Below are 57,671 nucleotides of genomic sequence, written 5' to 3'. Positions count from 1 at the left end.
GCCCCAGCCTAGGACCGGTGTGGGACAGCCGCCATCGCCGCGGCGCCGCGCCCGACCAGGCGTTCCAGCGGACCGCGCCCGAAGAACATCGACCAGAGCGTCGTGAGCACCAGCAGCCCCAGCGTGGTCGCCGCCCAGAAATCGTTGCTCGAGAAGAACCCACCGGGTCCGCTCACCAGGACGATCGAGAGCACATGCGCGCTGTATGCCGTCAACGGCATGGATCCGAGCGCTCCCCACGGCAGCAGTACCCCACGCAAAGGTCGACTCGCCAGCAGACACAGCGCGATCACGACGAGTGCGAAGCCCCCGGAGCCGAGGACCTCGGCCGTTCCCCCGCTGTGCGGATCGACCGAGAAGACGGCCAGGAGCACCGCTCCCCCGGGATCCGCTTCGGCGAGCGCCTGCGGGTACTCCGCCCACCCGGACGAGCTCCCCTCGAACGACGAGCTCCCGCTGAACGACGAGCTCCCGCTGACGGCGCCGGTGATCCCCGCGGCCTGTCCGAGGGCACCGAGGCCGTACCCGGCGACCGCCAATACGAAACCGACGATCAGCGCGACCACGGCGGTGCGCACCTGCTCCACGTGCATCCGCCCCAGGGCCATACCGCCGAGGACGAGCGCCAGCCAGACCGTGATCGGATAGGTGCCGTACAGGACGAAGCCGATGCCCGACCCGAAGGGGTGCAGCATCACCGCGTTCAGGAACGCGAGCAGCGCGGGCCCGAGGAGCGCGAGCACGGCCGCTCCGGTCAGCAACTGCCAGGGCCGCCAGCGCAGGAACGGGATCACCGCGACGTAGAGGAGCCCGTAAAGGGTGAGGATGATCGCGATCGGGGTGTTCAGCATCTCCAACGCCAGGCCGATCACGAAGATCACCGCACCCCGGCCGATGAGATTCAGTCGGATGCCGGGGATGCGCTCGCGCTCAGGCAGCGTGCTGCGCCCGGTCATCAGCGCGATCGAGACTCCGGCGAGCACCGCGAACAGGATCGACGAACGCCCGTTCACCAGAGAGGTCCACGTCGACGGTTCGAACCAGTCGAACGAATCGGTCTCACCGATGTGCGCTCCGACCATGCCGAGGATGGCCAGGGCTCGGGCGACATCGAGGCCGAGGATGCGCGGAGGTCGCCCGAATTCGCGGAACCACCGGACGGGAGGCAGTGCGTTGATCACCCGTTGATCGTAGGGGGCCGAACCCGTCATACGATGGAGGGCTATGTCCTCCCCTGTGATCTCCTATCCGCCGGAGCTGCCCGTCAGCGCAGCCAGGGCCGAGATCGCCGACGCCATCCGCGACCACCAGGTCGTGATCGTCGCGGGGGCCACCGGATCCGGCAAGACGACACAGCTGCCGAAGATCGCCCTCGAACTCGGGCGGGAGCGCATCGCCCACACGCAGCCACGCCGCCTCGCGGCCCGCACCATCGCAGAGCGTGTCGCCGAAGAGCTCCAGGTCGAGCTCGGCACCCTGGTCGGCTACAAGGTGCGTTTCACCGACAAGGTCTCCGATGCCACCCGCATCGCGCTGATGACCGACGGCATCCTCCTCAACGAGATCCACCGCGACCGACTGCTCACGCGCTACGACACGATCATCATCGACGAGGCGCACGAGCGCTCCCTCAACGTCGATTTCCTCCTCGGCTACCTCTCACGCATCCTGCCCGAGCGCCCCGACCTCAAGGTCGTCATCACCTCGGCGACGATCGATCCGGAGAGCTTCGCGAAGCACTTCGCGGCGGCCGACGGCACCCCGGCTCCGATCATCGAGGTGTCCGGGCGCACCTATCCCGTGGAGATCCGCTACCGCGGACCGTCGGAGGACCCCGACGAGGACGATCAGGCCGGCGACCCGGAGGACGAGGTGTCGGCGATCGTCTCCGCGCTGCGCGAGCTCGACCGGGAGGTGCCGGGCGATGTGCTGGTGTTCCTGCCCGGCGAAGCCGAGATCCGCGACGCGGCCGACGCTGTGCGCGGCGCCTACGCGAACGACCGTGCCCCCACGGAGGTGCTTCCGCTGTTCGGACGCCTCTCCGCTGCAGATCAGCACCGGGTGTTCGAGCGCAGTCGGGTGCCTGGCGTGCGCCGCCGGGTGATCCTCGCGACCAACGTCGCCGAGACGAGTCTCACCGTTCCCGGCATCAAGTACGTGATCGATACCGGCACCGCCCGGATCTCGCGCTACAGCAACCGATCCAAGGTGCAGCGCCTGCCGATCGAGGCGATCTCGCAGGCCTCGGCGAACCAGCGCTCGGGCCGCGCGGGCCGCACCAGTGACGGCATCGCGATCCGCCTCTACTCGGAGGAGGACTTCGACCGGAGGCCGGAATTCACCGAGCCCGAGATCCTGCGGACGTCACTCGCATCGGTCATCCTGCAGATGCTCTCGCTCGGCTTCGGCGACATCAGCGCCTTCCCGTTCCTGACCCCGCCCGACTCCCGCGGTGTGAAGGCGGCATTCGACCTGCTCACCGAGCTCGGCGCGGTCGAGCCCTCCCGCCGTGACGGCTCCCCGCACCTCACGCGCACGGGGCGTGAGATCTCGCGCATGCCGATCGACCCGCGGTTCGCACGGATGCTGATCGAGGCGGGACGCACGGGATCGGGCGGCTCGGTCACTCGCGACGTGCTCGCGATCGTCTCAGGAATGACGATCCAGGACGTGCGCGAGCGGCCGGAGGAGCGCCGCGAGGAGGCCGACCGGCAGCACGCACGCTTCGTCGACCCGACGAGCGACTTCCTGACCTTGCTGAACCTGTGGAATCACCTGCGCGAGCAGCAGCGCGAGCTCGGCTCGAGTGCGTTCCGCCGACTCTGCCGCTCCGAGCACCTCAACTACGTGCGGGTGCGGGAGTGGTTCGACGTGCACCGTCAACTCCGCACCCTCGTGAAGACCCCCGACCGCCCGCGCGACGAGACCGGGACGAGCGACCCCGACGCCATCCATCGCGCCCTGCTGTCCGGCCTGCTCTCGCAGATCGGCATCCTGGACGAACGCACGGCATCCGCCGGCAAGTCGCACTCCTCCGCGAAGGAGCCGAAAGGCCGCCGCATCGCGGAGTATCGGGGCGCCCGCGGCATCCGCTTCTCGATCTTCCCCGGGTCAGGGCTGCGCAAGAAGAGTCCTCGCGCGGTGATCGCCGCCGAGATCGTCGAGACCTCGCGCACGTTCGCCCGCACGGTCGCCGCGATCGACCCCGCCTGGGCCGAACCCCTGGCGGGCGACCTCGCCAAGCGGCAGGTCACCGAGCCCCACTGGTCGAAGGATGCCGGGGCCGCGGTCGCCTTCGAGAAGGTGACGCTGTTCGGGCTCGAGATCATCCCGCGACGGCGCGTGCAGTTCGCGCGCATCGACCGGGCGGCGTCGCGCGAACTCTTCGTACGGCATGCGCTCGTCGAGGGCGAGTGGGATCCGACGCGCATCGACAAGCGGGTGAGTGCGTTCTGGCGCAGCAACGCCGAACTGCGCAAACGCCTCGAGAAGCTCGAGGAGCGTGAGCGCCGTCGCGACATCCTCGCCGGCGACGAGGCCGTGTTCCGGTTCTACGACGAACGCATCCCCGCCGAGGTGTTCGATGTGCGCTCCTTCGAGAGCTGGTGGCGCGACGCCATGGCCACCACGCCGAAGCTGCTCGTGATGCGCGAGAGCGACCTGATCGATGACGAGGAACGCGCGGATCAGCGCGAGTTCCCGACGCGGTGGACGCAGGGCGACCAGGTGCTCGGTCTCGCGTACCGGTTCGAGCCCGGCGCCGACGACGACGGCGTCAGCGTGGTCGTGCCGCTGCCGCTGCTCGCGCAGATCGAGGACCGCGGTTTCGACTGGCAGGTTCCGGGGCTGCGCGCCGAACTCGTGACGGGGCTGCTGCGCGCGCTCCCCAAGGCGATCCGGCGCCATGTCGTCCCCGCCGCCGACTGGGCCGAGAAGTTCGGCGCCGAGCTCATCGAGGAAGGCCCGGAGTCGCACGGCGGACTCCCTCCGCGCACGCTCAAGGAAGCGCTCGCCCGACGGATCCAGCCGCTCGCGAACCAGCTCGTGTCCGCGACCGACTTCGACGACGAGCGGGTTCCTCCGCACCTGCGCATGAACTTCCGCGCCGTGGACGAGCGCGGGAGGATCGTCGGCTCCGGCCGCGATCTGCGGGCGCTGCAGACGCGACTCTCCGACCGTGCGCGCAGCAGCGTCGCCCGCTCGATCGCCGCCCCTCCCCGATCCGGGAGCTCCGGTGGAGGTCGCGGGCCCGAACGCGTCGCCGCGGCTCCGGTCGAGCAGACCGGCCTCACGGGGTGGACCTTCGGAGACCTGCCCGAGGTGCTCGACACCCGGGTCGCCGGCGGTGTCGTGCGCGGCTATCCCGCCATCGTGGACCAGGGCAAGAGCGTGTCGGTGCGGGTCGAGTCGACCCCGGAGGCCGCTGCCGCCTCCACCCGCGACGGCGTGCTGCGCCTGGTACTGCTCGGTGTGCCCTCACCCTCCTCGTATGTGCAGGAGCACCTCACGAGTCAGGAGAAGCTGGCACTCGCCGCCTCGCCGTACCCGTCCGCCGCCGCTCTCATCGAGGACTGCCGGGCGGCCGTCGCCCGCAAGGCCATCGAGCGTGTCGTGCCGGACGGGATCGTGCGCAACGAGGCGGACTTCGCGACGGTGCGCGACGCGGTCTCGGCCACGCTCGTCGATGATCTCTTCGCGTGCGTCTCGCTGGTCGCGCGCATCCTCACCCGATCTCGCGACGTCGAACGCGGCATCAAGTCCCAGAACTCGCTCGCGCTGCTCGGACCGCTCAACGACATCCGCACCCAGCTGAGCGGCCTTCTGCATGCCGGTTTCGTCTCCGCCGCCGGTGTCGACCGCCTCGCACAGTTCCCCCGCTACCTGGAGGGGATGCTCGACCGCCTGAAGACCCTCGCCAGCGAGCCGGGCAAGGACCGCGCCCGCATGACCGAGTACGAGCGCATGGCGAACGCGTTCGAGGACGCCGGGGGCACGATCCCCCTCCGCGGCGACGCGACGCCATCGCTCGTCGAGGTGCGCTGGCTGCTGGAGGAGTACCGCGTGAGTGTGTTCGCGCAGCGCCTGGGTACCGCCCAGCCGGTGTCGCCGCAGCGCATCATGAAGGCGCTCTCGGGCCGCTGACCCGCGGCGAGAACCGGTCGGGTCCCGCAGGTCTTCTTCCCGCCACCAGCAGCAGGCCGACGAGCAACAGGACGACTCCCAGCGGAAGCAACGGCTGGACGGCGGTGCCGCCCGTCGTGGGAAGTGCGCCGCCACCGCCCGCTGCCGGTGGCCGTACCTCGAACGTCGCACGCACGGCACCGCTGTCCTCGCCCTCGAGGATGACGCTGTGAGTTCCCGGTTCGAGGTCCAGCGGCACCGTGAACTCGAACGCGATGTCGCCTCCGACCGTAGCGGTGAAACGACCGAGGTCTATCGGCGTCGATTCCAGTGTCGCGACGATGCTCTCCCCCGGCAGGAACCCCAGCCCCACGACCGCTTGTGTCTCGCCGACGATGCGCGAGTCGAAGGCGAGAGAGACGCGAGCTCCGCCCACGCGAACGAGCGTCGCGTCGGAGACATTCCCGAACTCATCGGCGGCGGTCGCCGACACGAGCGCGCCCAGCGCGAGCGGTTCGTCCTGTACGCACTCGAATCGGGAGTCCGCGCCCACCGTGGTGACGCAGATCACGGTCCCGCCACTGTCACGTATCGTCACGGTGAGTCCGGGAAGAGAGGTGCCGGAAACACGGCTTCCGTTCGTGGGGTCGAGCACCGGCGCGGGGGGCGGCGACGCCACGACCGTCACGGTGACGGGGTCGGAGTCCGGAGAGGTGTTCCCTCCCGCGTCCGCCTGCGCGGCGACCAGTGTCACGGAGCCGGACTCGAATGGCGTCGCGGGGAAGCACTGCCACCGTCCGTCCGTACCGACGACGGTCGTGCAGGTGTCGGTACCGTTGGCAGCCACCGTCACGGTCGCACCCGGCTCTCCGTCACCCTCTATCGACGGACGCGCTCCCACCGTCGAACCGTCGACGGGGGTGTCGATGACCACCGGATCGGGAGGCGTGGTGTCGAGCACTTCCACCTCCGCGACATCGGTCCCGGACACGCCGCTGATCGCAAAGGAGACGATCGCCGTGCCCGGCTCATCCGACGTGAGAGTGGCTGTGTGAGTACCGTCGCCGTTGTCGACGGGCGTGGAGAGGCTTCCGAGAGTCGTCATCATCGACACTCCGACAGACTCAACCGTGGGATTGCCGTAGCGATCCGCGAAGTGAACGGTGATCGTCGAGCTGCCTGCTCCCGCTTCGAACTGCGGAGGCGATGCGGAGATCGTCGATGACCCCGCATCCGGCGGACCCGCCACGAATGCCACGGTCGCCGTGTCCGTACCGGCCACACCGTCGACGGTGAATGTGATCGTCGCGCTGCCCGCCGATGTCGACGATGTCAACACCGCACGATACGTGCCATCGCCCTCATCCGACACCGACCCGATCGTCCCCGCGGACGAGCTGATACCCACGACATCCCCGAGCCCTGGAACGGGGTTGCCGAATGCGTCCCGCACCACCACAGTCACCGTCGACGTCGACACCCCATCAGCGACGATCGAGTCCTCGGACACGGAAATCGTCGAGGAGTTCGCATCCGGTGAACCTGCCACGAACGCCACTGTGGCGGTGTCCGTGCCCGGCACATCCTCGACGGTGAACGACACGGTCGCGGTGCCCGCCGTGGTCGACGACGTCAACACCGCACGATACGTCCCGTCGCCCTCATCAGCGACGGGCCCGACCACTCCCGCAGACGAGCTGATCCCCACGACATCCCCGAGTCCCGGAACGGGGTTGCCGGATGCATCCCGCACCACCACGCTCACCGTCGACGTCGACACCCCATCAGCGACGATCGAGTCCTCGGACACGGAAATCGTCGACGATCCCGCGTCCGGCACCCCCGCCACGAACGCCACGACCACCGAGCGCGTCGCGGGCGCTCCATCCACGGTGAAGGTCACCGACGCCGACGGGGGCTCCGTACTCGTGGGCGCGGTGAGGATCGAGGTGTAGGTACCGTCGCCGTTGTCCACGGCGGTCGTGATGCTGCCCGCGGTCGTCGCCATCTCCACGTCGTACCCGCCTCCCCCTACGGGGTTGCCCGAAGCATCGAGCAGACGCACGGTGATTGTCGACGTGCTGACGCCGTCGGCTTCGAGGAATCCGGGGTCGGCCTCGATCGTGGACGTGCCGGGATCAGGAGCACCCGCCACGAACTCCACCGACGCCGTCTGCGTCCCGGCGACTCCTTCGAGGGTGAAGGTCAGGAAGGCCGTGCCGGTCATCGTGTCCGAGGTCAGCACGGCGTCATAGGTCCCGTCGCCGTTGTCGGAGGTCGCACTCACCGTTCCCGCGGTCGTCTCGATCACCACCGCACCTCCCGAGACGTTCAGGACGTTGTCGAACGCGTCATACAGCGTGACCGTGACGATCGACTCCGACCCACCATCCGCGGTGAGGACCGCCGGTTGCGCGTCGATCTGCGAAGTGGAGGCATCCGCCTGCCCCGCCACGAACTGCACCACCGTCGTCGCGACACCATCGACACCATCGACCGTGAAGCTCACCACCGCGGTCGCCGCCTGCGTGGTCGACGTCAACGCCGCCGTATAGGTGCCGTCGGCATTGTCCGTCACCGCCCCGACGGTGCCGATGTCGGAGAGGATCTCCACGATGTCGCCGGCATCGGTGACCGGGTTCGACTGCGCATCACGAAGCGTCACCGTGATCTGCGCCGTCGAGACGCCGTCAGCGACGATGACACCCGGAACTGCCGCGATCGACGAGGTCGCCGGATCCGCCGCCCCGGCCACGAACGTCACCACCGCATCATCAGTGCCCACCGCGCCGCCGATCGCGAACGTCACAGTCGCCTGCCCCGCCGCCGTCGACGACGTCAGCGTCGACGTATACGTGCCATCCGCGTTGTCCACGGGAGCACTGAGCGAACCGGCAGTCGTATCCATCGTCACCGCGACACCACCCGACGTCAGCGGGTTTCCCTCGGCATCCCGCAGCGTCACCGTGAGCGTCGACGTCGACACACCATCCGCAGTGATCGACGTCGGATCCGCCTCGATCGTGGACGTGTCCGCCGACGCATCACCGGCGACGAACGCGACCTCGACCGTCGCCACCGCAGCCACCCCGCCGATAGTGAACCCCACCGTGGCCGCCCCTACCGCCGTCGGCGCCTGCAACGTCGCCGTATACGTGCCGTCCCCGTTGTCGACCGTCCCGGAAACCGTCCCCGCGTCGGTCACGATCTCCACATCGTCCCCGCCGACGCCCAGCGGATTGCCGTTGGCATCGACCAACGTCACCGTGACCTGCGACGACGACACACCATCCGCAACAAGCTCGGTAGGAGCAGCGTCGATCAACGACTGCGTCAGATCAGCAGCACCCGGCGTGAAGTCCACCTCAACCGTCGCAGCAGCAGCCGCACCATCGATCGTGAACGACACCGTCGCCGTCCCCGCCGTCGTGTCCGATGTCAGAGTCGCCCCATACGTCCCCTCACCGTTGTCCACCGTCGCCGACACCGAACCGACATCACTCAGAATCTCGACGACAGCACCCCCGACCGCCAACGGATTCCCCTGCCCATCGACCAACCGCACCGTCACAGCCGAACTCGACACACCATCCGCCTCGATCGACACCGGATCAGCCTCGATCGTCGACGAACCCAGATCCGGAGCACCCGCCACGAACTCCACCGACGCCGTCTGCGTGGAGAGCACCCCATCCACCCGGAAGGACACGACCGCCTCACCGGCGACGGCGGAGGTCACCTGCGCCGTCCAGGTGCCGTCGCCCTGATCGACCGGCACCGAGAGCGAGCCCGACGTGGTCTCGACGGTGACGACGACGCCCGTGGTCACTGGATTGTCGAACTCATCGCGGACCGACACGGTCACCTCCGCGGCGGCGACACCGTCGGCGACAACCGTGTCCGGGACAGCCGTGATCGTCGAGTCGTCTGGACTGGCGCTGCCGGCGACGAACTCGATCTCCGCCGTCGCCGATGCGGGAACCCCGTCGACCGTGAAGGACACCTCGGCGGTACCGCTGACCGTCGACGTGGCGTAGGCGACGACCGCGCCGGCAGAGATGGTCGGGGCAGTGATCGTCCCCACCGTGATCGAGAACTCCGCCTGCCCTGGGGACGGGACGACCGCGTTGCCGAACGAGTCGAAGAGGGTCACTTCCACGGTCGATGCCGAAACGCCGTCAGCCGTCACCGTCGTGGGGGTTGCCACGATGACAGCGTTGCCCGGGTCCGCCTCGCCTGCGACGAACTCTACTGTCGTCGTGTTCGGACTCAGCACTCCGCCCACGCGGAAGCCCAGTGTTGCCACCGAGGCGGTGGTCGACGCGGTGAGTATGGCCGCGTAGGTCCCGTCGCCGTTGTCGGTCGTGGTGGTGACTGCACCGGCGTCCGTGAAGATGTCGACGTCTGCACCGCCTTCGACCAGAAGCGTGCCCTGCGCGTCGCGCACAGAGACGGTGACCGTCGCCGTCGAGACACCGTCGGCGACGATCACCGTCGGATCGGCGACGATGCCGGAGGTCACCGCATCGGGTGCGCCCGCGAGGAACTGCACCTGCGTGGTGTCGTCACCCGTCGAACCGTCGACGACGAAGCCCAGTGTCGCGATGCCCGGTGAGGGAGGCGCGGTGAGTATCGCGGTGTACGTGCCGTCGCCGTAGTCCACGGGCGTGGAAAGGCTACCGAGGTCACTGGTGATCTCGACGTCAGCGCCCCCGAGGCCGAGGGGGTTGCCGTTGGCGTCGATCAGCGTCACGGTGATCGCCGATTGGCTCACGCCGTCGGCCGTGACTGCCGACGGCGAGGCGCTGATGGTGGATTCCGACACCGATGCCGCGCCAGGCACGAGCTGGATCTGTGCGGAATTCGTGCCGATCGTGCTGTCGATGACAGGTCGCAGCGTGGCCACGCCTGCCGTGGTCGGAGCGACGAAGGTCGCCGTGTACGTGCCGTCACCGTTGTCGGTCGCGGTCGAGACTGAGCCGGTGTCGATCGCGATGCTGATGTCAGCTCCGCCGACGCCGACAAGATTGCCGTAGCCATCGACCACCGTGACGGTGACGGTGGACGACGAGACACCATCTGCCACCAGAGAATCCGGGTCCACGGCTATCGTCGTCGTCGATGCGGACGGTTCACCGGCAGTGAAGTTGACCGCCACCGTCTGCTCTCCTGGCTGGCCCTCGTAGGTGAAGCCGATCGTCGCTATGCCCGTCGTCGTGGGCGCCACGAGCGTCCCGGTCCAGGTTCCGTCACCGTTGTCGGTCACCCCGACGATCTGGCCTGCGTCGGTGAGGATATCGACCGCCCCGCCCGTCGATACGAGGTTGCCGAGCGCATCGCGCAACGTCACGGTGACGACCGCGCCGGATTCGCCGTCGGCCGGCAAGGAGAGAACAGAGGACACGATCGTCGAGGTGGTCAGGGAGACCGGTCCGGCGACGAATTCGACTGTCGCCGGAGGCCCGACGATCTCGATCGCGCCACCGATGAATGCCTGAACCGAGGAGAAACCGGAGACCACCGAGGTCACAGGAACCGAGCACATGCCCGCTCCATCCGTCACACACGAGGTCGCGCCGAGGTCGGCGTCGTCGGAGACCTGGAAGGTGACGAGGACGCCGGCGAGGTCTTCACCCGCGGCGTTGCGGACGGTGACGATGGCCGAGTGCTCGTCGGTTCCATCGGCGATGCGTGATCCTGCGGTCGTCTCCAACAGCGACTCGGTCGCGCTCGGTTCGTCATCATCGAGCACTGTCACCGCGACCGGGTCGAGGAGCAGGCCGTCGAAGTTGGGGTCGGGGGAACTGACGGCATGTTCGATCGAGGTCGGTCGATCGCCGTTGACCAGCAAGTCATCGACGGCGTCGATCGTCACCGATCCCGAAACCGCGGTGGTGCCGATGACCAGCGGCGTCGGTGTGACGGACACCCACGACGGATCGGCGATCACCTGGTCGATGGTGATCGGGGCGGTGGCGGCGAGGCTCGTGGTGACGACATAGTCTTCGCCCGCCTCCCCCTCGGTCACCGTGAGCGCGGTCGGTGCGAGCGAGAGGGGAGACACATACGTGACGACGTTGTCGGTGGACGTGGAAGCGACGGACGGGTTGCCGTCAAGATCGACCACGGCGCCCGCCGCCAAGCCTGCTTCCACCGACCCGGAGGCATCGGCGCGCACGACGACTTCGAACGTCGTCGATGTGATCGCGACGACATCGACCACGCGGGCACCCGGCGCCGTCGAGTTCGACACGTCGATCGCGCTGGCTTCGAGCGCACCGGCGATCGGCTCCGAGAACTGGACCGAGAAGCGGATGTCACGTTCGGAGGTGGGGTCCGCTTGACTGGCCGCCTGGTCGACGGTGACGCGCGGCCCGCAGCCATCCGGCTCGGTCTGAGCCACGATGCGCGAGTACTGCGAGCTCGCCCCGGTGGCCGCTATCGTCTGGATCCGGATGTTGCCGGGGCCGAGTGTGTAGGGAACGGTCACGGTCGTCGGCGTCGACACGGCTTCTGCTCGACCGAGGTAGACCTCCGCCTGCGTGGCGGCCGTGTAGTAGAGGTCGAGGTCGACCGGAACGAGCGGGATCGAGCCCACGGTCGGCGGCGCGACGACGACATCGAGAGTGCACTGCAGCGTGTCGTAACTCACGGAGGTGGGGAACCAGGTCGTGATCCCTTGATTGGCCGTCAGCGACGCGTTGTGGACGAGCGCGATCGAATTCGTCTCGTTCGTCGCCGTCCCCCCTCCGAACGATGCCGGACCGAAGGTGTTGCGCTGCACGGTGAGGATCCCCGACCCCGGGCCCACGTACACGGAGTTCTGCACCCGACCGTCGAAGGAGTTCGAGTCGACCGTCCACCCGCTCGGTTGCAACGCGGTGCGCCCCATATCGCTGAAGAAGACGCCGAATCCGGTCGTCCTTCCGGGCGTGTGCTCGAAGGAGTTGCGGGAGATCAGGTTGTCGCTGCCTGCCCGGTTGATCCAGACCGACGTGTATCCGGAGGTGTTGTTGATGTTGATGAACCGATTGCCGACGATCCGAGCCTCGGTGAGGGTCGCCCCCCGCAGATCGAGCGGGAAACGACCGGGTTGGAATCCGTCGAAGATCGACCCCGTGATCGTCAGACGGGTGAGCGCAGCCGCGCCTTGGACGACCACAGCGTCATAGGCATCCGTGTCGGGGTTGATGAACCGCATCGCGTCGAGGGTCAGATCGTTGAGGGTCGCACCGTTCGCGATGCCGATCGCTCCACCACCGCCACCCCACGGGGAGCCGACCTCCACGTTGCGCAGAGTCACTCGATCCGAGCCGCCGGCGAACCAGAAGCACCGTTCGAGGGCGATGCTGCCGGAATCGACGCAGCTGCCGTTCTCGACGGTGACATCGTCACCGCTGGGGCCGAACACGAAGGCGGTCTCATTGGAGCGGACGTTCTCGAAGTTACGCACGGTCACACCGGGACCGTTGAGGTAGAACGCGGCCACGCCGTTGCCGTCATTGAGCGACGCCACTCCCAACCGGCTCTGGAAGTCGATGACCACGCTTCGGGTCGCCAGGAACGCCGCTCCGCCGTCTCCGAAGGGCGACAATGCTCCGACGTGCATCCAGTTTGCCGCGCCGGATCCCGAGACCACGATCGTGCCGCTGGGCTGCACACCGGGTGTGGAGGCATCGACGTCTTCTGCCGGTGCGATCACGATGGTGTCGTCGACGGCGCTGGCGTTGGACTCCTGCAGCGCCGCGCGGAGCGTGCACACTCCGGTGGAGGTCAGACACACCCCGTCGCCCGGGCTCAGGTCGTCGCCCTGATGGCTGAGCGAGTCGATGAGGAAGACTCTGTCAGCGGCGAGGGCGGTCTGGGTGGGAAGCGCAACCAGCGTGACGATCACCATCAGGAGTGAGCCGATGAGCGCCACCATCCGGAGACGGAACCTGCCGTGTCGCGCTTCTCGTGAGTCCGCGCTCTGTTGTGGAGCCATCGTGAGCCTCCGGCCCGATCAGGGGGGGTGTCATCACCCGCCGCCCTCAGTGTCATCCTGCCCAGCGCTTCGAAGGGGCACAAGACCCCTATCTATGGGGGGGTGCGCCGAGAAAGTTGATACAGGCATAGCCTGAACCCATGGCTCGCGCGATCGTGTACACCGAAATCGGCTCCCCGGACGTCCTGCACCTGATCGAGATCCCCGACCCGGTCGCGGCCCGCGGTGAGGTCGTCATGCGGATCGAGGCGGCGGGTGTGAATCCGATCGACGCGAAGCTCCGCGGCGGCAAGCGGCCCTCTCCGCCGATCACCGAGCCGCGTCCGGTCGGCTTCGACGGCGCCGGGGTGATCGAGGTGCTCGGCGAGGGCGTCGACGATCTCCGGGTCGGCGACCGGGTGGCGATCCGAGACGGGCACGGCACGTACGCCTCCGCGCTCGCCGTCCCCGCGGAGCACCTCGCCCCTCTTCCGGACGCGGTCACGATGGCCGAGGGCGCCGCGATCGGCATCCCGGCAGGAACCGCCTACCAGGCCCTTCGCTCTCTCGAGGTCGTCGCCGGCGACGTGCTTCTCGTGCACGGAGGCTCAGGGGCGGTCGGGCAGGCCGCCGTGCAGTTCGCCGTCGCCTGGGGCGCGACCGTGATCGCGACCGGAAGCCCTGCCCGCCACGACCAGCTGCGCGAACTCGGCGCCCTCCCCGTGGCCTACGGCGACGGGCTGATCGACCGGATCCGTCACACCGCACCCTCCGCCGTCACGGTGGTGCTCGACTGTGCCGGCACCGACGAGGCGATCGAGACGTCCCTCGCGCTGGTGTCCGACCGCGACCGTATCGCGACGATCGTTCGAGGACCGGATGCCGCGTCGTTCGGCATCCGCGCCTTCTCCGGGGGCTCACCGGTGCCGCTCACCGACCAGGAGCTCGCGTGGCGCGCCGAAGCGCTGCCTCAGACGATCGCGCTCCTGGAGACCGGGGACTTCACGGTCGAGCTCGGACCGCAGTTGCCGCTCGCCGAGGCGGTGCGGGCCCATGAGCTCCTGGAGTCCGGCGCCGCCTCCGGAAAGATCATCCTGGTGCCGTAGGCGGGCCTCTGTCGATCGGGGCGCATGCCCGTGGAGAATGCGGCGTCGCGTCCGCGGCACCCCGTACGCTGAGACCATGACAGGTCTTCGGTGGGGAATCCTCGCGACCGGCGGTATCGCCGGCGCATTTGCGTCCGATCTGCGAACCGCGGGGCTCGACCTCGTGGCCGTCGGATCCCGCTCGCAGGAGTCGGCTGACGCCTTCGCCTCGCGCTTCGACATCCCCCACGCCCACCCCTCGTACGACGCTCTCGTCGCCGACCCCGACGTCGACATCATCTACGTCTCGACGCCGCACCCGATGCACCACGAGAACGCCCGGCTCGCACTCGAGGCCGGCAAGCACGTGCTGGTCGAGAAGGCGTTCACCCTGAACCGCGCCGAGGCCGAGGATCTGCAGGCACTCGCGGCCGCGCGGGGGCTGCTCGTCATGGAGGCCATGTGGACGCGCTATCTGCCGCACATGGTGCGCATCCGCGAGCTCATCGCCGAGGGCGCCCTGGGCGACATCCGCGCGGTCAGCGCGGATCACACCCAGCTGCTGCCCACCGACCCGGCGCACCGGCTCAACGCCCTCGAGCTCGGTGGCGGTGCCCTGCTCGATCTCGGCATCTATCCGATCTCCTTCATCTGGGACATCCTCGGCGCTCCGACCAGCATCCGCGCCGTGGGCAGGCTCATCGACACGGGCGCCGATTCCGAGGTCGCGACCGTGATGACACATGAGGGCGGCGCGGTCTCCACCAGCCTCTCGTCGTCCCGGGCGGCGGGCCCCAACGTCGCGAGCATCCTCGGCACCGCGGCCCGCATCGACATCGACACGGTCTGGTACAGCCCGACCACGTTCCGCGTGATCCTCCCGGACGGCACCGTGCAGGAAGAGTATGTCTCCTCGGTCACGGGCCGCGGCATGCAGTATCAGGCTCATGCCGCCGAGCGCCTGGTGCGCGACGGGATCCTCGAAGGCGACATCCTGCCGATCGCCGAGAGCGTCGCGATCATGGGCGCGCTCGACGAGATCCGTGCGCAGATCGGCGTCCGCTACCCCCGTGAGGAGGCCTGATCATGGCCGAGACCACCGATGCCCGCGTCGCCGTCTATCTCGACTTCGACAACATCGTCATCTCCTGGTACGACCGCGTGCACGGGCGCAACGCCTATGGCAAGGACCGGCAGCGCATCACCGAGAACCCGAACGATCCGGAGGTCGTCGACCGTCTCGGCCGCGCGATGATCGAGGTCGGGGCGATCATCGACTACGCCGCGTCTTTCGGCACCCTGGTGTTGACGCGCGCATACGCCGACTGGTCGTCGCCGGTGAACGCCGAATACCGCTCTCAGCTCGTGGCCCGCGCGGTCGACCTCGTACAGCTCTTCCCTGCCGCCGCCTACGCCAAGAACGGGGCCGACATCCGGCTCGCCGTCGATGCGGTCGAAGATATGTTCCGGCTGCCCGACCTCACGCACGTCGTGATCGTGGCGGGTGACAGCGACTACGTGCCGCTCGCGCAGCGCTGCAAGCGGCTCTGTCGCTACGTGATCGGGGTCGGGGTGTCGGGCTCGACCGCGAAGTCGCTCGCGGCGGCCTGCGACGAGTTCGAGTCCTACGACTCGCTGCCCGGAGTCGTGCGCCCCGTCAAGACCACTCCCCCGCCTGTCGCGGCGAAGGCAGAAGCCGTGGTCGAGGCCACCGCCGATGCCGCCGACACTGCCGAGGCGAGCACCGATACGGCCAAGGCCAAGACCCCGCGCCGGGCCAAGTCCAAGGCGGCGGCCCCTGCTCCGACGAAGATCGATGAGCAGGGCGAGGCGACGCAACTGCTCGAGCGCGCCCTCCGCCTCGGTCACGACAAGGCGGACGCCGACGAATGGCTGCACAGCTCCGCAGTGAAGACGCATATGCGCCGCATGGACCCGTCGTTCAGCGAGAAGGCGCTCGGCTACCGGTCGTTCTCCGACTTCCTGAAGTCGCGCGACGACATCGCCGAGCTGGAGGAGACCGGACACGAGCGTCTGGTCCGCCTCCGCGAGCCCGCCGTCTGACTCGCACCGTCGCCGCCACGGGCGGTGCCCGTCAGAGCGTGGCTTCGAACGGATCGAAGTCCGCGGCGAGCGCACCGACCTGACCGGCGGAGCTCTCCACGGAGACGAAGCTGCGCGATGCCGCGGCCTCCTCGATCGACAGGAGCGTGTCCAGCACGTGGTAGCCGAACTCCCCCGTGGCGACGTGCGGGCGACCGGCGGCGATCGAACGCGCCATGTCGAGCAGCCCGAGGCCGCGCCCGGAGAGCACGCCTTCCTGCGCGACGTCGATGACCTCTTGCTGGACCGGCTCCGGGGGGACGAACAGGCGGGTGAGCGGTCGGGTGATCGTGATCGCGCCACCGAACGTGTTGGGATCGGGGATCACGATCGTGCCCTCGGTGCCGGTGATCTCGACGATCCCCTGTCGCAGCAGCGGCGAATCGGTGCTGTACAGGCTCTGCGCCTGACCGCCCTGCTCGAAGTCCATCAGGACGCTGAGCGTCGAGGGGATCTCGACCGGGAACTCCTGACCGGCGAGCTCGCCGACCTGAACGCGACGCGTCGGCGATCCCTGCAGCCCGAGAGCCGCGACCGCGGCCACCGAGCCGAAGACATGCACGAGCGTCGAGACGTAGTACGGCCCCATGTCGAGCAGGGGCCCGCCGCCCTTCGCATAGAGGAACGCCGGATTCGGGTGGAAGATCTCCGGCCCCTGCCACTGGAACGTGGTCTGACCGAACAACGGCCGCCCGATGTCACCGCGCGCGATCGCCCGTTTCGCCGTCTGCACCCCCGGGCCGAGCACGGTGTCCGGAGCCACGCCGACGCGAAGGCCCGCGGCCTGCGCCCTCTCGAGCAGCCGACGGGACTCCTCCCGGCTGACCCCGATCGGCTTCTCGGTCCAGACGTGCTTGCCCGCGGCGATGATCGCCTCGGAGACCTCGACGTGCGACGCGGGGATCGTGAGATTGACCACGATGTCGATGTCGGGGTCGTCGAGCACCACGTCGACCCCACCGAAGCGCGGGACGCCGTACTTCTCGGCCTGCGCCTTCGCCCGCTCCTCGAGGAGATCCGCGACCGCGAGGACGCGGACGTCCGGGAACGTGGTGAGGTTCGACAGGTACTGATCGCTGATGTTGCCGGCACCGATGATGCCGACACCCACGGGGCCCGCCATCAGCCGGCGACCTTCTCATCGAGGTAGACCCGGCTGCGCTCGATCGCGTCGAAGAGTTCCCCCTCGTAGTGGTCGAACTCGACGATGGCGAGTTCGAGCGCCGGGGCCGCAGCGATGGCCTCGACCAGCGGCACGGCGCCGTCCCCCGCGGCCACCTGGTCGGCGGGCGGGTACGCACCGGCGAGCGCCGGGTCGAGGGTGCCGTCCTTCGCATGCACCGCGATCACCCGGTCCCCCAGACGCTCGAGCAGCGCGACCGGGTCGACGCCACCGCGCGCAACCCAGTAGAGGTCGACTTCGAGGACCACGCGCTCATCGAGGAGTCCGGCGAGGACCTCGAGCCCGGTGACGCCGTCGAAGACCGCCTCCAGCTCGTGAGCGTGGTTGTGGTATCCGACGCGGACGCCGACACCTGCACCGATCTCGGCGGCCACGTTCAGCAGCCGTGCGGTCTCCTCGATCTGCTCGACCGACTCCCAGCGCGTGGGCTCGGTGTACGGATCGATGACCGTGCCCATGCCGAGCACCTTCGCAGCCTCGAAGACCTCGGCGGGAGTCGGGACCGGCACCGTGGTGCCGCTGCCATCCGGATTCACGAACGACTCCGAGGCGAGGAACGCGTGCCCCGACGGCGCGGTCAGGCCCGCGGCCGAGAGCGCCGCGGCGAGGGGCTCGGCACGCCGGACGAAGTCGTACGGCTCGACGGCGGTGAAGCCGCGAGCGGCGACGGCCGTGAGCGAACCGTCGAGGTCGGCCTCCAGCTCGTCCTTGATGGTGAACAGCTGGAGGGAGGTCTGGATCGTCATCGTCGTGCTCCTTCGGTCTTCGGCGACGGAGGGGTCGCAACCCCTGGCAGGCACGCTATCACCAAATACCTCCACTTGGAAGTTTTAGTTCGCTAGACTCCTCTCATGGCCGCCGATACGCCCGAGCGCTCTGCGCTTCCCCGCCCGCGCGGCGCCTACGCCAAGGGGATCGCTCGACGACAGGAGATTCTCGATCGCGCCATCGAGGTCTTCGCCGAACGCGGCGCCGACCGCACGAGCCTGCGCGCCATAGCCCGTGAAGTCGGGGTCACGCACGCCGCCCTCACGCACTATTTCGGGTCGCTGGAGGAGCTCCTCGTCGCGGTCTACGAAGAGAGCAACGCGCCGGGTCGGCAGGCCGGCTCCCCACCGGAAGACGCGACACCGGTCGAGATGATGATCGAGTCGGCGCGCATCAACCGCGCCATCCCGGGACTCGTGCAGCTGTACTCGACGCTCGTCGCCTCGGCGCTCGAAGAAGGGCACCCCGCTGCTCGCACGTTCGCCACGGGGCGTTTCGCGCGGCTCCGCGCACGGCTCGCCGAGACCGTCCGACAGCAGCAGGCGGAAGGGCGGATTCGCGCGGATGTCGACGCGGACGCCGTCGCCGCACTCGTCGTCGCCGCGTCCGACGGCCTGCAGACGCAGTGGTTGCTGGACGAGTCCGCCCCACAGCATGAAGCGCTCGCACTCCTCGACCGCCTGCTGCGTCCGACAGACTGAACGCCCGGAGCCGTCGGACGGGACCCGCCGACCATCGAGTTAGGCTCGAGGGGTGACGTTCGTGCCGCAGTCCCCGTACGCCCGGGCCCTCGGTGAACGGATCAACGAGCTGCACCCCCGCCTGCGCTCCTACTTCGCCGCGATCCCCGACGGCGCGGTCGGCATCGGCGAAGGCGTGTTCCAGCGGGTCGGCACTCCCCGTCGTTGGCTCTGGCCTCTGCTGCGGCCCCTCGAACACCGCGGCGTGGTCGCCTCCGGGTGGGAGCACGACGTGCCGTTCCACATCGAGAACCGCACGGTCGCTTCACGCGCCATCGGGGAACGCACTTTCCGGTTCGCCCGAGGAACGTGGGTGATGCGCGATGCCGTGGCCCTCACGCAGCGCGGACGCGTGGTCGACGAACTCGGAGAACCGGGCCTCATCGCCGCGTGCTTCGACGTCGAGACGAAGGACGGCGCACTCCGGCTCACCAGCACCGCGGTCGGGGTGCGTCTCGGACGGCTCCGGCTCCGCATCCCGCGCCTGATCTCACCGACCATCCGCCTGACCGAGCGCTTCGACGACACCCTCGACCGCCAGCGTGTGAGCCTCACCGTCCACGTTCCCCTGATCGGCCGCGTGTACGAGTACCGGGGCCACTTCCACTATCGCGTCGAGCCGGCCACCACGAAGGAGCAGAGCGCATGAGCACAGACGACATCGGCGCGGGACGGGTCGTCATCGGCGGGTCCACGGGGTTCATGGGGACCTATCTGGCTCCGCGCCTCCGCGCTGCAGGTCGCGAGGTGGTGACGATCTCGCGCTCGGGCGCCGATATCCGGTGGGGTGACCAGGTCGAGATCGATCGCGCGGTCGACGGCGCGACGCTGGTGATCGGCCTCGCCGGCAAGAGCGTCAACTGCCGCTACACCCCCGAGAACCGCGCCGAGATCTTCCGCTCACGACTCGACACCACCGCCTCCTTGCGCACCGCGATCGCGCGGGCCACGACGCCTCCCCCGCTGTGGGTGAACTCCTCGACCGCCACGATCTACCGTCACGCCGAGGACCGCCCGATGACCGAGTCCACGGGCGAGATCGGCACCGGCTTCTCCGTCGAGGTCGCGAAGGCGTGGGAACAGGCGCTGTTCGCCGAAGAGCTCCCGGCCACACGTCGGGTCGCTCTGCGCAGCACGATCGTCCTCGGTCACGGCGGCGTGCTCGAACCGTTGAAGACCCTCACACGCCTCGGCCTCGGCGGTCCGCAGTACGACGGGCGCTGGCCGGTGAGCGTCGCTCGCCGCGCGGCAGGAACAGGACACTTCCCGGGGGCACGCCGCGGTCGTCAGCGCTTCAGCTGGGTGCACATCGAAGACGTCGCCCGCATCATCGACTTCCTCGAGCGGACGCCGGCACTGGAGGGACCGGTCAACGCGGCCGCCCCGCATCCCGTCGACAACGTCGAGTTCATGGCGACCGTGCGCCGCGCGCTGGGCGCTCGGATCGGTCCGCCGATGCCCCGCTGGATGCTGGAGCTCGGCGCCATCGGCATCCGGACCGAGACCGAGCTGGTCCTGAAGAGCCGATGGGTGCTCCCCGAGAAGCTCACCGCCGCCGGGTTCGAGTTCCGTCACCCGCAGCTGGAGGAAGCGATCCGCGAATCGTTCGACCGCCCGCACGCCGCCTAGTACTACAGTCGCGTTTATGGCGTGTGTCCGCGGCGTAGATAATGGTGTCGTCGGGCGGTGTGTTGGTGTTTTCGGCGCCAGCGTGACCGGTGGAGCACTCGCGCGGGGTCGGCGGGCGCATTCAGCACGAGCGCGGCGATGAGGTGTCGGATCTCGGGCAGGCTCAGCTCGACGAGGTCTCCGTCTTTGTCTCCTCGAGCCCCCTTTTTGACCGGGTGACGGTGAGGAAGGCGTGGGCGAGCATGGAGAGCGTGATGTGCCGGTACCAGCCGGTGTACTGCCGGACTTGGTAGTGGTCCAGCCCGGTCTGCCCTTTCGCCGTTTGGAAGGTCTCCTCGATCGCCCATCTCGCGCCGGCGACGCGGACCAGCTCGCCCAAGGCGACGCGCTTGGGGCCGTGGCAGAGGTAGTACGCGAGCTCTGACGGGTCGGTGAGGCTGCGGCGGGCGAGGAGCCAGTACTCGGCATCCGGGTCGCGTTCCCCGTTGATCCGGGCGCGTGCCCACGCGTATCGGCGGTCGCCTTTCGAGCCCGCGCCGGCGGACCTGGTCCGCCACGCCGTGGCTGGGAGCTCGCCGATGAGCGCGTCGGCGCGGTACTCCTTCCCGAGGATCGACACGGTGGTCTTCGCGATCACCCGCTGGCTGGACGGCACGGCGAGCACGTACGACATCCCGCGATCCTCGAGCGCCTTGCGGAGCCGGTAGTACTGGCCGTAGACGGCGTCGCCAGTCACCCATGATGCGGGGACGTCGGCATCGATCGCGCGGGCCAGCATGCCCATCGCGAGCTCCGGCTTCGTCTGAAACCCGCGCTCCTTCGGGACACCGGCGCGGGCGCAGCGGGCACGGTCCTCGGTCCACGTCTTCGGCAGATACAGCTCCCGATCCAGGAACGTCCGGCCCGTGGGTGTCGAGTACGTCAGGAAGACGCCGACCTGCGCGTTCTCGATCCGTCCCGCCGTGCCCGTGTACTGCCTGGCCACGCCCGCGGACCGGTCGCCTTTCTTCAAGAACCCGGTCTCATCGACGATCAGGATTCCGGCACGGTCGCCGAGGTGCTCGACCACGTAGGAGCGGAGATCGTCACGGACCAGGTCGGGATCCCAGTCCGTGGTCGACAACAGCCGCTGCATCGGATCCGGCGTCACCTGACCGGCGTGCTCCGACAGCGTCCACGAGTTCTTCCGCTCCTGCTCCGACAGCAGCCCTCGCACATACGCGACAGCGTTCCGGCGCGGCTCCGAACGAGCGAACCGCGGCCCGATCAGACCAGCGACCTCATCCAGCTCCGCCGCCCACTCCCGCACATCCGCCACAGCAATATCGTCACCCACCGCCAAGGGTTAACACGATCATCACCCACAACGGCGCTAACGCGCCGCACCACGCGAAATAAACGCGACTGTAGTACTAGGAGGTCGAGCCGACGGATCCTGACGGGGCTTCGCCGTCCCGTCGGCGCTTCTCGATCTCTTGCCGAAGACGCCATTCCTCGATCTCACGGTCGAGATCGGCGATCTGCTCCTCCGTGGTCCGCCGATCCACCGGCGGGGCCGGTCGCACATCGGTCTGCGGCGAGGACCTTTCCGCTCGCCGCATCCGCGGGATCGGGATGCCCGCATCGCCGTACTCGCGGCCGATCGCGAACCACAGTGCGCTTCCGATGAGCGGCAGCAGGATGACGATGATGATCCATACCATCTTCGGCAGGTGCTTCACCTGAGAGTTGTCGCGGGTGATGATGTCGATCAGCGCACCGATCATCAGGGCGATGACGAGGAGCGAGAACAGGAACGGCATGAACTCAGGGTAGACGACGCCGGGCCGTCTCGCCTCGCCCCGCTGCGGCCCGGATCCCGCGCCTCGGACGGCTACGGAAGCAGGTGCCCGGCCGCGCGGAACAGTTCGTACCACTCGGGCCGCGTGAGCACGACATCGGCACCCGCCGCCGCATCCTGCACCCGCTGCGGCGTCGTGGTCCCGAGCACGACCTGCATGCCGGCCGGATGCCGGGTGATCCACGCGGTCGCGATCGCGATCGGTGTCACGCCGTGCGCTGCCGCGAGACGATCGATCACGGCGTTCAGCTCGGGGTACTCGGGGTTGCCGAGGAAGACACCGTGCGAGAATCCGTCCTGGAACGGCGACCACGCTTGGATCGTGATGCCGTTGATCCGGCAGTACTCCACGAGACCTCCGCCGTCGCGGACGACGCTCTGCCCGTGGCCGGCCATGTTCGCCGCCACCGGTTGCGCGAGCAGGGGCGCATGGGTGAGCGACAGCTGCAGCTGGTTCGCGACCAGCGGCTGCCGGACTGCCGTGCGGAGAAGGTCGATCTGCCGCGGCGTGTGGTTGGAGACGCCGAACGCCTTCACCTTGCCCGCGGCTTCGAGGTCGTCGAATGCGCGGGCGACCTCGTCGGGTTCGACCAGGATGTCGGGGCGGTGGAGCAGCAGCACATCGAGACGATCGGTGCGCAGCGCCGCCAGCGACCCCTCGACCTGACGCACGATGTGCTCGTAGGAGAAGTCGAACATCCCCTGCGCCGGCACGATGCCGCACTTGGTCTGCAGCACGATCTCGTCGCGCTCGGATGCGCTGAGCTGCAACGCGTCTGCGAAGCGCGCCTCGCAGTGGTGCATGCTCCCGCCGTAGATGTCCGCATGATCGAAGAAGTCGATGCCCGCGTCTCGCGCCGCCGCGTACAGCGTCCGGACGTGCGCATCGTCTTTGTCGTGGATGCGCATCATGCCGGCGATGACGGCGGGAGCGGTGGTGGATCCGAAAGGCACGGTCTTCATGCGGACCACGCTACTCCGCACGACAGACTTCACCCATCGTCAGCGGCCGACGCCGGCAGAAGCGCGGTCACCGTCACCTCCAGCACCTCGGCGATGGCCGCCAGATCGACCACGGTGAAGTCCGCCTTCGCGTCGAGGAGATTCGCCAACCTGCTCGTGCCGATCCCCGAGCGATGCGCCAGGTCTGCGAAGGTCACGCCGGCGTGCAGACGCGCTCCTTCCACTTCGTATGCCAACAAATGACGCAGATCTGTCCCCATACGCCTACGCTACCGCTCCGCACGGACACTCACCGCCGCCGAATGAACCAGAATGGCAGCATTCTGGCTTCGGAGCGCTGCTATCGTGAGCCGGGTGAAGACAGCTGCTGAGGAGTTCAACGAAGCCGTGGGCCGCCAGATGCGCGCGGAGATCGCCGCCTCCCGGAGCAGCATCGCCGCGATGGCTCGCGGGATCGGGATCGCACGCAGCGCCCTCGACAACTACGTCACCGGCAAGCGCGCGATCCCCGTTCCGGTGGTCTACTCCGTCTGCGCCACGCTCGGTGTCGATCCTCACGTGCTGCTCGCCCGTGCGGAGGAGCGACTCCGCGCGGACGGCGAACCCACTGCGCGCATCACGCCGCTCCGCCGCACACCCGATGTCACCGGTCCACGCGAAGATAGCCGCGAAGTCGCCTTCGAATCCCGCGTCCGCCACGACGCCGACTCGGACGACCTCTACGACTGATCCGGCCACCAGGGGCCGGCACGGACCGGGACGAGGAGGAGCATCATGCAGCACCTCGTCCGCCTCGCCGAGGAGCGGCGGTTGCGCATCGTCGAACGCCCTGGCCGCACCCGGGGTGGCTTCGACCCCGAGACACGCACGATCCGCCTCGCGCCGGGGATGAGCAGCCGAACGATGCGCAGCGTCCTCGCGCACGAACTCGGCCACGCCCACCTGGGGCACCGTCCCACTTCGGCTCCCGTGCTCCGCGCACAGCAGGAACGTCGCGCCGACGAGTGGGCGGCGCGACAGCTCATCACCTCGCGCGCCTACGCCGAGGCCGAAGCCGTCCGCGGCCCGCACCTCGCCAGCCTCGCGTTCGAGCTGGGCGTCACGGTCGAGCTGGTCGCCGCGTTCCAGCGTTTGCTGAGCGAGGGCGCCGTCCCGCTCGCGGTCTCCTGACGCGCTGGTTGAATATCCTCATGGCTTTCCTCGTCGCTCCCGCCCCTGTCACCCTCACCGGAGAACTCGTCGAGCTTCGTCCGCTCGCACGCTCGCACGTCGACGGCCTCATCGACGCGGTGCAGGAAGGCGACCTGTGGAAGACGGCGTGGTACACCTCGGTTCCCGCGCCGGACGGGGTCGCCGCCGAGGTCGAACGGCGGATGGGACTCATCGACAAGGGCGAGATGGTGCCCTTCACCGTCTTCGACGCCGCGGGCCGCATCCTCGGGCTCACCTCGTACTACGACATCGTCGCGGATGTCCCGCGGCTGCACATCGGCTACACCTGGAACCGGCCATCCGCGCACGGGACCGGCACGAACGCGGAATCGAAGCTGCTGTTGCTCCGCCACGCGTTCGAGTCACTCGGGGCGTTCCGTGTCGGGCTCACCACGCAGTGGGTGAACTTCCAGTCCCGCGCGGCCATCGAACGACTCGGGGCCAAACAGGACGGCGTGATGCGCGCGATGAGCCGCTATCGCAACGGCGCGTTGCGCGACAGCGTGGAGTACTCGATCATCGAGCCGGAATGGCCCGCCGTCAGGGCGAACCTCGAGGCGAGACTCGCCAAGCGGCGGTGAGGGGTCACTCGGTGGGGTTGCCCGACCAGTTCTTCGACCGGCGGGTAGCCGAACCGCCCTCGCGGAGCATGAACGCCATGGCCAGAGTCACCAGCAGGAGGCCGCCGCAGAACGCGAGCGCCTGGAACGCCGGCAGCCCGAACGAGATGCCCATCAGCAGGATTCCTCCGATGAAGAGGATCATGAAGAAGAGGAAGCTGAGAATCACGGGATCTCCTGTCGTCGGTGCCGTTTACCAGGATAGCCCGGACACGGGAAGCCCCTGTGCACCCGCCGTCGATTCTGGTCTGCTCGGAGCATGAAGACACCACTCTCCGCGGTCGCCGTCTCCTGCACGCTGAAGCCGTCGCCCGCTGCCTCCAGTTCCGACCTCCTCGCGACCCAGGTGCTCGACGCCCTCGCCGCGCACGGCGTCACCGGCGATCTCGTCCGCGCGGTCGACCTCACCCTGAGCCCTGGCGTGGAGAAGGACATGGGCGGCGACGACGAGTGGCCGGGCATCCGACGGCGTGTGCTGGACGCCGACATCCTCGTCTTCGTCACCCCGACCTGGATGGGACAGCACTCGAGCGTCGCACAGCGCGTGCTCGAGCGGCTCGATGCCGAGCTCGGCGAGACCGATGCCCGCGGCAGGCCGACCCTGTTCGACAAGGTCGCCGTGGCCGGCATCGTGGGGAACGAGGACGGGGCGCACCACATCGCGGCGATCCTGTTCCAGTCCCTGAACGACGTGGGTTACACGATTCCGGCCCAGGGCTCGGTCTACTGGAACGGCGAGGCCATGCACACGACCGACTACAAAGACCTGGAGGAGACTCCGGAAAAGGTCGCATCGGCGATCAGCACGGCCGCGCGCAACGCCGCCCACCTCGCGAGGGCGCTCAAGGCCCAGGAGTATCCGGCGGGCTGACCTCTGACGTGCTGGTGAGTGGCAGGGCCCACTCGTTCATGGTCAGCTCCGCGCCGCGGAACCGCTCGGTGACGGTCCCCGCCAAGGTGAAGCCGTTGCGTCGGCAGACCCCGTTCGACGCGGCATTCCCGACCTCGGGGAAGGCAGTCAGGAAGCGCCGGCCCGCTCGATGCGCACGAGCGTCGTCGACGACGAGCGCCAAGGCGTTCGACGCCACCCCGCGTCCTTGCGCTTCGGGCAGGACGAACCATCCGCTCTCCAGCGCCGGCTCCTTCCGCCACTCCACGTGCCAATGTCCGATCGATCCGAGCGCCGAGCCCCGGGCATCCTCGATCACGAACATCCGCGCCTCACCGGCCTCAACCAGACGCAGATAGCGGGCGTGGCGCTCCGTGATCTGGTCTTCGGTCTCGGGGCCGCCCAGATGATCGGTCATTGCCGGGGTGTTCGCGGCGTGCAGCAGATCGAGGTCGTCTTCCGACCAGAGCCGGAGTCGCAGGTGATCCATCCTTGGATGATCGCAGGCGCCTCCGACATCAGCGCCTCGTCCGCGCGCTAGCGTGAGTCGCGTAGGCGAGGGGCCACCGATGGAACCGAATCGCGCCGAGTGACGGATACCCAGTGTGACCAACGACAACGACATCATCCGCGAATCGATCCGGGCTGCGGAGAGGTTCTCCGAGATATTCGAACGACATATCGAGGCGGTCTCGGCCTATGTGGCCCGCCGCGTCGGCCCAGAAGTCCTGTTCCTGCATGCCTGGGGCGACCTCACCTACGAGCAGATCGCGGCCGTGCTCGGCTACGAGACCGACGACGCCCGGTTCCGCCTGACCGTCAATCCCGAGGCCGGAGCGATCGTCAAGATCGAGAAGTTCCTCCTTCGCGCCCTCCCGGAGCTCTGGAACAGGCACACGAAGGACGACCCGCTCGTCGACGTCGGGTCTGCTCCGTTCCTGCCGGCGAACGTGCCGGACTTCTCCGCTTCCTTCACGTCGCTGCCGCTGGGCTGATCACTCGAAAGCCCCCGGCCCGCCGCTCGAGGGGAGCTGCGGGCCGGGGTCTTCGTGGTGACCGACGAGGGATGACGCCGCGCCGCCAGGCGGGGAACCTGCGGATTCTCCGATGGGCGGTGTGCGGGATATTGCTAGCGGGGTGACCTCTCCGTGAGGTCTTCTTTCCGACGTGTTCCGGCCCACATTGCGCCACCGCCGAGGAGAAGCAGCACCAGAACTCCGCCGAGCACCGGCCACACCGGGAACGAAGAGCCCGTGTTCGCAAGTCCGGCCGGTCCCGAAGCGCCGCCAGCAGTCGAATGCTCGCTGTTCGTGAAGGTGCACGTCACATCTGCGCCTGGAGCGATCCGCAGCTGTGCGCCTTCGATCGCCACCGCATTTGCACCGTTCGCACACGCAAGGCTCTGCTGTTGGTACCCTGCCGGCCCCTCCGACTCTGTGAGCGTGTAAACGCCAGCAGCCACCGACGCGGCCGTGACCGATGCCGCGCCACTCCTCCCTGTGATCGGGGTCGGACCATCCGCAGTCAGCGTCCACGCAGACGGTGCAGCGCTCCCCGAAGCCACCTCCTTCACCAAGGTGAGCGTGCCCATCGTGGTTGTGTTCGTGAAGGTACAGGTCACTTCCTGGCCCACGGCAAGCGTGATCCGGTTCCCATCGGTGAGAGGAACCTCAGTCTGCTCGTCGTCCAGGCACACGAGGCCGGTCTGCTCGTACCCCGCCGGCCCGCCCGACTCCGTGAGCGTGTACTCTCCCGGGGCGACCCTCGCATCGGTCACCGAGGCGGCACCCGCCGCACCGCTGATCGTGGAGGGCCCACTTGCCGACAGCGTCCACGCCGTCGGCTCTGCGGCACCCAAATCGACCTGCTTCGAGAGTGTCAGGCCCGCCGTTGTGACGGGCCCGTTCACGAACCTGCAGGTCGCCGCGACTCCCGAGTCGAGATCCAGGAAGCCGTCGGTCGTGATGATGGATTCATCGTCGGCATTCACGCAGCTCAGATCGTTGAGCTCGTAGCCATCAGGGACGTTCGTTTCGGTCAGCCGGTAGAGCCCGGGCTCGATCTCACCGAGATCGAGGGTCCCGGTGCCACCGCTTGTCGTGATCGAGAATTCAGTACTGCGGCTCGGGTCATCGACGGGCGGATCCTGCCCTTGGTCCTGTTCAACCAGCTCGAAGCCGAACTCTCCATCCGGCATGTCCTCAACGAGCTTCTCCACCGAGATCGTCGCCGGAATGATCCTCCCCAGCATGCAGAGCATCGTCGTCTCGGATTCCGGGGTGTACACCACGGGACCAGCCAGCACATTCGTGGAATCGCAGGTGCCGCCGACGACCGGTGCCCAGCCTCCGATACCCACTCGCACTGACGTCTCGCCCCAGGTGAGCGTTTCTGACGGATCGGTCGGATCCACAGGCACGACATACAAGCTGTCCGCGCAGGCCACCCGCTGCGTCGTCACCGGGTTCAAGGAACTCGGAAGGTTCGGGTCGTTGAACGTAAACGATGCCGGACCCGTGTTGTATCCGTTGACGTATGCCGGGACGGTGGTTCCGCCCGCGAACGAGTTCGTCTCGCCGGGTTGGAACTGACAGTCAGCCGTTGTCGGTACGGGGTCGCCAGGCAGCTGGAACTGCTCAGGGCTCTCCTGCAGCCGAATCCGGTACGACGCATCAAGCTGCTCCTGTGCGAGTGTGTACGGGTTCGTGATGGTCATCGACGCGTCGAGGTTGACCCAGTGCAGACCGTTCTGGATCGTGTTGTTGAAGTGCGTGAAGCGCCCGATCTCGAAATAGTCGCCCACCGGGGACGCGGCAGTGATGCCTTCGAAGCCCAAGCCGCTGCTCTGCTCAGGCGACGGCCAGCACGGCGGGGTCGGACTGCTCAGAACGCTGAGCTGCGTACCTGAACGCACCTGATTGGATGCCCCCCACGCCGTCGACTGGTTGTTCGTCGGCGAGAAGGTCGCTGGATCGCCGGTACCGTAGTTCACGCACAGCGGCGCTGTCGTTCCGTCGGGGCGGGAGGGACTGCTGAACGAACCGACGGACCGCACGAGCAGGTCATTGCTCCCCACAGCGGATGCCGTCACGCTCGGGACCGCCACCAACAGCATCACCCCGAGCGCGGCTGCGGTCACCCCTGCCCAGATTCTGGTTCGTTGCCTTTTCATAAGCCCCCCCCCGGTGCGGCTTCTTCGGTGGTGGCGTCAAAAATCCGGCCACGGTGCCGCAGAAGTCGAAGCATAACATGACCTTAGGCCTTAGGCCTTAGGCCTTAGGTGTATGCTTGTGGTGCGATTGATGCACCGCGATCGACGCACCTCCCGGAAGCGCCGACGCGATCAGTGCCGTTGCTGTCACTGCCACGGCACTCGTGCGGACTCGTCGGAGCCACCTCGACACACGGCACACCGACAGGTTCGTCGGTCGCCCAGGCCCACAACGAACCTGCACCCCTGCGGCCTGATCACCGAAGAACCGAAAGGCGGCATCCCATGGCCCCCTCGATCAAGCCGACCGCACCGGTTCAGGCGACCCCGGCAGCTCCCGCCGCAGACGTTACCCCGGCCTTGCCTGACGCACCGCGAAGGCGCGGGACCGGCGGCCTGTACCCGCGCCTTCTGGGAGCGCAAGTATCCGAAGCCATGTATACGGCAGTGAAGACTGAAGTAGCCCGCCGAACGGCTGCCGGCGAACCCTCCGACGTGGCGTCAATCGGCGCTGTCGTGCGCGAAGCCGTCTCCAAGTACCTCAACATCCCCGCCTGACGGAAAGGCGACGAACTCCGGCAGCCACGACCCGCTGGGCTCGTCTGACTGAATGGCGCGCGTCAGAGAAATTGCAAGAAGGGTCGCGGAATCAGAGAATTCCGCGACCCTTGCAGCATCAAACCTGGGTTGTGAAAGACATCAGCCGAGACTGCAACGGGCTCAGAAGTCCCAGTCGTCGTCTTCCGTGGCCTCGGCCTTGCCGATGACGTACGACGAGCCCGACCCCGAGAAGAAGTCGTGGTTCTCGTCAGCGTTCGGCGAGAGCGCGGACAGGATCGCCGGGTTCACGTTCGTGACGCTGGAGGGGAACATCGCCTCGTAACCCAGGTTCATCAGGGCCTTGTTGGCGTTGTAGTGCAGGAACTTCTTCACGTCCTCGGTCAGCCCGACGCCGTCGTAGAGGTCCTGCGTGTACTGCACCTCGTTGTCGTAGAGCTCGTACATCAGCGAGAACGTGTAGTCCTTGAGCTCGTCACGACGCTCCTGGGTCTCGTTCTCGAGGCCCTTCTGGAACTTGTAGCCGATGTAATACCCGTGCACGGCCTCGTCGCGGATGATGAGGCGGATCAGGTCGGCCGTGTTCGTCAGCTTCGCCTTGGACGACCAGTAGATCGGCAGGTAGAAGCCCGAATAGAAGAGGAACGACTCCAGCAGGGTGGAGGCCACCTTGCGCTTGAGCGGGTCATCGCCCTGGTAGTAGTCCATGATGATCTGAGCCTTCTTCTGAAGGTTCGGATTCTCGGTCGACCACCGGAACGCCTCGTCGATCTCCTTCGTCGACGCGAGAGTCGAGAAGATCGAGGAGTAGCTCTTCGCGTGCACCGACTCCATGAACGCGATGTTCGTGTACACGGCCTCTTCGTGAGGCGTGATCGCGTCGGGGATCAGCGACACCGCACCCACGGTGCCCTGGATCGTGTCGAGCAGCGTCAGACCGGTGAACACCCGCATGGTGAGCAGCTGCTCGTCGGGGGTGAGCGTGTTCCACGACTGCACGTCGTTCGACAGCGGCACCTTCTCCGGCAGCCAGAAGTTGTTCACCAGACGGTTCCAGACCTCGAGGTCCTTGTCGTCCTGGATGCGGTTCCAGTTGATCGCCTGCACGCTGGAGACCAGCTTGAGTCTTTCAGGGGTCATGTTCTTCGTCGTTTCTCGGGTTTCAGCCGCGTTCTCGGGTCGACAGGTTCTCAGGTCAGAGCATGCACGAGACGCACTCGGCCATGTCGGTGCCCTCGAGCGCCAGCTGGCGCAGACGGATGTAGTAGATCGTCTTGATGCCCTTGCGCCACGCGTAGATCTGCGCCTTGTTGATGTCGCGCGTGGTGGCGGTGTCCTTGAAGAACAGCGTCAGCGACAGACCCTGATCGACGTGCTGGGTGGCCGCCGCGTACGTGTCGATGACCTTCTCGTAGCCGATCTCGTATGCGTCCTGGTAGTACTCCAGGTTGTCGTTCGTCATGAACGCCGCCGGGTAATACACGCGACCGAGCTTGCCTTCCTTGCGGATCTCGATCTTCGACGCGATCGGGTGGATCGACGACGTGGAGTTGTTGATGTACGAGATCGAGCCCGTGGGCGGGACCGCCTGCAGGTTCTGGTTGTAGATGCCGTGCTTCTGGATCGACGCCTTCAGCTCGACCCAGTCCTCCTGCGTCGGGATGTGCTTGCCGGCGAAGAGCTCCTTGACCTTCTCGGTCGCGGGCACCCACGCCTGATCGATGTACTTGTCGAAGAACTCCCCCGACGCGTACTTCGAGTCCTCGAACCCGTCGAACGTCGTACCGCGCTCGATCGCGAGGTTGTTCGAGGCACGCAGCGCGTGGAACAGCACCGTGTAGAAGTAGATGTTCGTGAAGTCGATGCCCTCTTCCGAGCCGTAGTGCACGTGCTCGCGAGCGAGGTAGCCGTGCAGGTTCATCTGGCCGAGGCCGATCGCGTGCGAACGGTCGTTGCCATCCTCGATCGAGCGCACCGAGCCGATGTGGCTCTGGTCGCTGACCGCGGTGAGCGCGCGGATCGCCGTCTCGACGGTCTGGCCGAGGTCGTCGGCATCCATCGACAGCGCGATGTTCATCGAGCCGAGGTTGCAGGAGATGTCCTTGCCGATGTTGTCGTACGACAGGTCGTCGTTGTACGTGGTCGGCGTGTTCACCTGCAGGATCTCGCTGCAGAGGTTGGACATGTTGATCCGACCCTTGATCGGGTTGGCCTTGTTCACCGTGTCCTCGAACATGACGTACGGGTAGCCGGACTCGAACTGGATCTCGGCGACGGTCTGGAAGAACTCGCGCGCGTTGATCTTGGTCTTCTTGATGCGCGGGTCGTCGACCATCTCGCGGTACTTCTCGGTGACCGAGATGTCGCCGAAGGGCACGCCGTAGACCTTCTCGACGTCGTACGGCGAGAACAGGTACATGTCTTCGTCGTTCTTCGCGAGTTCGAACGTGATGTCGGGGACGACGACACCCAGCGACAGGGTCTTGATGCGGATCTTCTCGTCGGCGTTCTCACGCTTCGTGTCGAGGAATCGCATGATGTCGGGGTGGTGCGCGTTGAGGTACACCGCTCCCGCACCCTGACGGGCACCGAGCTGGTTGGCGTAGCTGAAGCTGTCCTCGAGCAGCTTCATCACGGGGATGATTCCGGACGACTGGTTCTCGATCTGCTTGATCGGCGCACCCGACTCGCGGATGTTCGACAGCAGCAGTGCCACGCCGCCACCGCGCTTGGACAACTGCAGCGCGGAGTTGATGCCGCGGGCGATGGACTCCATGTTGTCCTCGATGCGCAGCAGGAAGCAGCTGACGAGTTCACCGCGCTGTGCCTTGCCCGCGTTGAGGAACGTCGGGGTGGCCGGCTGGAAGCGACCGGAGATGATCTCCTCGACGAGGGCGACGGCGAGCTTCTCGTCGCCGTCCGCGAGGCCGAGGGCGGTCATCACGACGCGGTCCTCGAAGCGCTCGAGGTAGCGCTTGCCGTCGAAGGTCTTGAGCGTGTAGCTCGTGTAGTACTTGAACGCACCCAGGAACGTCTCGAAGCGGAACTTCTTGCCGTAGGCGAGGTCGTTGAGCTTCTGGATGAACTCCATCGAGTACTTCTCGATGACGGCACCCTCGTAGTACTCCTTCTCCACGAGGTAGTCCAGGCGCTCCTTGAGCGAGTGGAAGAACACCGTGTTCTGGTTCACGTGCTGAAGGAAGTACTCCCGCGCGGCCCGCTTGTCGGCGTCGAACTGGATCTTCCCGTTCGCGTCGTACAGGTTGAGCATCGCGTTGAGGGCGTGATAGTCGAGTCCCTCGTAGGAGGGGTTCGCCTTGAATGCCACTGTCTCGGTCACTGAAGCTGCCACCGTCGTTCCAATCCGTCGCTCACGCGATCCACATCGTCCTGTGTGCCGAAGATCTCGAGCCGATACAAGTGAGGCACGTGGCACTTGCGGCTGATGATGTCACCGGCGAGGCAGAAGGCATCGCCGAAGTTGGTGTTGCCCGCGGAGATCACACCGCGGAGGTGACGCCGGTTGCGCTCGTCGTTGAGAAACCGGATCACCTGCTTGGGGACGGCGCCCTTCTCGACGCCTCGTCCCACGCCCCCGCCATAGGTGGGGGTGACCAGCACGAAGGGCTCGTCGATGACGAGGTCTTCTTCGTTCCGGTGGAGGGGGATTCGTCGGGCGGGGAGCCCGAGCTTCTCGACGAACCGCGCGGTGTTACCCGACACGCTCGAGAAGTAGATCAGGAGCGGCGCTGCGGTCGCGACGGCGCTCATGGGAGGTCACGCCAGACGAGAGGCGAGCTCGTCGATCTTGTCGGGACGGAAGCCCGACCAGTGGCCCTCGTCGGTGACGACGACAGGTGCCTGCAGGTAGCCGAGCGCCTTGACCTGCTCGAGGGCCGTCGGGTCCTCGGAGAGGTCGAGAACCTCGTACTCGATGCCCTTGGCATCCAGGGCACGGTAGGTCGCGTTGCACTGAACGCAGGAAGGCTTGGTGTAGACCGTGATCGACATCTTTTCGTAACCCCTCAAATCTCTGGCCTGCTTCTCATCAGGCTGTTTCCCGGTAGACCCCCTGCCGGGACTTCAATACTACATATGGGGACCGACATTGGGGGCGACCACAAGGGGTAGTAGTTACATCCGTGTAGTTATCCACCGTTCTCCACGGCCTCAACACAGGTTCTCCACCGTTTCCTCCACAGGCGAAGGCCCCGTCCTGAGGGGCGCGAACCGCGTGAAATCGCGGCTGGGAAGCCCCTGTGAACGATCCATCCACAGGGGGCACCGTACGCCGGTCCTCGGACATTCGGATTCCTGTGGAATTCGTCGTTCGGCGTGTCGCGGCGTGTCGCCGCACGAGCGCTTCCACGACCGCCTCCGAGGCCCGGTACCGTTGTCTCGTGGCGGGATATCGGGATCTTCTTCGCACGCCTGGTGTGGCGCGCATGATCGCGGCTCAGCTGACCGCGCGCTTCCCCAACGGCATGATGTCGCTGGCGATCCTGCTGCACGTCGAGCAGCAGACCGGGTCGTACGGATCGGCCGGACTCGTCCTCGCGGCGACGAGCGTCGGTCAGGCCGTCGCAGGTCCCGTCACGAGTCGGTGGATGGGCGCCTGGGGGATGCGGCGGGTGCTCACCCTGACGCTCGCCGTGTGCGTCGTCGCGGTGCTCGGCCTCGCGGTCCTTCCCCTCGATGTGCCCGGCTACATGGCCCTCGGGATGGTCGCCGGGCTGTCCACCCCGCCGGTCCAGGCCGCGGTCCGCACGATCTACCCGAAGCTCGTCAACTCCTCCCACCTCACTCCGCTGTTCTCCCTCGACGCATCGCTGCAGGAGATCATCTGGGTGCTGGCGCCGGTCGTCATCACGCTCGTGTCCACCCAGGTCGGGACCACGGAGGGCCTTCTGCTCGTCGCGATCGTCCTCGTCGCCGGCGGAGCCTGGTTCATCCTCTCCCCCGAAGTCGGACGCGTGCGGATCCCGCGCAGCCGCCATGCACTGGGCAAGGTCGTCCTCAAGCCGCCGGTCCTGCTGGCGACGGTGATCGGCTTCCTGCTGATCGGCGCCTGTGCCGCCGTGGAGGTGGGCGTGGTGGCCACCTTCGAACACGGAAGCCTGGCGGCCGGACTCATCCTCGCCGTGTTCTCGGCCGGGAGCCTGGCGGGCGGCCTGGCGTTCGGGCACATCCCCATCGGCCCCTGGGCCATGGCTCGCCGTCTGCTGATCGTCACGATCGGACTCGGCCTGACGATGGTCATGCTCAACGTGTTCTGGCTCGGCGGCACCCTGATCCTCGCGGGCATCGGCATCGCCCCCGCCCTCGCCGTCCTCTTCGCCATCACCACCGCGAGTGTGAAGTTCAGCGAGACCGCGGAGGCGTTCGGCTGGGCCGGCACCGGCCAGCTGATCGGCGCGGCCGCCGGTTCCGCCGTCGCCGGCTTCCTCGTCGATGTCAGCGACTGGCGAGGCGCATACCTCGCCGCCACGATCTTCGCGGCGGTCGGGCTGATCGTCTCCGTCGTCTTCGTCCGTTCCTTCCCTGATCTGCGTCATCGCGACGCGAGCCCGCATCCCGACACCGAACCCTTGGCGGTCACTCCTTCATGAACTCCCCTTCCACTCCGAGCTCCACCCCCGAGATCGTCTGCGTCGGCGAGTCCATGGTGTTGATCACCCCGACCGACGCCGGACTCGCCGATGCCCAGGCGACGCTCGGTCTCGCCGGCGCGGAGGCGAATGTGTCCGTCGGCGTCGCCGCCAGCGGACACCGCGCCGCCTGGGCCTCGCGACTCGGCGCGGACCCGATGGGCGACCGGATCACCTCGGAGCTCGAACGTCGTGGCGTGGAGCTGTGGGTCGAACGCGACGAGGACTCCCCGACCGGAGTCATGTTCAAGGACCCCGGCGTCGAGACGTCGACCGTCTACTACTACCGCCGAGGATCGGCCGCCTCGCTCATGGAACCCGGCTTCCTGGCCTCGTCACGGCTCGAGGGTGTGCGCATCGTGCACACGACCGGGATCACCCCCGCCCTCTCCGCGTCCTGCCGGGAGATGACCGATCGGCTCTTCATCGATGCCCGCACGGCGGGCGCTCTCGTGTCCTTCGACGTGAACGACCGCCGTCAGCTGTGGAGCAGGGAAGACGCGGCCGAGACCCTCGCCCGCCTGGCCGACGCTGCCGACGTCGCTTTCGTCGGGCGCGACGAGGCGGAGCGCATCTGGGGGACGGTCTCACCTGCCGAGATCCGTGCGTTCCTGCCGAACTGCGGCCTGCTGGTCGTCAAGGACGGCGACGTGGGGGCGACCGCCTTCGAGGGCGAGTCCGAGCCGGTGTTCGTCCCCGCCCCGGTGGTCGAGGTCGTCGAGCCGGTCGGGGCCGGAGACTCCTTCGCCTCCGGCTTCCTGAGTGCGACCCTCGACGGCGACGATCTCGCCACGCGCCTCTCCGCGGGTCACGCCGCAGCCGAGCGCGTTCTGACGATCGCGGCCGACCTGCCACCTCTGGTTCCGCGCGGCTGACCGCGCCCCCACCGGTCGTAGGCTGGTGCCATGCCCGCACCGCTCACCCTGCCGCGCATCGCCTGGGGCTCCCCCACGGCCTCTCGGCGGGCCCTCCTGGTCCACGGTCTCGGTTCCTCCGGCGCTCTGATGTGGCGCCTCGGCGATGCTCTCGCCACGGCGGGCTGGCATGCGACGGCCGTCGACCTCCGCGGACACGGCGACGCCCCGCGGTCCCTCGACTACAGCGTCGCCGCGTACGGTGCCGATCTCGCGGCGACACAGCCCGATGACCGCGGCCCCTGGGACGCGGTCATCGGTCATTCGCTCGGAGGCGCCGCCAGCACGGTCGCCGCGGCCGCCGCTCCGGAGTGGACGCGGCGCCTGGTCCTGATCGATCCCGCGATCCACGTCGACGGGCGCGATGCCGCCATCGTCAGGAAGAGCCAGGAGCGCGCGTTCGCGGACACACGACTCGAGGTCGTGCAGGAGGAGCATCCGCACTGGCATCCGCAGGATCACGAGCTCAAGATCGACGCGGTACGGCGCACAAGCGCATGGGCGGTGGAGCAGACCAGCGCCCAGAATCAGCCGTGGGACGTGCGAGCCGATGCCGCGCGCCTCACGGTGCCGACCCATGTGATCGGCGCAGACCCCGCCGTCTACAGCATCTTCGCGGGTGCCCTCGCGAAGGAGGTCCTCGCGGCGAACCCGCTGATCACCCTGTCCGTCGTCGAGGGTGCCGGACATTCGCTGCACCGCGACCGCCCCGACGAATCCATCCGGCAGCTTCTGGAGGCACTGGCATGAACGACTTCGATCCCACGACCTTCCTGCCCGACGACCTCCTCGACCGCATCCGCGAACGCGCTCCGATCCACGACCGCGAGAACACCTTCCCCCAACAGGACCTCGAGGAGCTGCGCGACGCGGGCTACCTGTCGATCCTGGTGCCGACGGAACGCGGCGGCGGGGGGCTCGGTCTCGCCGAGGCCGCGATCCTGCAGCAGCGCCTCGCGGGCGCCGCACCGGCGACGGCCCTCGCGATCAACATGCACCTGGTGTGGACCGGCGTCGCGAAGGTCTTCTCCGATCGCGGGGTCCCCGGCCTGGAGTTCGTGCAGGACGGCGCGGTCGCGGGCGAGGTCTTCGCCTTCGGCATCAGCGAGGGAGGCAACGACCTGGTCCTGTTCGGCAGCGACACCGACGCAGTGCCGGACGGCGACGGGGGCTATGCGTTCACCGGAACCAAGATCTTCACCTCCCTCGCTCCGGTGTGGACGAGACTCGGCCTGCACGGACTCGACACCACGAGCGCCGATGCCCCGCAGCTCGTGTTCGCCTTCATCGACCGGACGGATGCGGTGACGACGTCCGACGACTGGGACACGCTGGGCATGCGGGCCACGCAGAGCCGCACCACGCGACTGGACGGCGCCGTGGCGGAGGCCGATCACGTGGTGCGCCGCATCCCGCCCGGACCCAGCCCCGACCCCATCGTGTTCGGCATCTTCTCGGTGTTCGAGATCCTGCTGGCCTCGGTCTACACCGGCATCGCGCGCCGTGCCCTCGAGCTCGCGGTCGCGACCGCGCAGAAGCGGCACTCCAAGAAGACCGGCGCGGCATACAGCCAGGATCCCGACATCCGCTGGCGCATCGCCGACATGTCGATCGCCTACGACGCGCTCCCTCCCCAGATCGCCGCACTCGCCCGCGACGTCGACGACCGCGTCGAACACGGGGCGCGCTGGTTCCCCCTGCTGTCCGGCGTCAAGCACCGCGCGATCACGATGGCGAAGCAGGTCGTGGACGAGGCGATGCTGGTCGCGGGCGGCGGCTCCTACTTCTCGGCGAACGAGCTGTCGCGGCTCTACCGGGACGTCCTGGCCGGCGCGTTCCACCCCTCGGACCCGGAATCCGCGCACTCCACTGCGGCGAGCGCGTTGCTGGGACCGATCGAAAGCTGAGCCTGGACAGCCGATTCCGCCGACATTCGCCCTCGATACGGCGGAATCGGTTGCCAGAGGCGCACTCGAGTGCGAAGATCGCACCATGGGTTCGGTGAAGAAGCATCCCCCTCTCGATGCGATCTCCAAGACGATCATCGAGTTGCTCCAAGAAGACGGCCGTCGCTCCTACTCCGACATCGGACGTGTCGTCGGGTTGAGCGAGGCTGCCGTACGTCAGCGGGTGCAGCGGCTCACCGAGTCCGGCGTGATGCAGATCGTCGCCGTGACCGACCCGATGCAGCTCGGTTTTCCGCGACAGGCCCTGATCGGCATCCGCGTCTCCGGCGACACGCGCCACGTCGCCGAGGCCGTCGCGGCGATCGATGCGGTCGACTACGTGGTCATCACGGTCGGCTCCTTCGACGTGCTCGCCGAGGTCGTCTGCGAAGACGACGACGACCTGCTGGCACTGATCAACGACACCATCCGGCCGATCGACGGAGTCCTCTCCACCGAGACCTTCATCTACGCGAAGCTGCAGAAGCAGCTCTACAACTGGGGGACCAGATGAACACCGCCCGCACCACTCCCTCGGAGTCCGCACTGCAGACGATGGCGAAGGACCATCTGTGGATGCACTTCACGCGCCAGTCGACGATGGCCGAGTCCGGTGTGCCGATCATCGTGAAAGGCGAAGGTCACCGGATCTGGGACGCGAAGGGAAAGGAGTACTTCGACGGGCTCGCCGGCCTGTTCGTCGTGAACGCCGGGCACGGTCGACGTCGGCTGGCCGAGGCCGCTGCCGCACAGGCATCCGAGTTGTCGTTCTTCCCGCTGTGGTCCTATGCCCACCCGGCGGCGATCGAGCTGGCCGACCGTCTCGCCGATGAAGCGCCCGGTGACCTCAACCGCGTCTTCTTCTCGACGGGTGGCGGCGAGGCCGTCGAGACCGCGTTCAAGCTGGCCAAGCACTACTGGAAGCTGCAGGGGAAGCCCACCAAGCACAAGGTCATCTCGCGCGCGGTCGCCTACCACGGCACTCCGCAGGGAGCGCTGGCGATCACCGGCATCCCGGCGATGAAGTCGATGTTCGAGCCGGTCACGCCCGGAGGCTTCCGCGTGCCCAACACGAACTTCTACCGCGCGGCCGAGATGGGAGGACCCGCCGACGACCTCGAAGCCTTCGGCCGGTGGGCGGCCGATCGCATCGAGGAGATGATCCTGTTCGAGGGGGCCGACACGGTCGCCGCGGTCTTCCTGGAGCCGGTGCAGAACTCCGGAGGGTGCTTCCCTCCCCCTCCCGGCTACTTCGCCCGGGTGCGCGAGATCTGCGACCGCCACGATGTCCTGCTCGTCTCGGACGAGGTCATATGCGCGTTCGGTCGCCTCGGCCACACGTTCGCCTGCACGGGGCTCGGGTATGTGCCCGACATGATCACCTGCGCCAAGGGGATGACGAGCGGGTACTCCCCGATCGGCGCGACGATCATCAGCGACCGCATCTACGAGCCGTTCTCGCACGGCGACGTGTCGTTCCCACACGGTTACACGTTCGGCGGGCACCCCGTCTCGGCTGCGGTCGCGCTGGAGAACCTCGCGATCTTCGACGAGGAGGGACTCAACGCCCACGTGCGTGAGAACTCGCCGCTCTTCCGCGCCGAGCTCGAGAAGCTGCTCGACCTGCCGCTGGTCGGCGACGTCCGCGGGGACGGCTACTTCTTCGGCATCGAACTCGTCAAGGACAAGGGCACGAAGGAGACCTTCGACGACGCCGAGTCCGAGCGTCTGCTGCGCGGCTTCCTCTCCCCCGCGTTGTTCGAGGCCGGACTGTACTGCCGCGCCGACGACCGCGGCGACCCCGTCATCCAGCTCGCGCCTCCACTCACGGTGGGCCCCTCGGAGTTCCGCGAGATCGAGCAGATCCTCCGGGACGTGCTGACCCGCGCGCAGTCCGCACTGTAGACCCCGTCCCGTCGTCGAGACCCCGTCCTGTCGTCGAACCCCGTCCTGTCGTCGAGACCCCGTCCTGTCGTCGAGACCCCCGGTGGTGCACGCGACCTGGCGGGGGTCTCGACGCGGAGAGGGGGTCTCGGCATCAGAGTGAGAGGGAGAGTGAGAGAGAGACGGCGCGTTCAACCGTGCGCAGCACTACGCCGTGCGGTGAGGGCGAGGTGCAGAGCCGCGAGGGTCTCCCCGTCGTCGAGGTCGGCACCCAGCAGCTCGGCGATCAGGGTGAGGCGCTGGTAGAACACGGACCGGGACAGATGGCTCGCTGCCGCCGCTGCTGACCGGTTGCCGGGGTGTGCGACGAGCGCCGCCAGCACATCCACGAGGTCGCCGCGGCGCTCCCGGTCATGCTCGACGAGCGGCGCGAGCATCCGTTCGCTGTGCTCGTGAAGCCGATGATCGTCCCGCAACGAAGCGACGAGCCGTTCGAGGGGGCGATCCTCGACCCTGCGCACACGAGGACCGGCACCCGGATGATCCCCTGCCGCGAGGTCTCGGGCGATGCGCAGGGAGGCGAGGAGTCCGAGGACGTCCTCCGCGGACGGACCGACGAACACGGTACGGTCGGGGCCCACGATGCGCGAGATCATGGCATCGGTGAAGGGCACGGATGCCGGCACCGAGAGCAGCGCGACATCGTGGGAGTCCACGCGGGCCGCTACCACCGCGCACCCCGCCTGACGCGCCCGATAGGCGAGCTCGCTCGCCGACACCGCCCCGTGCGCGACGATGCCGTGGCAGTGATGCCCGTCGAACACGAAGCCACCGGCGGCGAGACGGGCGGCGATGTCGGCGGGGCTCGCGAACCGCGCTCCGAGCAGGTCGTCGATGAGTCCGCTCTGCGCCAGGATCGACCACTCGGCATCGCCCCCGTCGGCGAGGCACCCGAAGGCCAGCGCCGTCGCCCCCTGTTCGAGCACCGTGAGTCTGCCTGCCGGGTGCGCGGGACCCTGCAGCGCCGACAGCGTTCCCCAACGCACCCCTCGCGCCTGCACGGGTACCGACTCCCCGTCATCGGCGAGCCGCGCGAGCACCTCGACGATGGGCACGCGAAGAGGTTCGACGGCGATCACCTCGTGCGCGAGATTCTGCAGCACCACCGGAGACCCCAGTGCCCGCGCGGTCTCCGCGACCACCACGTCCGCCGGAGCGCCCTGGAGGCTGAGCGCCGTAAAGAGTTCGTGCAGGCGCTGACGCTCGGAGAGGGCGTCGGTCTGCGCGGAGATCAGCGCTCGATGCACGGCCTCGGTCACGGCCACGAACTTGACCTCGCTCGTCAGCACGATCAGCGCGAGTCCGGTCTCGGCGCACTCCTCGGCCACCGCATCCGGCACCCGGGCATGCGACGCGCCGAGTTCCAGGACGATCCCCGCAATGCCCGCGCGACGCAGTCCTCGGACGAAAGCCCTCTGCTCCTCCGCCTCCTCCGGCCACCCTGCGCCCGTGCTCAGCAGCAGTTCGCCGCCGTCGAGCAGTCGGGCGACACCGGCGCTGTCGGAGACGTGAGCCCAGCGCACTTCGGCGTCGAGTGCGGCCCCACCGACGAGGACTTCCGGCACCCCGGCCTGCACCACCGGCTCCGCGAGGACCTCGGCGACCGTGAGCAGGGCGGTGGCACGGATCGGACGATCTGTCCGATCCGACGCGAAGTCCTGACGGTCTGACATCGCTATTGTCCCCCAGACTCTGTGAACATTGAGAAACACCAGCGTAGCGAACCTCGGTCAGAGTGTTCGAGATCACTTCACCACTCGGAGGAACACCGTGGACATCGTCCGTCACGTCATCAACGGAGTGGAGACCGCCGAGGCGGCTCGCACCGGCCAGGTCTTCGATCCCGCCACCGGCGAGGTCTCCAAGCACGTCGCCCTCGCCTCGTCCGCCGAGGTCGAATCCGCCATCTCCGCCGCAGCGGCCGCCCTGCCCGCATGGCGCGAGACGAGCCTGATCAAGCGCGCCGACGTCTTCTTCCGCCTGCGGCAGCTCCTCAAGGAGCGCACCCCCGAACTCGCCGCGATCGTCACGTCCGAGCACGGCAAGGTGCTCTCGGATGCCGCGGGCGAGGTGTCGCGCGGTATCGAGAACGTCGAGTTCGCCGCCGGCCTCGTGCACCTCCTCAAGGGGGAGCGCAGTGAGCAGGTCGCCCGCGGCGTCGATGTCCACTCCGTCAAGCAGCCCGTCGGTGTGGTGGCGGCGATCACGCCCTTCAACTTCCCCGTGATGGTGCCGCTGTGGATGATCGCCTCTGCGATCGCCTGCGGAAACACGGTCGTCCTCAAGCCCAGCGAGAAGGATCCCTCCGCCGCCGTGTGGATCGCGAAGCTGTTCGCCGAGGCCGGGCTTCCCGACGGAGTGCTCAACGTCGTCAACGGAGACAAGGAAGCTGTCGACGCGCTCCTGGAGTCGCCTCGGGTGAACGCCGTCAGCTTCGTGGGGTCGACCCCGATCGCCCGCTCGATCTACCAGCGCGCCTCGGCCGCGGGGAAGCGGGTGCAGGCGCTCGGCGGCGCGAAGAACCACATGGTGGTGATGCCGGATGCCGATATCGACGCCGCCGCCGATGCCGCGGTCTCCGCCGCCTACGGTTCTGCCGGGGAACGCTGCATGGCCGTCTCCGTGCTCGTCGCCGTGGGTGACATCGCCGACGACCTGGTCTCTGCGATCGCCTCGCGCATCGACGGCCTGAAGATCGGCCCCGGTACCGATGCCGCGAGCGAGATGGGTCCCCTCATCACGCGCGAGCACCGCGACAAGGTCGCCTCCTACGTGACGGGAGCTGACGCCGAGGGAGCGACCGTCGTCGTGGACGGCACGCAGAAGTCCTTCGGTTCCGAGGGGTTCTTCCTCGGCGTCAGCCTGATCGACCGGGTCGCGCCGGGCATGAAGGTCTACGACGATGAGATCTTCGGGCCGGTGCTGTCCGTGGTGCGCGTGGAGACCTACGCCGAAGCCGTCGAGCTCGTGAACGCGAACGCCTATGGCAACGGGACCGCGATCTTCACCCGCGACGGCGGCACCGCACGCCAGTACGAGTTCGACATCGAGGTCGGCATGGTCGGCGTGAACGTCCCGATCCCGGTGCCGATCGGTGCCTACTCGTTCGGCGGATGGAAGGACTCGCTGTTCGGCGACTCGCACATCTACGGTCCCGAGTCCGTGCACTTCTACACCCGCTCCAAGGTCGTCACGACCCGCTGGCCGGACCACACCCCGTCGCAGATCGACCTCGGCTTCCCGAGCAACCACTGACTGGAGCGACCACGATGACGAACTTCACCGACCGCCACGGGGCCGCCCACCCGCTCCCCGCCCCCGAGGCCGAGGCGCAGGTGCGCGCGGACGACCGCGGCCATGTGTTCCACTCCTGGAGCGCGCAGGCACTGATCGACCCGCTGCCCGTCGCCACGGGCCAGGGCTCGACGTTCTGGGACTACCAGGGGAACGCCTACCTCGACTTCTCGAGCCAGCTGGTGAACCTGAACCTCGGGCACCAGCACCCCGACCTGGTCGCCGCGATCCAGCAGCAGGCGGGGCGCCTCGCGACCATCCAGCCCTCGATGGCGAACGACGTGCGCGGTGAGCTGGCGCGTCTGATCGCTGAGGTCGCACCCGATGGCCTGGAGAAGGTCTTCTTCACCAACGGCGGCGCCGAGGCCAACGAATACGCGGTGCGCATGGCACGGCAGTTCACCGGCCGGCGCAAGGTGCTCTCGATGTATCGCAGCTACCACGGCTCGACGTCGACGGCGATCTCGCTCACGGGCGACCCGCGACGCTGGGCCAATGACACGGTCGACTCCGGCGCGGTGCGCTTCTTCGGCCCGTACCTGTACCGTTCGCCGTTCCACGCCGCGACGCCGGAGCAGGAGTCCGAGCGCGCGCTCGCGCACCTCGAACAGACGATCCAGCTGGAGGGGCCGCAGACGATCGCGGCGATCATCATCGAGACCGTCGTGGGCACGAACGGCGTGCTCGTGCCACCGCCCGGCTACCTGCAGGGCGTGCGCGATCTGTGCGATCGCTACGGGATCGTGTACATCGCCGACGAGGTCATGGTCGGATTCGGTCGGCTCGGCGAGTGGTTCGGCATCGACGCGTTCGACGGGCGCCCCGACCTCATCACCTTCGCGAAGGGTGTGAACTCCGGCTACGTGCCGCTGGGCGGGGTCGTGATCTCGGACCGGATCGCGAGCGCCTTCGACACGATGCCGTTCGCCGGCGGGCTGACCTACTCCGGGCACCCGCTCGCGTGCGCGGCCGGGGTCGCGACGTTCGAGGTGTTCCGCCGCGACGGCATCCTGGAGCGCGTGCGCGACCTGGGCGCGCGTGTGGTCGAGCCGACCCTGCGTCGATGGGAGCAGACGCACCCGAGCGTCGGAGAGGTCCGCGGGCGCGGGCTCTTCTGGGCGATCGAGCTCGTGCGCGATCAGGAGACCCGCGAGCCGCTGGTGCCGTTCAACGCGACCGGAGCGGATGCCGCCCCGATGGGTGCTTTCGCCGCGGCCGCCAAGAAGGCCGGCGTCTGGCCGTTCACGCACTTCAACCGGGTGCATGTCGCTCCCCCGCTGGTGATCGACGAAGAGGAGCTGGTGCGCGGTCTGGACGCGATCGACAGCGCGCTGACCGTCGCCGACGAGGTCGCCGCCGGCTGATCCGAGATCGAGCCCCGCGCGCTCCCGCGGGGCTCGACCTCAACCGCCCGACGGGTCCGCGTTCGTGGTCGCAGAACGCTGGAGCGAGCGCAGCTTCGCCAACGGCGAGAGGGCGACGTAGAGCAGCTGCGCAGCGAATAGTGCGGTGGCGAGAAGCAGGCATCCTGTCGTGCCCCAGAACACGCTCACCAGCGCGGCCAGTGCCGCGCCGACCGGTCGGGCACCGTAGGTCGCCACGACGAGAAGGGAGGAGACGCGCCCCAGCATCTCTACCGGCGTGATCGCCTGACGGATGGACGTCGTCGTGATCGCCCAGATCACCGGGCCGAATCCGAAGAGGAAATAGCTCAGCATGGCGAGCGCGGACGTGGGTGCGACAAGTGTGACCGCCAGGGCGAGCGCGGCTCCGAAACCTCCGAGAGGACCGAGCAGCGCCGCGCCTCCGAGGCTGAGCCGCCTGGTGATCGCGGGCGAGACGGCTGCGCCCACGGCCATGCCCACTCCGCTCGCGGCGAGCGCGTACCCCACGTGCACCGGCGTCATGAGAAGGATGTCGACGGCGTAGACGACGAAGATCGCCTGGATGATGAACCAGCCGATGTTGAAGACGAACGAGGTCAGGATGATGGTGCGCAGCACCGGGATCGACCATCCGAATCGCGCGGCCTCGCGCAGGTCACGCAGGATGGGTCGGCGAGGTGCGCCGCTCTGCGGCGGGATGTCGAGGCGGAGAAGCAACAGTATGCCCAGCACGCACAGTGTGGTCGCCACGACGAAGGCACTCGATGCGCCGAGCCACGACGCGAGCAGGCCGGCAGACGCGGGGCCGGCGATGAGCGCCGCGCTCCGGCCGAGCTCCACCCAGCGGTTCGCCTGGATGAGTTGAGCCCGATCGACGAGCTGCGGCACGACCGCGGGCATCGCGACGCTGAACGCGACGGTTCCGACGGCACCGAGGAAGCCGATGAGCACGAGCTGTGGGAACGTGAGCACCTCGGTGACCAGGAGGACGATGGTCAGCGCCAAGGTCACGGCACGCAGCGACTCGGAGACGATCAGCACGGTTCTGCGGTTCAGCCTGTCCACCAGCAAGCCGACGGGGATTGCAAAGAGCAGGAACGGGAGCGTGTGAGCCACCTGCAGAACTGCTGTCTGAGCCGGGGAGGCTGAGAAGACCAGCACAGCGACCAGCGGCGCGGCGGCGAGGGACACCTGCTCGGCGAATTGGACGAGGACACCCGACCAGCCGACGCGGACGAAGGATCGGGGAAGCTTGCTCGTTACCGAAGACACATCCTCACGGTATTGATCGTCCGCGGCGGACTCCGGCGGGAATCGGACGCGGCATCTGCCGGGTGTGCGCGGCAACTCGCTGGCATTGTCTTAGGAGTCACCCTGGAGGGTGAGATCCGCCCGAAGTTTCGCGCGTGCCCGTGAGTACCTGCTACGCACGGTCGTCGGCTTCTTGCCGAGGATCTTCGCCGCCTCTGCGAGAGAGAACCCATCCCAGTGGACGAGCTGGATGATCTCGCGATCGCCCGAAGAGAGTGCCTCGAGTGCCTCCCACACGTCGTCTCGTACGGGGCGGACGTCGCCGCTGACGAGCGCTTCCCCCTTGAGTCTGTCGCTGAGTTTCCGCCTGCGAGAGAGGGCTCGTCGATGGTTTGCGAGGATGTTCCGCGCGATCCCGAACATCCACATTCGTGCGTCCACGGGCTCTGCGGGCATGGCGTCGGCCTTGCGCCACATCGTCAGCAGGACTTCACCGGTGAGGTCGGCGGCATCGTCGGTGGAGACCACCCGCCGAGCGAAGTACGCGAACAGCGCACGCTTGCTCTCGTCGATCAGGCGAGGAAGGTCGAGTCTGTCGTCGCTCCACATCCACACCAGGGCCTCAAGGGGCTCCTCGGGACGGCCGGGCATCAGTGCCGCACCCATGTGCACGTCGAAGTACCTGCGGTGCCAATATCGACCCCATTGAGCAGTGTGAACGGGATCTCCTCCACAACCGCGGTGACAACGCCCGTGGACACCGTCACGCGGTCCAGGTCTGTCTGGGTTAGATCAGGATCAACGTCGGGATCGCCGACGTTGGTGGGATCCTTCTCGCCGAGGTCGTAGCCGCGCTGGCCGATGCCGGTCCAGTCGTGCGAGGCGATCCAGTCCTTGGCCTCGGTGACGTTTGTGCCGTCCCACGAGGTGACCGCGAGGGAGTACGTGCACTCGACCGAGGTCCCCTCGTCCGTGACGTACGAGATCGGGATGACGACGTCAGGGGTGAAGTTCGGGGCAATGTAGACGACTGCCGCCATCCCGAGAACTCCGACGCCCAGGAGCGCAGCTAGTGTCGTGGCGATGCGGACGCCCCGCCGGCGACGCGGCGGGCGCACGTGCTGCTCTGCAGCGTTCCTGGCGACACGTTCGAGCATCGCGTCGAGGATTTCGGGCGACTCCGCCCACTTGTCCTGTGGCGTGAGCAGCCGGTTGAGCTGTGTGTCGTCCATGGGTTTCCTCCGATGATCCGTTCACTACTGCTCATGTCCGATCATCCCCGGAATGTTGCATCGGAGGCAGCTGCGACCTCTGAACGATCTGCCTCGTGGCGCGCGTCCTTCGAAGACGGCAGCGCGAGGCGTGCTCAATGAGCGAGGATACGGCCGACGGGTGCGCACGCCGAAGCAAAAACGGCCGACCAGTCATGATCTCTCATGTCAGATCGGTCGTCTTCTCGGTGGACCTGCTGCATGCCTATTCCAAACAATCAGGTAAGCCCGATGTGGCCGCCCAGGTTGCATCGGCCGCAGCCCAGCCGCGACGATCGCCGGCCATGCGTTCGACAGCTAAGCCTGCGCGGCGACTTCGCGGAGCCGAGATCGATGACCTGGTCGCCTGCTACGAAACGACGCGCAGCGTCAATGCGGTCGCCCGTCAGTTCCGAATCTCACGACAGACTGTCGCGAAGCATCTATCCGCGCGAGGAATCGAGGCTGTTCGACGGATGACCGCCACAGACCTGGCAGCGGCCGTCGAACAGTACGGCGTGGGAGATTCCGCGGCGAGGATCGGCCGGCGGCTCGGCTTCGATACTCAGACCGTCCTCAACGGGCTCCGGACTGTCGGCACCCCGATAAGGCCGCGCAACGGGCACTAGTCTTCAGGCTTTCAGCAGCTCCCTCAGCGTGCGGGAGGTCCGGCACAAGCACCGCGCCAACGACTGACTTAGTTGGATAGCCCGTGTGATGCCTAGGGCAGTGGTTTTCCGCCTCGGGGTGGTTAGTAGTCGCTAGTACCGCGAGGCTCTCTCACCCTCATCGCCCGGCGAGCGACCTTCGCCTACGCCCACACAGATCGCGCGAGGCACGGCGCCCATCGAGCGACAGGTGGTCTAGAGCGTCGAGAGCATCCGCTGTACGGGCGCGGGCAGGAGCAAGGCGACGTCCGTCGCTCGAACCAGATCACCGAGGGTGCGCCATAGGCGAAGCCGCATCTCGGTAGGCGAAACCTCGTACAGCCTCGCGAGCTCGCTCTCGACGTCGAGAACCGCACCAGGTTGGCGCGGCACGGGCGCCGAGCGGTCACCGGATGGGTGGTCGGTTTCGGTCAGGATTCGATCGTCCGGGATGAGCGCGACGTCAGCTGCGTGCTTCATGCCCGCGGCGTTGACTGAAAACCAACAGCCGAGCGCGACGGCCCGGGCGGTCTGCGCGGGTGTCCCCCGCCACCAGTGCAGCACGGCACCCTGGATGGGCGTCTGCTCAAGGAGGTCGAGGACGCGTTCGCACGCACCGCTGCTGTGGATAGACACGATTCGCGGCGAGCCGGCGAGTACGGTCAGGATGGCGCGGAATGTGGCCTCCTGGGTTTCCATGGGAACCTTCGATCGGCGGTCGAGGCCGACCTCGCTCACGAAGGCGGTGGTGCGCAGGAGCGATGCGAATCGTTCCTGCGTGAACTCGTTCTGTGCCGTCAGGACGCCGGGGTGGCAGCCGAGGCCCCAGATGGTCACGGCGTCGCGACGTCTTTGCGTGGACTCCAACTCGGTGAGCGATCGCGTGGCCGCGAACACGACCGCGCCGAGCCGTTCCAGGTCCCGGGCCGGGATCGTCGGCTTGATATGTGCATGGAGGTCGAGGGGTGGGAGCGCCAGCTTCATCCGACAACGCCTTGCAGTTCGTCGACGCCCGCTGCGCAGAGCGCGAGCGCGTCCTGCGCGCGGTAGCTGGCGGGCAGGGACATCGCCATGACGTCGCGGGGACGCACCCCGCGATCCACGAAGTCGCGTACCGGCTCGACAATGCTCTTGCCGCTCACGAACCCGTCGAAGCGCCCGGTGGTGTCATCCACCAGGTAGTTCGTCGCGTCCGTGATGCCGGAGGCCACGAACGCAGACCGTCGCACGAGGCAGCCGAAGCAGACGCCGCAGGCCGCGCCCGCGGGCGCGCCGCTGTAGCGTCCATCGGTGTGTGAGCACGAGTTGGTCGCGCTCAGGTACGTGGATGCCGCGTCAGTGCCGACCGCGGTGGCGACCCGGCGGAACATCTCGCCCTTGGTAATCGTCTCAAACGGATTCTCAAGCGCGCCGTGGCCACCGACGGCAGTGACGAGGGCGCTGAGGTCGCGGAGGAATCTCGGGTGGGTGGTGTGGGTGGAGAGGCTGCCGCGACGGTCAGGTCCGAGCGGCGGATTGAGGGAGGCGAAGCCGTTCTCGGGTATCCACAGCGTCGACTGGGCACGCTCGGCAACCGCGAGTCCCAGGGCGAGGAACAGGAACGAGCGCGACCTGGTCGACGTCTCGCTGCGGAACTGGGTGCCGTCGAGTCGCCTGCTCCCCCGGTTGAGGTGGAACTGATGGTGAACCTGCGTCTGCCCGGGGACGAGCCCGTCGATGGCAGTGACGAGATCGCGCTGCACCGGCGAGAGTGCGGTGAAGCTGAAGTGGGACACGAGCGCCTGTGAGCTGTCAGCGCCGAGCTCGAGGGCGGACAGCATTGCGCCGACTGCCGAGTCAGCGCCACCGCTCAGCAGGACGGTGCGGCCGTGGGGTTGCCCCTCCACCGCGAGAGGAGGGAACGCTGCGGCGGGCGCCTGCGCGAAGGCGAAGGTCCAGTGGTCTCCGGTGAGGAAGCCGATAAGTGTTGAAAGCTCGCCCGCCCGGGCGTTCCAGACTTCTGGGGTGGCGACGTCGATAGTCAGATCGAGATCGCGGGCGTTCCAGTCGGAGCCGCCGCGGGCGCGGAGTATTGATCGATCGGCGGCGAGCACCCCGAGCGCGATACGGACGAGGTCGACGTTGACGGGATTAACGGCGCCGAGTTCGTGGAGGTACGGGTCGCTAGCACCTGTAAAGGTGGTGCGGCCTGCGCCGGCCCAGAGGAAGACCTCGTCATAGGTCCCGGCGTCGAGCGCCGCTGTGGCCATCGCGTCAGACAGGGTGAGGATGAGACGGCTCATGAGGACGCCCCGAAGATCGTGCCGATGTCTCGAATTCCGGTCTCGATGGCCGTGGCCATCTCCTGCTCGCTCGCGCCCGCGCTGCCGAGGTTCGCCTGGGCGGCGTACTCGGCAGCGACGTCGCGGATCTGCTGCTCGACGCTCTGACGTTCGGCGCGGGATGCGCCCTTGTCGTGCAGGCTGGCGGCGATCTCGGTCAGTGCGGTCTCGGCGATGGTGGTTTGGATGGTCTTGCGGACCACCTCCTCCGGAGAGGGTGCCCGGTCAGCTGGGTGTTCGAGGATCCAGGAGACGACCTCGGCCGCGATATCGCGCTCCTCTGCATCGGCGAGGGTGCTGTCGGCCTTAGCCTCGAATGCAGTCTCGAGGATCTTGAGGCCGACGGCGACAGGATCCATCGCGCGGAGCTCGTCATAGTTGAGGCCGGCCCGGTCGAGAGCCGCGCGATTGCCTGCCGAGTACGCCAGCGCGAGGCTTCCCGCACGTCCCGCAGTCCGTGAGATCCGGCCGACGGAACGGGTCACCCCGCCGGATGAGCGGCCTCCGACACCAGCTCCCCCGCCGCCCCCGCCCCCACCGCCGGGGCCATCGCTGCGTCCGCCACGCGAGCGTAAGAGGAGTCGGACGGCGGGCCCGAGGTCGATCTTGGGGCCGCCAGTACCGGGCGCGCTCTGAGGACTCGACGGTGCGCCAGTACCCGCGCCTGCGCCGTCACCATCCCCGTCGCTGCCGTCAGCGCCGCCGAATCCGCCTCCGTCAAGCCACCCGGCGATGTTGTCGCGCAGGTCTTTAGCGTCGGAGCCGCCGCTGCCCCCGAAGGAACCGCTAGTGCCCACTGGTCCCCCATCCCGTCTCGACGACGCGGATCGCGTTAACCACCGGCTCGAGCGTCGCCCCAGCCTTCCATGCCTCGAGGACGACCCCATAGGTCGGCTTGTCCAGCGCGCGCAGCTTGATAACCGTTGCCGCCTCCACGTCGGCGCTGCGGATCGACCTCAGCGCGCCGATCACCTCACCAGTGACAGCCGGTTGGGTGGCGGCGATACGAATGAGGCTCTCGAACGAGAACTTCTGGATCGACGGTTGGTCACGTGTGCGGCGTCCGAGGAAGCTCACTAGTGTGCGGGCGTCCGCCTCGGGCAGGGCGCGAAGTGCCTCGTCAGTGATGCCGGAGCGATCAACCTTGAGCGACGATGTGAGCGCGGCGGCGATATCCCGGAGCCGTTCGGGAAGACCGGTGTCGACGACCTCGATCTTCGCGAACGATGCCGCGAGATACAGATATCCGGTGATCGCCGCAGCATCTAGGACGGGCGGGAGCTTCGCCCATCGGCGTATCGTGTCGCTGAAGCCATCGTCCACTGCGGGTGCAGGCGCGACCTCCTCGACGGGGACGACAGCGCGCTTGGCTCGGACGGGTGTTTTCGGTTCGGAAACCGCGGCTGCGGTCTCGCCGTCCCCCGGGGTGTCGGCCTCCGCCTCGGGAGCGCGCTCCTCCGCGGTGCCGTTAGCGGCCAGCTCGAGCGCATCGAGTTTGTCTCGCAACTGGTTGGTGGCGAGCCAGTCGAGAACCTGCGCGAAGTCCTCGGTGAGGATGCGTTCAAGAACCATCAGCTTGGCAACGGCGTCCGGAGCGAGCGTGAAGCCGCGCCGCCGCGCGATGCTTTGGCGCACGTTGAGGTCGTTGAGGAACCGCTTGATGCGTCGGGGGTTGCCGTGGAACTTCTCGTACAGGATCGGGGTCAGTCGCGACGCGGTGATCAGATGGTCGACCAGCGGGCTGCCCTCGGGAACGGCCAGCGAGTCGAGGCTCGGTGCGGTGAGCCGCAGCGCGTCGCACTGAATGATGAGGTCGGTGTACTCCGCGTCGTCCATACCTGCCTTGGCCAGGAGCAGGAAGAGATAGGCCTCCGTGTCGAAGCGGCTCAGCGCGGGCACGGGGATCGTCGTCTGGACGATCTTGTGGAGGTACAGCTTCGCGGGCGATTCCTCGTCCAGTCCACCGTCTGCGGTGTGGAACTTCTGCTGGATCGCTTCGGCCACACGTTCCTCGTCCGCCGCGATCACGAAAGACATGCCCTTGGCAGAGAGGAACAGGCGAATCGCCTCCAGAGTCTCGACCACAGTGTCCGGAAGGCACCGGTCGAGATCGTCGACGAGCACGACCACACGCGAAACATGGTTGAGCGCCGGGTCGGCGAGGAGCTCCTGGAACTGCTCCCGAAACTCGGCCATGCCCTTCTCGCCATCCAGGCTCTCGGGATCGTCGCTGACAAGCCCGAAGACGTCGTCGATCTCCGGGAGCTGCAGGGTGATCGCGGTGCGGGCCGCCATCTTGACGGCCTTGGTCCAGTTGACCTTCCGGGCGAGTTTCTTCAGCGTGTCGACCGCGGTCTTCGCAGCAGGGTCAGTGGCCTGGAACTCCGAGCTCAGCGCGCCGAGCACCTCCCCGATCAGGCTCTCCTTCGGCCCGACCGTCGGGTCGTATCGCCAGGGCTGCGTCGGCACGACAAGAACCTTGCCATCGGCGCCTTCTGACCGGACATCGATTTCCGAGACGACCAGTTCGAGGACGCTAGTCTTGCCGCTCCCCCACGCGCCGGAGAGTCCGACGGCGATCGGATCCAGGGCATCGTCGAAGATGGCGTCGGCAACCGTCTCGGCGACAGCGCGGAACGCGAGAAGATCCGTGTTCGCCGGCTCATCCGACCACAGAGGGAACGTATGCGTTTCTGGGGATGTACTCGTAGGCACCATTTGGCCTTGATTATGACAGCAAGCACGGACACGTCAACCCTGACCTGTCGGCGAGCCCTCCCATGGCAAACACGCAGGGCAAGCGTGCTGCCGGTCCTAACAAGGGCTAAGTAAGCTCAGTGAGCCTGTGATTGGCACGGCCACGCACCTCGCGAGCTCTCAAGACTCATGCGTTGCCCAAGTGATTCGTCGCGAAGACTCCCTCGGCCGTCGTGACACTCGATCCCTCGCTTCCCGGGCCGTGAGACGGAACAAGGTTGAGCACTCCTACTTCTTCCGCATCAAGCGCTACTAGGCCACTGCGAATCCCGCCGCGCCCCATCCGCGAGGTCGAGGAAGCAGCCTTCGCTCATTGCCGGGAAGTGAGACTCATCGCCGACGTCTACTCCTCGGCCGGCGGCATGCTACATCGTACGAAGTTGATCACAGAGTTGCTCACCGAGAGGCGTGGGGCGAAAGGCAGCGAGCATATTGCCGCTGGATCGCATTCTGTCCATGGGCATGCGCACGCTACAGTCGCAGATCCGCGAGGCCTGACGTGGGATAGACAGGTGGCGCTCAGCCTTGTCCAAGAGTCAGCGGAGGTGCCCGAGTGCGCAGGCGAGAGGGCGTCCCACTTGGAACGTACATCGCGCGAGCGGGCGGGCGGCTAGTTGAACGCGCAAGCACAGTATCCCCGCGTTGAGTGCGGGCAGGTACGTGTTGGATCTACCGTGGTGAGCGTTAGCAGATTCGGGTCCTACGAGCGGACCTGGCGATGTACCTCATCTCGAAAGCAACCTACCTGGTTCGTCTTGAACGTCCCCATTGACAATCAGAGCACACGGTTCTACGTTGATTCTCGTACCGTACGATACCAAACGATAGGAAACGGCATGGATACGCAGAGGACCTGGCTGACACCTGACGAAGCCTCCAAATATCTGAGCCTCGGCCGAACCAAACTGTATGAGCTTGCGCAGACAGGGAAAATCCCCGCTCAGAAGATCGACAAGCAGTGGCGCTTCAACACCACAGAGCTCGACAGCTGGCTCTCCGTCTCGAAGACGATCGGCGGCTATTTCCAGACAGTCGAAGCGAATATCGTCGACAACCAGCTGCTGCGCGAACCCCAGAAAGAGGCGTACAAGAAGCTCTATGACTTCTTCAAAGCCGACCCGAAAGACAAGGTCGCACTTGTCCAGCTGCCTGTTGGGTGTGGCAAGTCAGGTCTCGTGTCAATCGCACCGCTGGGGATCGCGGCGGGCCGCGTGCTCGTCATCACACCGAACCTCACGATCCGCAACGAGCTGAAGAACAACCTCGACATCACCAACCTGAAGTGCTTCTGGCGTCGTACCAACGTTCTGAGGAAGGTCGACATGGTGTCGGGTCCTTACGTGACAACCCTCGACACCGGCAACGTGACCGTCACGGACGAGAGCCACTTCGTCGTCACGAACGTTCAGCAGCTTTCAACCAACACAGACAAGTGGCTCAACAAGTTCCCCTCGGACTACTTCGACATGATCATCGTCGACGAAGCACACCACAGCGCCGCGGACAGCTGGCAAAAGGTGCATGATCACTTCCCGGAAGCCAAAGTCATCAACCTGACCGCGACCCCGTTCCGCAGCGACGCCAAAGAAGTCGGCGGAGAGCGGCTGTACCGATATCCGTTTCGGAGCGCTGTGACCAAGGGCTACATCAAGCGGCTCACAGCCGTTTACGTTTCGCCGCGCGAGATCGAGCTCACTTTCAAGGGCGAATCGGAGCGCACGACTCTGACGCTCGACGAAGTTATGAAGCTCCGCGACAAGGAGTGGTTCAGTCGTGGCATCGCGATGTCTGACGAATGCAATAAGTCCATCGTCGACAACAGCCTCGAAAAGTTGGAGCACCTTCGCAACGAATCGAGTATCAAGCACCAGATCGTCGCAGTCGCAATGTCGATTCCACACGCCAAGAAGATCCAGCTTTTCTACGAGGAACGCGGCTACGAGGCTGCCGTCATCCACAGTGGATTGACGGAGGACGAGCAGAGCGACGTCATGAAGCGGCTACGGAGCAACGAGCTCGACGTTGTGGTCAACGTCCAGATCCTTGGTGAAGGATTCGATCACCCGCAGCTCAGTGTCGCAGCGATATTCCGCCCGTATCGTACTCTCGCTCCATACCTGCAGTTTGTCGGCCGCATCATGCGAGTGAATGTGCAAAACGCACCTCGCGACCCGGACAACTACGGCTTCATCGTGACGCACGCCGGCATGAACCTGGATGCGCTCGTCGACGATTTCAAACTCTTCGAGAAAGATGACGAGGAGTTCTGGGCGCAGATCAACGGCGGCCTCGAACAGGAGCCCCCGCTCCCACGAGGGGCTGGTGGCGGTCGTCGAGCCATCCGTGCACCTCTCGTGGTGCACGGCGAAATAGCTGACAGCCTCTACGAGGAAGAGTTCGTCGATGATGAAGAGGAACGCCTCGAGGAGCTCCGCGGACAACTCGAGGCCCTTGGTTACGATGCTTCCTACGCCGACACCATCATTCAGGCGAAGCGGCAAGTCGATGCTGGAATGACATCCGCAGTCGATCCGTTAGCAGTCCAGCCGCAAAAGGAACTTGAGCGGCTGCGCAAACAGCTCGACATCGAAATCAGGGCCAAGGCCAAGACGGTCCTGACCAACGCCAGCCTTAGCATCGCTGGCCGAGACATTCCAACTCGTCTGATGCCGGAGATCAGCGCCGCCAACAACCTTGTCGCCGTGCTCGTGATGCTCAATCGGAACATCAAGTCTCGAGTGAACGATCACCCCAGAGATGACTGGAGCCGAGACGACTACACCAAGGCGCTCGAGCTATTGCCGGGAGTCGCGATCGAGATGGTTCGGCAGTTGATCGCAGCGAAGGAGTCGAAAAATGCCAAGAGGTAGAGCACCCTCGCTCATCAGCGCGGGCAACGGAGGACTGGACGTCGGAGAAACCAAGATCCGAAGCACCTGCGCGCGATGCAAGACGAGCCTCCCCGGTGGAACTCGCGTGGGGCTATTGAAGGTTCAAAAAGCCGGATTCACCAACGATCGACGCTTGTGCATGACCTGCGCGACTGATGTCATCGAACGAACACAGCTCGACCTGAACGCCATACGAGCTCGCCTCCTAAGTTAGGCACGTCGATCCCACGAGATGCTCGAGCCTCGTTCGAGTACGGAAGAGCTGAGAGATGCCAATGGATCATGCAGAAATTACCCCGATCGAGCTACTGAAGCAGCCGTTCGTCATTCACTCCATCAACACCTACACAAGTATCTTCGTCGAGGTGATGGCCGCCAGCCTCGACCTGACCGACGACCAAGTACAGCTGCTGCTGCGGGCGATGCACCGCCAGGCCACCGCGGTCCTCAAGAGCAAAGGAGTCGAGTATACGGATCTGAAACCAGCCCTCACGCCCCGCTCAAATCGGTACGAGGCGGCATACATCTTCGACTCATCGAAGGCGACAAGTTGGAGCTACGGAAGCGAGTTCGCGATGGCCTGGCTTCCTGCGCTCCGCGCCGCTGGGGGACCTACGCGAACGGCAATCCTTGAAGGCGACATAATCGGGCTGCCTTCGCCGACGATCTGGCAAATCCTCGACAGGCAACTCGTCCGCCCATCCGGCCAGGAGGTTCCGAGGCTTTCGAGCGAGCAATACTACGTCGTCTACTTTACGAACGTCTCCAAGGCGCAGCTCACCGCACTCGACCAAGAGATCCGCAGCAATAGCCCGGCATACCTCGGCTTCGTCGACTGTTCCGCCTGGACTCCACTGAAAACGAGCCTCCCGCTTCCGCAAGTAGCACTCCGGGTCGACAACAAGATCATAACAGCGGAAGACGATGATGGCCACGCCAACCTCCGTGCTTATCCATTCGAGGACTTCAAGTTCGACGTCGTCGGCGTCAACGAGGACCTGTACAGCACCCTGCTCGATTTCCGCATCGATATGGGAGTTCCTCAGTGGGGCGCCTCGGATAGCGCCACGGCTCTCGGGGTCCTATCCGGGACGATGCGCGACATCGCGAGCATGACACTCGAGATCAGCGAGACGCGGTTTGACTACCTGACTAGCGAAGAGCCAGGCCGCGGGCACGGAGCATCGATCCGAAAAGCGGGACTCGCCGCGTTCGACCGCCATGAGCTTGCCGCCGCAATCAAGAAGGAACTTGACAAGAGCCTCCTGTTCAACCTCCGCTCAGTTGAAGGGAGCAAAAAGGTCAACGGCGAGTCGGTCCCCGCGCCGGAGAACGACGCCCTCCTATTCACCGTGCAAGTCGAATTTCCAGACTTGGACGGCGTCCGGCAACGCTATCAAGTCGGTATCAAATACGACGCGACAGCCCATCAGGGCGAAGTCACAACGATGTTTGGGTGACCACGGCCCCCAAAGCAGCCTGATCGGCGTTTCACGACGCGCAGGCGCTTCCGGATATCCGAGCCCCCCCCCCCCCCC

46 protein-coding genes are annotated in these 57,671 nt (G+C 67.0%); 23 read left to right on the top strand and 23 right to left on the bottom strand.

Translation table 11 applies throughout. The features are described 5' to 3' along the window. Positions 1-8: 8 nt before the first annotated feature. The gene (locus L978_RS00250; RefSeq protein ID WP_231554941.1) at positions 9-1,181 is read right to left on the bottom strand and encodes a heparan-alpha-glucosaminide N-acetyltransferase domain-containing protein; all 1,173 of its coding nucleotides are present in this window, start codon (positions 1,179-1,181) and stop codon (positions 9-11) included. A 43-nt stretch (positions 1,182-1,224) separates the two neighbouring features. On the opposite strand from L978_RS00250, the gene hrpA reads away from it, so the two are divergent. Continuing rightward, complete coding sequence (gene hrpA, locus L978_RS00245; protein WP_047519120.1) at positions 1,225-5,142, top strand: ATP-dependent RNA helicase HrpA; 3,918 nt, start codon at positions 1,225-1,227, stop codon at positions 5,140-5,142. Here hrpA and L978_RS00240 read toward each other — a convergent pair. After that, positions 5,117-13,045, bottom strand: a complete 7,929-nt coding sequence (locus L978_RS00240; RefSeq protein WP_047519118.1) for an invasin domain 3-containing protein — start codon at positions 13,043-13,045, stop codon at positions 5,117-5,119. The two genes, hrpA and L978_RS00240, sit on opposite strands and share 26 nt — an antisense overlap. A 200-nt stretch (positions 13,046-13,245) precedes the next feature. Here L978_RS00240 and L978_RS00235 point away from each other — a divergent pair, with 200 nt between their 5' ends. From L978_RS00235 to L978_RS00225, 3 genes are all read left to right on the top strand, one after another. Further along, entirely contained in the window at positions 13,246-14,190 is a 945-nt protein-coding gene (locus tag L978_RS00235) for a quinone oxidoreductase family protein (RefSeq protein ID WP_047519116.1), read from the top strand. A gap of 76 nt (positions 14,191-14,266) precedes the next feature. Further along, positions 14,267-15,253 (top strand): Gfo/Idh/MocA family protein, encoded by a 987-nt coding sequence (locus L978_RS00230; RefSeq protein ID WP_047519149.1) that lies wholly within the window; start codon positions 14,267-14,269, stop codon positions 15,251-15,253. A gap of 2 nt (positions 15,254-15,255) precedes the next feature. Further along, the gene (locus L978_RS00225; RefSeq protein ID WP_047519114.1) at positions 15,256-16,233 is read left to right on the top strand and encodes an NYN domain-containing protein; all 978 of its coding nucleotides are present in this window, start codon (positions 15,256-15,258) and stop codon (positions 16,231-16,233) included. A gap of 31 nt (positions 16,234-16,264) precedes the next feature. Here the strand turns inward: L978_RS00225 and L978_RS00220 are convergent, their stop codons facing one another. Next, complete coding sequence (locus tag L978_RS00220) at positions 16,265-17,395, bottom strand: Gfo/Idh/MocA family protein (protein WP_047519112.1); 1,131 nt, start codon at positions 17,393-17,395, stop codon at positions 16,265-16,267. Continuing rightward, positions 17,395-18,201 carry a sugar phosphate isomerase/epimerase family protein gene (locus L978_RS00215; RefSeq protein WP_047519107.1) on the bottom strand — a complete coding sequence of 269 codons (807 nt, stop codon included), beginning with the start codon at positions 18,199-18,201 and terminating at the stop codon, positions 17,395-17,397. The genes L978_RS00220 and L978_RS00215 overlap by 1 nt, the downstream gene beginning before the upstream one ends. 105 nt (positions 18,202-18,306) lie before the next feature. On the opposite strand from L978_RS00215, the gene L978_RS00210 reads away from it, so the two are divergent. The 3 genes from L978_RS00210 to L978_RS00200 are packed head-to-tail and all read left to right on the top strand — an operon-like array spanning position 18,307 to position 20,592. Next, positions 18,307-18,924 carry a TetR/AcrR family transcriptional regulator gene (locus tag L978_RS00210; RefSeq protein ID WP_047519106.1) on the top strand — a complete coding sequence of 206 codons (618 nt, stop codon included), beginning with the start codon at positions 18,307-18,309 and terminating at the stop codon, positions 18,922-18,924. A gap of 52 nt (positions 18,925-18,976) precedes the next feature. Then, entirely contained in the window at positions 18,977-19,612 is a 636-nt protein-coding gene (locus L978_RS00205) for a DUF4166 domain-containing protein (protein ID WP_047519104.1), read from the top strand. Beyond that, a complete protein-coding gene (locus L978_RS00200; RefSeq protein ID WP_047519102.1) occupies positions 19,609-20,592 on the top strand; it encodes an epimerase in 984 nt (327 codons plus the stop codon). The genes L978_RS00205 and L978_RS00200 overlap by 4 nt, the downstream gene beginning before the upstream one ends. A 163-nt stretch (positions 20,593-20,755) precedes the next feature. On the opposite strand, the gene L978_RS00195 is transcribed toward L978_RS00200, so the two are convergent. The 4 genes from L978_RS00195 to L978_RS00180 form a co-directional block, all read right to left on the bottom strand. After that, the gene (locus L978_RS00195; protein WP_047519100.1) at positions 20,756-21,928 is read right to left on the bottom strand and encodes an IS701 family transposase; all 1,173 of its coding nucleotides are present in this window, start codon (positions 21,926-21,928) and stop codon (positions 20,756-20,758) included. 76 nt (positions 21,929-22,004) lie between these two features. Further along, complete coding sequence (locus L978_RS00190) at positions 22,005-22,394, bottom strand: PLDc N-terminal domain-containing protein (protein ID WP_047519098.1); 390 nt, start codon at positions 22,392-22,394, stop codon at positions 22,005-22,007. A gap of 71 nt (positions 22,395-22,465) precedes the next feature. Next, a complete protein-coding gene (locus tag L978_RS00185; protein ID WP_047519096.1) occupies positions 22,466-23,395 on the bottom strand; it encodes an aldo/keto reductase in 930 nt (309 codons plus the stop codon). 29 nt (positions 23,396-23,424) lie between these two features. Beyond that, a complete protein-coding gene (locus L978_RS00180; RefSeq protein WP_231554940.1) occupies positions 23,425-23,655 on the bottom strand; it encodes a helix-turn-helix domain-containing protein in 231 nt (76 codons plus the stop codon). A 94-nt stretch (positions 23,656-23,749) separates the two neighbouring features. Here L978_RS00180 and L978_RS00175 point away from each other — a divergent pair, with 94 nt between their 5' ends. The 3 genes from L978_RS00175 to L978_RS00165 are packed head-to-tail and all read left to right on the top strand — an operon-like array spanning position 23,750 to position 25,188. Continuing rightward, positions 23,750-24,124 carry a helix-turn-helix domain-containing protein gene (locus L978_RS00175; protein ID WP_231554939.1) on the top strand — a complete coding sequence of 125 codons (375 nt, stop codon included), beginning with the start codon at positions 23,750-23,752 and terminating at the stop codon, positions 24,122-24,124. 45 nt (positions 24,125-24,169) lie between these two features. Further along, a complete protein-coding gene (locus L978_RS00170; protein ID WP_047519094.1) occupies positions 24,170-24,565 on the top strand; it encodes an ImmA/IrrE family metallo-endopeptidase in 396 nt (131 codons plus the stop codon). Between the two features lie 20 nt (positions 24,566-24,585). Continuing rightward, positions 24,586-25,188: a GNAT family N-acetyltransferase gene (locus tag L978_RS00165; RefSeq protein ID WP_047519090.1), complete on the top strand. Its 603-nt coding sequence runs from the start codon at positions 24,586-24,588 to the stop codon at positions 25,186-25,188. A gap of 4 nt (positions 25,189-25,192) precedes the next feature. Here L978_RS00165 and L978_RS00160 read toward each other — a convergent pair whose 3' ends face one another. Continuing rightward, positions 25,193-25,396, bottom strand: coding sequence for a hypothetical protein (locus L978_RS00160; RefSeq protein ID WP_047519089.1), 204 nt, complete (start codon positions 25,394-25,396; stop codon positions 25,193-25,195). 90 nt (positions 25,397-25,486) lie between these two features. Here L978_RS00160 and L978_RS00155 point away from each other — a divergent pair, with 90 nt between their 5' ends. Further along, positions 25,487-26,098, top strand: a complete 612-nt coding sequence (locus L978_RS00155) for a flavodoxin family protein (RefSeq protein ID WP_047519086.1) — start codon at positions 25,487-25,489, stop codon at positions 26,096-26,098. Here L978_RS00155 and L978_RS00150 read toward each other — a convergent pair. After that, positions 26,070-26,606 carry a GNAT family N-acetyltransferase gene (locus tag L978_RS00150; protein ID WP_052193222.1) on the bottom strand — a complete coding sequence of 179 codons (537 nt, stop codon included), beginning with the start codon at positions 26,604-26,606 and terminating at the stop codon, positions 26,070-26,072. The genes L978_RS00155 and L978_RS00150 overlap by 29 nt on opposite strands. Before the next feature lie 115 nt (positions 26,607-26,721). On the opposite strand from L978_RS00150, the gene L978_RS00145 reads away from it, so the two are divergent. Then, positions 26,722-27,111 carry a hypothetical protein gene (locus L978_RS00145; protein WP_047519085.1) on the top strand — a complete coding sequence of 130 codons (390 nt, stop codon included), beginning with the start codon at positions 26,722-26,724 and terminating at the stop codon, positions 27,109-27,111. A gap of 134 nt (positions 27,112-27,245) precedes the next feature. On the opposite strand, the gene L978_RS00140 is transcribed toward L978_RS00145, so the two are convergent. The 5 genes from L978_RS00140 to nrdH all read right to left on the bottom strand — a co-directional run bounded on the left by L978_RS00140 (position 27,246) and on the right by nrdH (position 33,896). Continuing rightward, the gene (locus L978_RS00140; RefSeq protein WP_047519081.1) at positions 27,246-29,255 is read right to left on the bottom strand and encodes a prealbumin-like fold domain-containing protein; all 2,010 of its coding nucleotides are present in this window, start codon (positions 29,253-29,255) and stop codon (positions 27,246-27,248) included. A gap of 792 nt (positions 29,256-30,047) precedes the next feature. Beyond that, entirely contained in the window at positions 30,048-31,025 is a 978-nt protein-coding gene (gene nrdF / locus L978_RS00135; RefSeq protein WP_017828866.1) for a class 1b ribonucleoside-diphosphate reductase subunit beta, read from the bottom strand. A gap of 55 nt (positions 31,026-31,080) precedes the next feature. After that, positions 31,081-33,225, bottom strand: coding sequence for a class 1b ribonucleoside-diphosphate reductase subunit alpha (nrdE, locus tag L978_RS00130; protein ID WP_047519077.1), 2,145 nt, complete (start codon positions 33,223-33,225; stop codon positions 31,081-31,083). Continuing rightward, positions 33,222-33,656, bottom strand: coding sequence for a class Ib ribonucleoside-diphosphate reductase assembly flavoprotein NrdI (gene nrdI, locus L978_RS00125; protein WP_047519075.1), 435 nt, complete (start codon positions 33,654-33,656; stop codon positions 33,222-33,224). Before nrdI ends, nrdE begins: the two co-directional genes overlap by 4 nt. A gap of 6 nt (positions 33,657-33,662) precedes the next feature. Then, positions 33,663-33,896: a glutaredoxin-like protein NrdH gene (nrdH, locus tag L978_RS00120; RefSeq protein WP_047519073.1), complete on the bottom strand. Its 234-nt coding sequence runs from the start codon at positions 33,894-33,896 to the stop codon at positions 33,663-33,665. A gap of 434 nt (positions 33,897-34,330) precedes the next feature. On the opposite strand from nrdH, the gene L978_RS00115 reads away from it, so the two are divergent. The 6 genes from L978_RS00115 to L978_RS00090 all read left to right on the top strand — a co-directional run bounded on the left by L978_RS00115 (position 34,331) and on the right by L978_RS00090 (position 40,298). Beyond that, on the top strand, positions 34,331-35,494 hold the full coding sequence (locus L978_RS00115; RefSeq protein ID WP_052193221.1) for an MFS transporter: 1,164 nt from the start codon (positions 34,331-34,333) through the stop codon (positions 35,492-35,494). After that, positions 35,491-36,408 (top strand): sugar kinase, encoded by a 918-nt coding sequence (locus tag L978_RS00110; RefSeq protein WP_047519071.1) that lies wholly within the window; start codon positions 35,491-35,493, stop codon positions 36,406-36,408. Before L978_RS00115 ends, L978_RS00110 begins: the two co-directional genes overlap by 4 nt. Positions 36,409-36,438: 30 nt before the next feature. Continuing rightward, complete coding sequence (locus tag L978_RS00105) at positions 36,439-37,197, top strand: alpha/beta fold hydrolase (protein WP_047519069.1); 759 nt, start codon at positions 36,439-36,441, stop codon at positions 37,195-37,197. Beyond that, positions 37,194-38,354 (top strand): acyl-CoA dehydrogenase family protein, encoded by a 1,161-nt coding sequence (locus L978_RS00100; RefSeq protein WP_047519067.1) that lies wholly within the window; start codon positions 37,194-37,196, stop codon positions 38,352-38,354. The genes L978_RS00105 and L978_RS00100 overlap by 4 nt, the downstream gene beginning before the upstream one ends. 85 nt (positions 38,355-38,439) lie before the next feature. Next, positions 38,440-38,907 (top strand): Lrp/AsnC family transcriptional regulator, encoded by a 468-nt coding sequence (locus L978_RS00095; RefSeq protein ID WP_047519065.1) that lies wholly within the window; start codon positions 38,440-38,442, stop codon positions 38,905-38,907. Further along, positions 38,904-40,298 carry an aspartate aminotransferase family protein gene (locus L978_RS00090; RefSeq protein ID WP_047519063.1) on the top strand — a complete coding sequence of 465 codons (1,395 nt, stop codon included), beginning with the start codon at positions 38,904-38,906 and terminating at the stop codon, positions 40,296-40,298. The genes L978_RS00095 and L978_RS00090 overlap by 4 nt, the downstream gene beginning before the upstream one ends. 170 nt (positions 40,299-40,468) lie before the next feature. Here L978_RS00090 and L978_RS00085 read toward each other — a convergent pair whose 3' ends face one another. Continuing rightward, a complete protein-coding gene (locus tag L978_RS00085; protein ID WP_081996872.1) occupies positions 40,469-42,010 on the bottom strand; it encodes a PucR family transcriptional regulator in 1,542 nt (513 codons plus the stop codon). A 97-nt stretch (positions 42,011-42,107) separates the two neighbouring features. On the opposite strand from L978_RS00085, the gene L978_RS00080 reads away from it, so the two are divergent. Together L978_RS00080 and L978_RS00075 are read left to right on the top strand one after the other, a co-directional pair. Then, complete coding sequence (locus L978_RS00080) at positions 42,108-43,592, top strand: CoA-acylating methylmalonate-semialdehyde dehydrogenase (RefSeq protein WP_047519059.1); 1,485 nt, start codon at positions 42,108-42,110, stop codon at positions 43,590-43,592. Positions 43,593-43,606: 14 nt separating this feature from the next. After that, complete coding sequence (locus L978_RS00075; RefSeq protein ID WP_052193220.1) at positions 43,607-44,995, top strand: aspartate aminotransferase family protein; 1,389 nt, start codon at positions 43,607-43,609, stop codon at positions 44,993-44,995. Positions 44,996-45,034: 39 nt separating this feature from the next. Here L978_RS00075 and L978_RS00070 read toward each other — a convergent pair whose 3' ends face one another. The 3 genes from L978_RS00070 to L978_RS00060 all read right to left on the bottom strand — a co-directional run bounded on the left by L978_RS00070 (position 45,035) and on the right by L978_RS00060 (position 47,499). Next, entirely contained in the window at positions 45,035-46,288 is a 1,254-nt protein-coding gene (locus L978_RS00070) for an MFS transporter (protein ID WP_047519057.1), read from the bottom strand. 90 nt (positions 46,289-46,378) lie between these two features. After that, positions 46,379-46,933, bottom strand: coding sequence for an RNA polymerase sigma factor (locus tag L978_RS00065; RefSeq protein WP_081996871.1), 555 nt, complete (start codon positions 46,931-46,933; stop codon positions 46,379-46,381). Then, positions 46,918-47,499, bottom strand: a complete 582-nt coding sequence (locus tag L978_RS00060) for a hypothetical protein (RefSeq protein WP_047519055.1) — start codon at positions 47,497-47,499, stop codon at positions 46,918-46,920. The genes L978_RS00065 and L978_RS00060 overlap by 16 nt, the downstream gene beginning before the upstream one ends. Before the next feature lie 137 nt (positions 47,500-47,636). Between L978_RS00060 and L978_RS18650 the strand changes: the two genes are divergently transcribed. Further along, the gene (locus L978_RS18650) at positions 47,637-48,146 is read left to right on the top strand and encodes a hypothetical protein (RefSeq protein ID WP_156118193.1); all 510 of its coding nucleotides are present in this window, start codon (positions 47,637-47,639) and stop codon (positions 48,144-48,146) included. Positions 48,147-48,380: 234 nt separating this feature from the next. Here the strand turns inward: L978_RS18650 and L978_RS00055 are convergent, their stop codons facing one another. The 4 genes from L978_RS00055 to L978_RS00040 all read right to left on the bottom strand — a co-directional run bounded on the left by L978_RS00055 (position 48,381) and on the right by L978_RS00040 (position 53,203). After that, the gene (locus L978_RS00055) at positions 48,381-49,148 is read right to left on the bottom strand and encodes a TatD family hydrolase (protein WP_047519053.1); all 768 of its coding nucleotides are present in this window, start codon (positions 49,146-49,148) and stop codon (positions 48,381-48,383) included. Further along, positions 49,145-50,446 (bottom strand): hypothetical protein, encoded by a 1,302-nt coding sequence (locus L978_RS00050; RefSeq protein WP_047519051.1) that lies wholly within the window; start codon positions 50,444-50,446, stop codon positions 49,145-49,147. Before L978_RS00050 ends, L978_RS00055 begins: the two co-directional genes overlap by 4 nt. Further along, a complete protein-coding gene (locus tag L978_RS18845; RefSeq protein WP_197055594.1) occupies positions 50,443-50,970 on the bottom strand; it encodes a hypothetical protein in 528 nt (175 codons plus the stop codon). The genes L978_RS00050 and L978_RS18845 overlap by 4 nt, the downstream gene beginning before the upstream one ends. A 301-nt stretch (positions 50,971-51,271) precedes the next feature. Continuing rightward, positions 51,272-53,203 carry a P-loop NTPase fold protein gene (locus L978_RS00040; protein ID WP_047519047.1) on the bottom strand — a complete coding sequence of 644 codons (1,932 nt, stop codon included), beginning with the start codon at positions 53,201-53,203 and terminating at the stop codon, positions 51,272-51,274. Between the two features lie 875 nt (positions 53,204-54,078). Between L978_RS00040 and L978_RS18165 the strand changes: the two genes are divergently transcribed. Together L978_RS18165 and L978_RS00030 are read left to right on the top strand one after the other, a co-directional pair. Continuing rightward, a complete protein-coding gene (locus L978_RS18165; protein ID WP_052193219.1) occupies positions 54,079-56,112 on the top strand; it encodes a DEAD/DEAH box helicase family protein in 2,034 nt (677 codons plus the stop codon). A gap of 296 nt (positions 56,113-56,408) precedes the next feature. Beyond that, a complete protein-coding gene (locus L978_RS00030; RefSeq protein WP_047519045.1) occupies positions 56,409-57,593 on the top strand; it encodes a hypothetical protein in 1,185 nt (394 codons plus the stop codon). The last annotated feature ends 78 nt before the right edge of the window (positions 57,594-57,671 follow it).

Origin of the sequence: Microbacterium sp. ZOR0019 (genome assembly GCF_000800925.1) — a bacterium.
GTDB classification, from domain to species: domain Bacteria; phylum Actinomycetota; class Actinomycetes; order Actinomycetales; family Microbacteriaceae; genus Microbacterium; species Microbacterium aurugineum.
This window is presented reverse-complemented; position numbering and strand designations above follow the sequence as displayed.

Excerpts from the sequence above, each read along its gene's own strand:
- hrpA (WP_047519120.1), top strand. The coding sequence starts at position 1,225 with ATGTCCTCCCCTGTGATCTCCTATCCGCCGGAGCTGCCCGTCAGCGCA.
- L978_RS00240 (WP_047519118.1), bottom strand. The coding sequence starts at position 13,045 with ATGGTGGCGCTCATCGGCTCACTCCTGATGGTGATCGTCACGCTGGTT.
- L978_RS00235 (WP_047519116.1), top strand. The coding sequence starts at position 13,246 with ATGGCTCGCGCGATCGTGTACACCGAAATCGGCTCCCCGGACGTCCTG.
- L978_RS00230 (WP_047519149.1), top strand. The coding sequence starts at position 14,267 with ATGACAGGTCTTCGGTGGGGAATCCTCGCGACCGGCGGTATCGCCGGC.
- L978_RS00225 (WP_047519114.1), top strand. The coding sequence starts at position 15,256 with ATGGCCGAGACCACCGATGCCCGCGTCGCCGTCTATCTCGACTTCGAC.
- L978_RS00220 (WP_047519112.1), bottom strand. The coding sequence starts at position 17,395 with ATGGCGGGCCCCGTGGGTGTCGGCATCATCGGTGCCGGCAACATCAGC.
- L978_RS00215 (WP_047519107.1), bottom strand. The coding sequence starts at position 18,201 with ATGACGATCCAGACCTCCCTCCAGCTGTTCACCATCAAGGACGAGCTG.
- L978_RS00210 (WP_047519106.1), top strand. The coding sequence starts at position 18,307 with ATGGCCGCCGATACGCCCGAGCGCTCTGCGCTTCCCCGCCCGCGCGGC.
- L978_RS00200 (WP_047519102.1), top strand. The coding sequence starts at position 19,609 with ATGAGCACAGACGACATCGGCGCGGGACGGGTCGTCATCGGCGGGTCC.
- L978_RS00190 (WP_047519098.1), bottom strand. The coding sequence starts at position 22,394 with ATGCCGTTCCTGTTCTCGCTCCTCGTCATCGCCCTGATGATCGGTGCG.
- L978_RS00185 (WP_047519096.1), bottom strand. The coding sequence starts at position 23,395 with ATGAAGACCGTGCCTTTCGGATCCACCACCGCTCCCGCCGTCATCGCC.
- L978_RS00180 (WP_231554940.1), bottom strand. The coding sequence starts at position 23,655 with ATGGGGACAGATCTGCGTCATTTGTTGGCATACGAAGTGGAAGGAGCG.
- L978_RS00170 (WP_047519094.1), top strand. The coding sequence starts at position 24,170 with ATGCAGCACCTCGTCCGCCTCGCCGAGGAGCGGCGGTTGCGCATCGTC.
- L978_RS00165 (WP_047519090.1), top strand. The coding sequence starts at position 24,586 with ATGGCTTTCCTCGTCGCTCCCGCCCCTGTCACCCTCACCGGAGAACTC.
- L978_RS00155 (WP_047519086.1), top strand. The coding sequence starts at position 25,487 with ATGAAGACACCACTCTCCGCGGTCGCCGTCTCCTGCACGCTGAAGCCG.
- L978_RS00150 (WP_052193222.1), bottom strand. The coding sequence starts at position 26,606 with ATGGATCACCTGCGACTCCGGCTCTGGTCGGAAGACGACCTCGATCTG.
- nrdF (WP_017828866.1), bottom strand. The coding sequence starts at position 31,025 with ATGACCCCTGAAAGACTCAAGCTGGTCTCCAGCGTGCAGGCGATCAAC.
- nrdI (WP_047519075.1), bottom strand. The coding sequence starts at position 33,656 with ATGAGCGCCGTCGCGACCGCAGCGCCGCTCCTGATCTACTTCTCGAGC.
- nrdH (WP_047519073.1), bottom strand. The coding sequence starts at position 33,896 with ATGTCGATCACGGTCTACACCAAGCCTTCCTGCGTTCAGTGCAACGCG.
- L978_RS00115 (WP_052193221.1), top strand. The coding sequence starts at position 34,331 with ATGATCGCGGCTCAGCTGACCGCGCGCTTCCCCAACGGCATGATGTCG.
- L978_RS00110 (WP_047519071.1), top strand. The coding sequence starts at position 35,491 with ATGAACTCCCCTTCCACTCCGAGCTCCACCCCCGAGATCGTCTGCGTC.
- L978_RS00105 (WP_047519069.1), top strand. The coding sequence starts at position 36,439 with ATGCCCGCACCGCTCACCCTGCCGCGCATCGCCTGGGGCTCCCCCACG.
- L978_RS00100 (WP_047519067.1), top strand. The coding sequence starts at position 37,194 with ATGAACGACTTCGATCCCACGACCTTCCTGCCCGACGACCTCCTCGAC.
- L978_RS00095 (WP_047519065.1), top strand. The coding sequence starts at position 38,440 with ATGGGTTCGGTGAAGAAGCATCCCCCTCTCGATGCGATCTCCAAGACG.
- L978_RS00090 (WP_047519063.1), top strand. The coding sequence starts at position 38,904 with ATGAACACCGCCCGCACCACTCCCTCGGAGTCCGCACTGCAGACGATG.
- L978_RS00085 (WP_081996872.1), bottom strand. The coding sequence starts at position 42,010 with ATGTCAGACCGTCAGGACTTCGCGTCGGATCGGACAGATCGTCCGATC.
- L978_RS00075 (WP_052193220.1), top strand. The coding sequence starts at position 43,607 with ATGACGAACTTCACCGACCGCCACGGGGCCGCCCACCCGCTCCCCGCC.
- L978_RS00065 (WP_081996871.1), bottom strand. The coding sequence starts at position 46,933 with ATGGGTGCGGCACTGATGCCCGGCCGTCCCGAGGAGCCCCTTGAGGCC.
- L978_RS00060 (WP_047519055.1), bottom strand. The coding sequence starts at position 47,499 with ATGGACGACACACAGCTCAACCGGCTGCTCACGCCACAGGACAAGTGG.
- L978_RS18650 (WP_156118193.1), top strand. The coding sequence starts at position 47,637 with ATGAGCGAGGATACGGCCGACGGGTGCGCACGCCGAAGCAAAAACGGC.
- L978_RS00055 (WP_047519053.1), bottom strand. The coding sequence starts at position 49,148 with ATGAAGCTGGCGCTCCCACCCCTCGACCTCCATGCACATATCAAGCCG.
- L978_RS00050 (WP_047519051.1), bottom strand. The coding sequence starts at position 50,446 with ATGAGCCGTCTCATCCTCACCCTGTCTGACGCGATGGCCACAGCGGCG.
- L978_RS00040 (WP_047519047.1), bottom strand. The coding sequence starts at position 53,203 with ATGGTGCCTACGAGTACATCCCCAGAAACGCATACGTTCCCTCTGTGG.
- L978_RS18165 (WP_052193219.1), top strand. The coding sequence starts at position 54,079 with ATGGATACGCAGAGGACCTGGCTGACACCTGACGAAGCCTCCAAATAT.
- L978_RS00030 (WP_047519045.1), top strand. The coding sequence starts at position 56,409 with ATGGATCATGCAGAAATTACCCCGATCGAGCTACTGAAGCAGCCGTTC.